The sequence below is a fragment of the Rubrivirga sp. SAORIC476 genome (genome assembly GCF_002283555.1).
In the GTDB taxonomy this organism is placed as follows: Bacteria; Bacteroidota; Rhodothermia; order Rhodothermales; family Rubricoccaceae; genus Rubrivirga.
The window spans coordinates 783,070-840,740 of the sequence record NZ_MVOI01000003.1 but is presented as its reverse complement, the minus strand read 5'-3'; the positions used below and the strand labels follow the sequence as shown (position 1 = coordinate 840,740).

Annotated in this window: 38 protein-coding genes (1 of these 38 running past the window's edge); 16 read left to right on the top strand and 22 right to left on the bottom strand. The window is 72.1% G+C overall.

The genetic code is table 11. The features are described from left to right. The 3 genes from B1759_RS05445 to B1759_RS05435 form a co-directional block, all read left to right on the top strand. On the top strand, positions 1 to 439 hold the 3' portion of the coding sequence (locus B1759_RS05445; protein ID WP_095514014.1) for a Crp/Fnr family transcriptional regulator. It extends 137 nt beyond the left edge of the window; the window shows 439 of its 576 coding nt (coding positions 138-576); its start codon lies off the left edge, out of view; its stop codon occupies positions 437 to 439. A gap of 60 nt (positions 440 to 499) precedes the next feature. Continuing rightward, the gene (locus tag B1759_RS05440) at positions 500 to 1,363 is read left to right on the top strand and encodes an NAD(P)-dependent oxidoreductase (RefSeq protein ID WP_095514013.1); all 864 of its coding nucleotides are present in this window, start codon (positions 500 to 502) and stop codon (positions 1,361 to 1,363) included. 99 nt (positions 1,364 to 1,462) lie between these two features. Further along, positions 1,463 to 4,540 (top strand): PQQ-dependent sugar dehydrogenase, encoded by a 3,078-nt coding sequence (locus tag B1759_RS05435; RefSeq protein WP_095514012.1) that lies wholly within the window; start codon positions 1,463 to 1,465, stop codon positions 4,538 to 4,540. Here the strand turns inward: B1759_RS05435 and B1759_RS05430 are convergent. Continuing rightward, complete coding sequence (locus tag B1759_RS05430; protein ID WP_095514011.1) at positions 4,537 to 6,060, bottom strand: carboxypeptidase M32; 1,524 nt, start codon at positions 6,058 to 6,060, stop codon at positions 4,537 to 4,539. The two genes, B1759_RS05435 and B1759_RS05430, sit on opposite strands and share 4 nt — an antisense overlap. A 108-nt stretch (positions 6,061 to 6,168) precedes the next feature. On the opposite strand from B1759_RS05430, the gene B1759_RS05425 reads away from it, so the two are divergent. Next, the gene (locus B1759_RS05425; RefSeq protein WP_095514010.1) at positions 6,169 to 7,536 is read left to right on the top strand and encodes a HEAT repeat domain-containing protein; all 1,368 of its coding nucleotides are present in this window, start codon (positions 6,169 to 6,171) and stop codon (positions 7,534 to 7,536) included. 3 nt (positions 7,537 to 7,539) lie between these two features. On the opposite strand, the gene B1759_RS05420 is transcribed toward B1759_RS05425, so the two are convergent. Together B1759_RS05420 and B1759_RS05415 are read right to left on the bottom strand one after the other, a co-directional pair. Further along, positions 7,540 to 8,976, bottom strand: a complete 1,437-nt coding sequence (locus tag B1759_RS05420) for a glycine betaine ABC transporter substrate-binding protein (RefSeq protein WP_095514009.1) — start codon at positions 8,974 to 8,976, stop codon at positions 7,540 to 7,542. 68 nt (positions 8,977 to 9,044) lie between these two features. Continuing rightward, the gene (locus B1759_RS05415) at positions 9,045 to 9,776 is read right to left on the bottom strand and encodes an ATP-binding cassette domain-containing protein (RefSeq protein WP_095514008.1); all 732 of its coding nucleotides are present in this window, start codon (positions 9,774 to 9,776) and stop codon (positions 9,045 to 9,047) included. 117 nt (positions 9,777 to 9,893) lie between these two features. On the opposite strand from B1759_RS05415, the gene B1759_RS05410 reads away from it, so the two are divergent. The 4 genes from B1759_RS05410 to B1759_RS05395 all read left to right on the top strand — a co-directional run bounded on the left by B1759_RS05410 (position 9,894) and on the right by B1759_RS05395 (position 14,677). Further along, positions 9,894 to 10,922, top strand: a complete 1,029-nt coding sequence (locus B1759_RS05410; protein WP_095515059.1) for an LLM class flavin-dependent oxidoreductase — start codon at positions 9,894 to 9,896, stop codon at positions 10,920 to 10,922. Positions 10,923 to 11,003: 81 nt separating this feature from the next. Then, the gene (locus B1759_RS05405; protein ID WP_095514007.1) at positions 11,004 to 11,930 is read left to right on the top strand and encodes an EamA family transporter; all 927 of its coding nucleotides are present in this window, start codon (positions 11,004 to 11,006) and stop codon (positions 11,928 to 11,930) included. Positions 11,931 to 12,045: 115 nt separating this feature from the next. Next, positions 12,046 to 13,485: a Na+/H+ antiporter NhaC gene (gene nhaC / locus B1759_RS05400; RefSeq protein ID WP_198948758.1), complete on the top strand. Its 1,440-nt coding sequence runs from the start codon at positions 12,046 to 12,048 to the stop codon at positions 13,483 to 13,485. Next, entirely contained in the window at positions 13,469 to 14,677 is a 1,209-nt protein-coding gene (locus B1759_RS05395; RefSeq protein ID WP_198948757.1) for a PLP-dependent aspartate aminotransferase family protein, read from the top strand. The genes nhaC and B1759_RS05395 overlap by 17 nt, the downstream gene beginning before the upstream one ends. Positions 14,678 to 14,708: 31 nt before the next feature. On the opposite strand, the gene B1759_RS05390 is transcribed toward B1759_RS05395, so the two are convergent. Together B1759_RS05390 and B1759_RS05385 are read right to left on the bottom strand one after the other, a co-directional pair. Then, complete coding sequence (locus B1759_RS05390; RefSeq protein ID WP_095514005.1) at positions 14,709 to 15,110, bottom strand: carboxypeptidase regulatory-like domain-containing protein; 402 nt, start codon at positions 15,108 to 15,110, stop codon at positions 14,709 to 14,711. Positions 15,111 to 15,215: 105 nt separating this feature from the next. Further along, positions 15,216 to 17,798, bottom strand: a complete 2,583-nt coding sequence (locus B1759_RS05385; RefSeq protein WP_095514004.1) for a T9SS type A sorting domain-containing protein — start codon at positions 17,796 to 17,798, stop codon at positions 15,216 to 15,218. 153 nt (positions 17,799 to 17,951) lie between these two features. Between B1759_RS05385 and B1759_RS05380 the strand changes: the two genes are divergently transcribed. Beyond that, on the top strand, positions 17,952 to 18,389 hold the full coding sequence (locus B1759_RS05380) for a CBS domain-containing protein (protein WP_095514003.1): 438 nt from the start codon (positions 17,952 to 17,954) through the stop codon (positions 18,387 to 18,389). Between the two features lie 98 nt (positions 18,390 to 18,487). Here the strand turns inward: B1759_RS05380 and recN are convergent, their stop codons facing one another. The 3 genes from recN to B1759_RS05365 form a co-directional block, all read right to left on the bottom strand. Continuing rightward, positions 18,488 to 20,212 (bottom strand): DNA repair protein RecN, encoded by a 1,725-nt coding sequence (recN, locus tag B1759_RS05375; protein WP_095514002.1) that lies wholly within the window; start codon positions 20,210 to 20,212, stop codon positions 18,488 to 18,490. Positions 20,213 to 20,530: 318 nt separating this feature from the next. After that, complete coding sequence (locus B1759_RS05370) at positions 20,531 to 23,953, bottom strand: SEC-C metal-binding domain-containing protein (protein WP_095514001.1); 3,423 nt, start codon at positions 23,951 to 23,953, stop codon at positions 20,531 to 20,533. A gap of 190 nt (positions 23,954 to 24,143) precedes the next feature. Then, the gene (locus B1759_RS05365) at positions 24,144 to 25,907 is read right to left on the bottom strand and encodes an SLC13 family permease (RefSeq protein WP_095514000.1); all 1,764 of its coding nucleotides are present in this window, start codon (positions 25,905 to 25,907) and stop codon (positions 24,144 to 24,146) included. A 260-nt stretch (positions 25,908 to 26,167) separates the two neighbouring features. Here B1759_RS05365 and B1759_RS05360 point away from each other — a divergent pair, with 260 nt between their 5' ends. From B1759_RS05360 to B1759_RS05350, 3 genes are all read left to right on the top strand, one after another. Next, positions 26,168 to 27,154: a PorV/PorQ family protein gene (locus B1759_RS05360; RefSeq protein WP_095513999.1), complete on the top strand. Its 987-nt coding sequence runs from the start codon at positions 26,168 to 26,170 to the stop codon at positions 27,152 to 27,154. A gap of 161 nt (positions 27,155 to 27,315) precedes the next feature. Further along, a complete protein-coding gene (locus B1759_RS05355) occupies positions 27,316 to 27,720 on the top strand; it encodes a hypothetical protein (RefSeq protein ID WP_095513998.1) in 405 nt (134 codons plus the stop codon). Positions 27,721 to 27,771: 51 nt separating this feature from the next. After that, positions 27,772 to 28,230, top strand: coding sequence for a hypothetical protein (locus tag B1759_RS05350; RefSeq protein ID WP_095513997.1), 459 nt, complete (start codon positions 27,772 to 27,774; stop codon positions 28,228 to 28,230). A gap of 3 nt (positions 28,231 to 28,233) precedes the next feature. Here the strand turns inward: B1759_RS05350 and B1759_RS05345 are convergent, their stop codons facing one another. Together B1759_RS05345 and B1759_RS05340 are read right to left on the bottom strand one after the other, a co-directional pair. Beyond that, the gene (locus B1759_RS05345) at positions 28,234 to 28,794 is read right to left on the bottom strand and encodes a hypothetical protein (RefSeq protein ID WP_095513996.1); all 561 of its coding nucleotides are present in this window, start codon (positions 28,792 to 28,794) and stop codon (positions 28,234 to 28,236) included. A 122-nt stretch (positions 28,795 to 28,916) separates the two neighbouring features. Then, positions 28,917 to 29,846 (bottom strand): tyrosine-type recombinase/integrase, encoded by a 930-nt coding sequence (locus B1759_RS05340; protein ID WP_095513995.1) that lies wholly within the window; start codon positions 29,844 to 29,846, stop codon positions 28,917 to 28,919. 118 nt (positions 29,847 to 29,964) lie between these two features. On the opposite strand from B1759_RS05340, the gene B1759_RS05335 reads away from it, so the two are divergent. Next, positions 29,965 to 30,921: a M23 family metallopeptidase gene (locus B1759_RS05335; protein WP_095513994.1), complete on the top strand. Its 957-nt coding sequence runs from the start codon at positions 29,965 to 29,967 to the stop codon at positions 30,919 to 30,921. Here B1759_RS05335 and B1759_RS05330 read toward each other — a convergent pair. From B1759_RS05330 to B1759_RS05320, 3 genes are all read right to left on the bottom strand, one after another. Then, on the bottom strand, positions 30,905 to 33,220 hold the full coding sequence (locus tag B1759_RS05330; protein ID WP_095513993.1) for a TonB-dependent receptor: 2,316 nt from the start codon (positions 33,218 to 33,220) through the stop codon (positions 30,905 to 30,907). The two genes, B1759_RS05335 and B1759_RS05330, sit on opposite strands and share 17 nt — an antisense overlap. A gap of 93 nt (positions 33,221 to 33,313) precedes the next feature. Then, the gene (locus B1759_RS05325; RefSeq protein ID WP_095513992.1) at positions 33,314 to 34,804 is read right to left on the bottom strand and encodes an alkaline phosphatase; all 1,491 of its coding nucleotides are present in this window, start codon (positions 34,802 to 34,804) and stop codon (positions 33,314 to 33,316) included. 175 nt (positions 34,805 to 34,979) lie between these two features. Beyond that, positions 34,980 to 35,387, bottom strand: coding sequence for a hypothetical protein (locus B1759_RS05320; protein WP_095513991.1), 408 nt, complete (start codon positions 35,385 to 35,387; stop codon positions 34,980 to 34,982). Positions 35,388 to 35,567: 180 nt separating this feature from the next. Between B1759_RS05320 and B1759_RS19640 the strand changes: the two genes are divergently transcribed. Further along, on the top strand, positions 35,568 to 35,744 hold the full coding sequence (locus tag B1759_RS19640; protein ID WP_158225133.1) for a hypothetical protein: 177 nt from the start codon (positions 35,568 to 35,570) through the stop codon (positions 35,742 to 35,744). 484 nt (positions 35,745 to 36,228) lie between these two features. Beyond that, on the top strand, positions 36,229 to 39,297 hold the full coding sequence (locus tag B1759_RS05315; protein ID WP_095513990.1) for a vitamin B12-dependent ribonucleotide reductase: 3,069 nt from the start codon (positions 36,229 to 36,231) through the stop codon (positions 39,295 to 39,297). 72 nt (positions 39,298 to 39,369) lie between these two features. Here the strand turns inward: B1759_RS05315 and B1759_RS05310 are convergent, their stop codons facing one another. Further along, a complete protein-coding gene (locus B1759_RS05310; RefSeq protein WP_095513989.1) occupies positions 39,370 to 40,821 on the bottom strand; it encodes a pentapeptide repeat-containing protein in 1,452 nt (483 codons plus the stop codon). A gap of 250 nt (positions 40,822 to 41,071) precedes the next feature. On the opposite strand from B1759_RS05310, the gene B1759_RS05305 reads away from it, so the two are divergent. Next, the gene (locus B1759_RS05305) at positions 41,072 to 41,365 is read left to right on the top strand and encodes a GIY-YIG nuclease family protein (protein WP_095513988.1); all 294 of its coding nucleotides are present in this window, start codon (positions 41,072 to 41,074) and stop codon (positions 41,363 to 41,365) included. 33 nt (positions 41,366 to 41,398) lie between these two features. Here the strand turns inward: B1759_RS05305 and B1759_RS05300 are convergent, their stop codons facing one another. The 8 genes from B1759_RS05300 to B1759_RS05265 form a co-directional block, all read right to left on the bottom strand. Then, the gene (locus B1759_RS05300; protein ID WP_158225131.1) at positions 41,399 to 43,753 is read right to left on the bottom strand and encodes a cation:proton antiporter; all 2,355 of its coding nucleotides are present in this window, start codon (positions 43,751 to 43,753) and stop codon (positions 41,399 to 41,401) included. 54 nt (positions 43,754 to 43,807) lie between these two features. Next, positions 43,808 to 44,491: an alpha/beta hydrolase gene (locus B1759_RS05295; RefSeq protein WP_095513986.1), complete on the bottom strand. Its 684-nt coding sequence runs from the start codon at positions 44,489 to 44,491 to the stop codon at positions 43,808 to 43,810. A gap of 52 nt (positions 44,492 to 44,543) precedes the next feature. After that, entirely contained in the window at positions 44,544 to 49,151 is a 4,608-nt protein-coding gene (locus B1759_RS19635; RefSeq protein ID WP_158225130.1) for a hypothetical protein, read from the bottom strand. Between the two features lie 73 nt (positions 49,152 to 49,224). Further along, positions 49,225 to 50,514 (bottom strand): T9SS type A sorting domain-containing protein, encoded by a 1,290-nt coding sequence (locus B1759_RS05285; RefSeq protein ID WP_095513985.1) that lies wholly within the window; start codon positions 50,512 to 50,514, stop codon positions 49,225 to 49,227. Between the two features lie 371 nt (positions 50,515 to 50,885). Further along, positions 50,886 to 51,818 carry a ring-cleaving dioxygenase gene (locus tag B1759_RS05280; protein WP_095513984.1) on the bottom strand — a complete coding sequence of 311 codons (933 nt, stop codon included), beginning with the start codon at positions 51,816 to 51,818 and terminating at the stop codon, positions 50,886 to 50,888. 64 nt (positions 51,819 to 51,882) lie between these two features. Continuing rightward, complete coding sequence (locus B1759_RS05275) at positions 51,883 to 53,535, bottom strand: FAD-dependent oxidoreductase (RefSeq protein ID WP_095513983.1); 1,653 nt, start codon at positions 53,533 to 53,535, stop codon at positions 51,883 to 51,885. 132 nt (positions 53,536 to 53,667) lie between these two features. Next, entirely contained in the window at positions 53,668 to 54,696 is a 1,029-nt protein-coding gene (zapE, locus tag B1759_RS05270; protein ID WP_095513982.1) for an AFG1/ZapE family ATPase, read from the bottom strand. 461 nt (positions 54,697 to 55,157) lie between these two features. Further along, positions 55,158 to 57,476 carry a PIG-L family deacetylase gene (locus B1759_RS05265; RefSeq protein WP_158225129.1) on the bottom strand — a complete coding sequence of 773 codons (2,319 nt, stop codon included), beginning with the start codon at positions 57,474 to 57,476 and terminating at the stop codon, positions 55,158 to 55,160. Positions 57,477 to 57,671 lie beyond the last annotated feature (195 nt).

The window sequence follows — 57,671 nt, the reverse complement described above, 5'->3', positions numbered from 1 at the left end:
GATCCTGTTCGTCGAGCGCGGCCTGCTCCGGTTCTACTACCCGGGTGACGACGGGCGCGAGTCCAACAAGGCGTTCGTGGTCGAGGGCGAGTTCGCCGGCGCGCTGGCGGCGGCCCACCTCCGTCTGCCGATCCTCTATGGCATCGAGGCGCTCGAACCGACCGTCGTGCTGGCCGCGCCGGTCGACGCCTTCGCCGACCTGATGGACCGCGACCCCGCCTTCGACCGGTTGGGGCGGAAGCTGGCCGAGCGGATCCTGGCGCGCAAGGAACTCCGGACGCGGAGCCTGCTGCTCCAGAGTGCCGCCGAGCGCTACGCCGATCTCGTCCGCGAGCGCCCGGACCTTCTCCAGCGGGTCCCGCTGTACCACCTGGCCAGTTACCTCGGCGTCACCGATGTTCACCTGTCGCGCGTGCGTCGGCAGGCGGCTTCTGAATGAAGGTTCAGGCGCGGCCCGGGCCTGCGCCCGATCCTCCGGCATCCCTTTCTCCCGACTGACATGCACATCGCTTTTCTCGGCCTCGGCGCCATGGGCGCCCGAATGGCCGCCCACCTCCTCGACGCCGGCCACGACCTGACGGTCTGGAACCGCTCGCCCGGCCCCGCCGAGGACCTGGAGCTGCTGGGCGCCGTCGTAGCCCACACGCCCCGCGAGGCGGCCCACCGCGCCGACGTGGTGATCGTGATGGTGACCGACGACGAGGCGTCGCGCGCCGTGTGGACCGGCCCGGTTGGTGCGCTGGCGGGCCTGAGCCCGGCCGCCGTGGCGGTCGAGTCGAGCACGCTGACGCCCGGCTGGGTCCGCGAGCTGGCGGCCCTGGCAGCCGAGCGCGGCACCCCGTTCCTGGACGCGCCTGTCTCCGGCTCCACGCCCCAGGCCGAGGCCGCGTCGCTGGTCTACCTCGTCGGCGGGGACGCCGAGGCGCTGGAGACCGCGCGGCCAGCGTTCGAGGCGATGGGCTCGGCCGTCCACCACGTCGGCCCCACGGGCCACGGCGCGCTCGCCAAGCTGGCCGTCAACGCGTTCATGGGCGTGCAGGTGGCGGCGGCGGCCGAGTTGCTTGCGGCGCTCGGCCGCCAGGGCATCGACCCGGCCACCGCCGCCGAGATCATCGGGGGCACGCCCGCTGCCAGCCCCGTCGGGACGACGGCGATGCGGCTGATGGCGGCCGACCAGCACGCGCCGCTCTTCCCCGTCGATCTCCTGGAGAAGGACCTCCGCTACGCGCTCGGCATGGCCGCCGAGGCGGGCGTGGCGGCGCCCGTCGTGGAGGCGGCGCGTGCGGCGTTCCAGCAGGCCCAGGACGCCGGGCTGGGCGACCGCAACATGACGGCCGTCTCCCATCTCCACGACGCGTCCTGAGGGCCAAGGAGAGCCGGACGCGGCCGAGAGGGCACAGAGAACTCAATATGTCCGCTCTATGTCGGTCGATAGCTTGATCAGACACCTACAGTCTGAGATGTGTACGCTGCCTTCCGCGTCCGGCCGATTGCGTTTTTCCTGCTCCTTCTCGCCGTCAGTCTGCTGAGCGGAGCGGCTCGGGCGCAGGAGACGGGCTTCTACATCGAGCCCATCACGCCGCCGGGGTCCATCTTCGACGCCGTCGACGTCGAGGTCGCGGCCGACGGGCGCATCTTCGTCCTCATGAAGGGCGGCTGGCTCCGCGTGGTTCTCCCGGACGGCACGCTGCTCGACGAGCCCTGGCTGTACTTCGGCGGGGAGGTCCTCAACGTGGCGGAGCGCGGCCTGCTGGGCTTCGCGCTCCACCCGGGCTTCCCGGCGACGCCGGACATCTACTTCGTCTACACCGTCGACGACTCACCGCTGCCTCAGACCCCGAGCTATAGCCGAGCCTACGGGCGCGTGACCCGCTACTCGGCCGACCCCGCGGACCCCAACCGCGCCGACCTGGCGAGCCGCCATGTCGTGCTGGGCGAGAACTTCCACGACGGCATCCCGTCGTGCTACAACCACCACTCGATCGGCACGATCGCGTTCGGGCACGATGGCTCGCTGTTCGTGGGCAGCGGCGACGGCTCCGGCGCGCCGGTCCAGCCCGACATTGGCGGCCAGTACGACGAGTGCTTCTCGGAGAACCCCGACGAGGGGGTCCACCCCGACGAGGACATCGGCCTCTTCCGGTCGCAGTCGCTCGAGAGCCTGGGGGGCAAGATCCTGCGGATCGACCCGGAGACGGGCGACGGCTACCCCGACAACCCGTTCTACACCGGCGACCCGGCGGACACGGCCTCGAAGGTGTGGGCGCTAGGCTTCCGCAACCCGTTCCGGTTCACGGTGGTGCCGGCAGAGCCCGGCGAGGCCGGCCCGGGGACGCTCCTCATCGGCGACGTCGGACAGGCCAACTGGGAGGAGATCAACCGCTCGACGGGGGGCGAGAACTTCGGCTGGCCGTGCTACGAGGGGCCGGAGGAGTACGCCGTCGGCCAGTCGGTGACCGGGCCTCTGGCGTGCTCCGAGCCGCGCGCGGGCGTCCCGACGGAGCCCTACGCCTACTTCAGCCACAGCTACCCGGAGCGGTCGTCCCCGGCGGGCGTGACGGCCTACTCCGTGACCGGCGGCGTGGTGTACACGGGCACCGCCTACCCGGAGGCGTACCAGGGCGCGCTCTTCTTCGCCGACTACGCCAACCAGTGGATCCGGTCGGCTCGCCTCGGGGCGGAGGGCATGGAGGGGGTCGCGTTCATCGGCGAGGACGTCGGGCACATCGTCGACCTGACGCCGGAGCCGGCGACGGGGGAGCTGATTGGGGCCGACGTGATCCACAACCAGATCGTGCGGCTGCGGTATGCGGGGAGCGGGGGGAGCCCGCCGGTCGCGCGGCTGACCGCCTCGGCGCGGACGGGCGCGGTGGGCACGCGCTTCGACTTCGACGCCACCGCCTCGCTCGACCCCGACGGCGGGGACCTCGCCTACCAGTGGACGTTCGGCGACGGCGCGACGGCGGAAGGGCCGGAGGTCTCCCACACGTACGTGGCGCAGGGCGTCTTCCCGGCGACGGTGGTTGTGACCGACTCCGACGGGCAGGAGAGCCGCGCGTCGCTCTCCATCCGCATCGGCGGGGCGCTCCCGGTGGTGACCATCGAGAGCCCGACGGCGTACGTCATCCCGGCCAACGGGCGGGTCCGCCTCCAGGCGTCCGCCACCGACCCGATCGACGCCGCCGAGACCTTCGCGTTCGAGTGGGCCGTGGACCTGCTCCACAACGACCACATCCACCGGCGGTTTTTCTACACCGAGGAGGCCGTGGGCGAGTTCATCCTCGACCCGCACGGGGGGCCGGGGGAGACGACGCACTACCGCGCGACGGTGACTGTGACCGACGGCGAGGGCCTCGTGTCATCGGCCTCGCGGACGTTGCGGACGGTCGTCCCGGCCGAGATCGACGTGGTGCCGGCGGCGTTGCCGATGGAGATCGAGGACGGCGTCGAGGTGACGTTCCCGCGTCCGTTCCGCGTCGGCCGCGTCGGGCTGCCGGGCCTCTCGGAGGCGCCGGACGGGCTGGCCGTGGAGGTGCGACAGGACGGCGCCTGGGCGCCGGTCCGCTTCCCCAGCGTCCTCGCCGAGGGGGACACCCTCCAGGTGCTCTTCGTCGAGGCCGAGGCGGACGGGGTCCGCGTCGTAGGGGCCGACCGGCTGTCGGTCTACGGGCAGGTGGATCCGGACGCCGTGCTGCCGGGTGGCGGCGAGGGGCTCGATGTGGGAGCGCCGGTCGCAACGGGCCGGGCGGGGGTGGGCGTGCAGGGCGCGCTGGTCGTCGTCGGGGGCGGGGCCGTCCGCGATGGCGCGTTCCACATGGTCCGGCAGGTGGTCTCCGGCGACGGCGGCGTGATGGCGCGGGTCTCTGCGGTCACGGGCACGACGCCGACCGCGGGGGCGGGCGTGGCGATGCGGGCGAGCACCGCGTCGGACGCCCTCGGGGCGACGCTCCTGGCCGAGCCGGACGGCACCCTCGCGCTGTGGAACCATGGCGCCGACGGGCGCTCTGTCCGCACGGAGGTTGGCACGTGGGACGGGCCGACCTGGCTCCGCCTGCGCCGCGACGAGGCCCGGCTGGCGGCCGAGGCGTCGTCTGACGGCGAGGCCTGGACGCGTCTCGATACCCGCCTGCTCTCGTTGCCCACGGACCTGCTGGCCGGGCCGGCCGTGGCTGCGGGTGACCGCGACAGCCTCGGCCTCGTCGCCGTCGGCTGGTTCGATGACGTGGCGGTCACAGGTGCCGGGCAGTACCCGGAGGTGACACCGACGGGGCCGTTCGCCATTCGCGGCGTCTACCCCAACCCGAGCCGCGAGGCCGCTGTGCTGGTGCTCGACGCGGGCCGCTCCGGGACCTACGCCGTCGACCTCGTCGACGTGCTGGGCCGCGTCGTGTGGACCGGCGCGCCGGTCTCGATGACCGAGCTTCGCTACCTCCCCCTGCCGCTGGGGGTGAGCGGGCTCGGGGCCGGGACCTACGTCGCCCGCGTCCGCCACGTCGAGAGTGGCGAAACCGTCACCGAGGTCCTCACCGTCGCGCGCTAGCCCCCGTAGAACGCGGCGACCTTGGTCTCGGCGTAGGCGAGCCACGGGGCGGCGTCGAGGCCGGTCCCCGTGGCGTCCCGCAGGATCTCGTCCGCCGTCCTCGCGCGGCCCCAGCGGTGGACGTGCTCGCGGAGCCAGCCGAGCAGCGGCGCAAAGTCGCCCGCGGCGATCTGGGCGTCGAGCCCTCCGAGGTCGGCGTCGGCGGCGGTCCAGAGCTGGACGCTCATCAGCGTGCCCAGGGTGTAGGTCGGGAAATAGCCGACGGCCCCGAGCGACCAGTGGATGTCCTGCAGGCAACCGTCGGCGTCGGACGGCGGCGTGACGCCGAGGAGGCCGCGCATGCCGTCGGCCCAGGCGGTGGGCAGGTCGGCCACGGCGAGGTCGCCCGCGAGCATCGCGCGCTCCAACTCGAACCGGAGCAGGACGTGGAGGTGGTACGTCAGCTCGTCCGCCTCCACGCGGATGAGGGACGGCTCGACGCGGTTGACGGCACGGAGGAAGGCGCCGCGCGGCACGTCGGCGAGGTGCGGAAAACGGGCCTGGAGCATGGGGTAGGCCCACGTCCAGAACGCCTCGCCGCGGCCGACGAGGTTCTCGTAGAGCCGCGACTGGCTCTCGTGGATGCCCAGCGAGGCACCGTCTGCGAGCGGCGTGCCCGCCAGGTCGGGCGCGAAGCCCTGCTCGTAGATGCCGTGCCCCGCCTCGTGGACGGTGCTGAAGAAGGCCGTCGGGAAGAAGTCGGGGTCAACGCGCGTGGTGATGCGCACGTCGGTCTGCCCGAACGAGGTCGTGAACGGGTGGGCAGAGCGGTCCTGGCGGCCGTGGTCGAGGCTGTAGCCGAGCGCCTGCGCGACGTCGAGCCCGAAGGCCCACTGGGCGTCGGCGTCGAAGGGCGCGCGGAGGAAGGCGTCGTCGGGGGCGGGTGCCTCAGCAGCGGCGGCGACGAGCGGGACCAGGCCCTCTTTCAACCGGGCGAACGTGGCGGCGACGGAGGCCGTGGACGCGCCGGGCTCGAATTCGTCCAGCAAGGCGTCGTAGCGGGCGTCGGCCTCAGACGGCGCGTAGTCGGGACCGCGCTCGGCGGCCACGAGGGGGCGGACGAGGTCGGCCTCCTCCCGGGCGAGGCCGAGGATGCGCTCCAGGTGCGGCGCGAAGAGGGCGAACGCGTCCGACTCGCGGGCCGCCTTCCACGCCTCCATCGCCCGCGACGAGGCCTCGGCCTTCTCGGAGACGAGGCGGCCCGGCAGCAGCGTCGCCCGCTGCCAGTCGCGCCGGGTCACGCGGACGAGCGCGGCGTCGAGGTCGCTCTCGGGCGCCGCCGCGTCCAGCAACTCGCCGACCTCGGGGGCGGTGAACCGCTCGTGCGCGATCCGTCGGAGCGTGGCGACCTGCCGCCCGCGTCCTTCTGCCCCGCCGGGCGGCATGTAGGTCTCCTGGTCCCATTCGAGGACGGCGGCGGCGTGGCCGAGGTCGGCCACCTCGGCGAGTCGGGTGCGGAGGGCGGGCAGGGCGTCGGGCATCGGGGCGGGAGGGAGGCGCCGGGCCAACGGCGGACGGGAGGCGGGGATCCAGAGTCGCCTTGCGCCGACGCGCCCGTGACGCGTGCTTGGGACTCGCCTCGTCGGCCCATGCGCCTCCTCCTCGTCCTGCTCCTGCTCGGGTCTGCGTCCACCGCCGAGGCGGCGTCGTGGATCGAGCGCTCCTACGCGGGCCTCCTCGTCGATGCGGAGGCCGTCGTTACGGGGCAGGTGGGCGAGGTCTCGCGGCACCGCGCGGCGTTCCGCGTCGAGGGAGTCCTCTCGGGCGACCCGGGCCTGGTGGGGCGGACGCTCGCGCTGCCGGTCGTCCGCTGCAACGAGCCGGGGCCGGACGGCGTCCCCTCCTACATCTCGACGTGCCTCGACCGAACGTACCGGCCGGGTGAGCGGCTCCTCCTCCTGCTCGCCCACGATGGCGAGGGGCTGCGCGAGAGCGGCTACCCGGTGCACTCGCGGGCGCCCCTCACGGACGACGCGGTCGGGCTGGCGCGGTCTCTCCTCGCTCTCCCGGACGACGTCGCCGAGATCCGTGCGGCCGCGCTCACGGCGCTGCTCGTCGACCAGCGTCCGGCGTGGCGCCGCGAGGCCGCCCGCGCCGCCGATCCCTGGCTGACGCTCTCCGGCCCGCGCACCGAGCCTCGCGTCGCCGTCTACCAGCGGACGGTCGACCTGCTGACGGAGCCGCTCGGCGACCGCCTCCGTGGCGACCCGAGCCTCGCCGTGCGGGTCGCCGCCGCTGCCGCGCTCGGGCCGTCCCGCCGGACATCGCTGTCCGTCACGCAGGCGCTCGTCGCCGCCGCGGCGTCGCCCGACGCGGACCTGGCGTATGCCGCGGCCCGGTCTCTTTCCCTCCGCCGAGATCCCCGCGCCGCCGACGCTATCCTCGCGCTCGCACGGGAGACGCGCGACCCGGACCGCCGGTGGAGCCTGCTGCAGGCCCTCGCTCCCGTGGTCCGCACCGATCACGCGGAGGCGCTGGAGGCGATGTACTACCACTCGCCTGCCGACGAGGCCCCTGCCGTGCTGGACGTTTGGGTCCAGACCGGCGCAGACGCCGCTGCCGACGAAGCCGCTCGGGGCCTCGCCACGGCTGAGACCGGTTGGGAAGAGGACACGGGCCTCCGGCTCCTCGCCCTGAGCCGCGATCGGCGGTACGCCCAGGTGGCCCTCGACCGTCTCCCGCCCGTCGACTGCACAGGCGACGGAGCGTTCGACACGGAACTGCACGCTGTCGTGATGCTCGCGCCAGCCGAGGATGCTGTGCCCGCGCTGGCCGCGTACTTCGCCTGTCCTGAGCCGCACGTCCGGTGGCAGGTGGTCCAGGCGCTCCGGCGGATCGACCTCCCCATCGCGCGGGCGGCGCTCGTCGCGCAGTGGCGCACCGAGGACGACGCGGAGATTCGAGACGACCTCCTCCGGGTCCTCGGCCGGATCCTGCCCGAGGAGCAGCACCCGTAGCGGCTACAGGCGCAGGCCGCGCGGGATGGCCCATCGGCCCGCCAGCGAAAACAGGCCCTGCACCGCGAGCGCCAGCAGCGCCGACGGCACCGCGCCCTCCAGAATCAGCCCGAGGTCGTCCAGGCGAATGCCGGTCAGGATGGGCTGCCCGTAGCCGCCCGCGCCGACGAGCGCGCCCAGCGTCGCCGTGCCCACGTTGATGACGGCGCTGGTCTGGACGCCCGCCAGGATCGACGGCGACGCGAGCGGCAGTTCGATCCGCCACAGGCGCACCGGGGCGGGCAGGCCCAGCGCTGCCGCGCTCTCCCGCAGCACCGGCGCGATGCCCGTCAGCCCCGCGTGCGTGGTGCGGACGATGGGGAGCAGGGAGTACAAGAACAGGGCGGCGAGGGCGGGCGCCGCGCCGATGCCCAGCAGCGGCAGCATGAACACCAGCAGCGCCAGCGACGGGATCGTGTAGGCCACGCTGACGACGCCCAGAACGGGTGCCTCCAGCCACGCCACCTTCGCCGCCAGCACGCCGAGCGGGATCGCGACGAGGATCGCCGCCAGTAGCGACAGGCCCACCAGCGACAGGTGCTCCTTCGTGCGCGTCCACACCCGCTCGGCGCGACTGGCCACGGCCATCTCGCCTGCGGGACGGTCGCCGAGGAACCCGGCCGCCACGACGGCCTCGGGCTGGCCGTCCAGGCGGACGCGGGCGTTGAGTGCGGCCATCGTGTCGGCCGAGAGCGTTCCGGCGAGGGCGTCCCACGCGGCGACGGCGGCGGGCGCGGTGCCGTCCCGGTACAGGATCACGGCGTCGTAGCGGGGGAAGAAGGCGCGGTCGTCGACGAGGACGCGGAGGTCGAAGGCGGCGATCTCGGCGTCGGTGGAATAGAGGTCGGTGGCGTCGAGATCGCCCGCGGCGAGGGCGCGCAGGGCGAGGTCGTGGTCGAGGCCCCGCACGTCGGCCTGGGGAAGGCCGTAGGCGGCACGGAGGCCGGGCCAGCCGTCGGCACGGTCGAGGAACTCGTTGGAGACGCCGACGCGCAGGTCGGGGTGGGCGGCGAGGTCGGAGATCGCCGCGATGCCGAGCGCCTCGGCGCGGGCTTCGACCATGCCGATGGCGTACGTGTTGTTGAAGCCGAGCGGCTCCGTCATGCGGACGCCCTCCCGCGCGAGCGCCGCCGCCAGCGCAGCGTCCGAGTCGATGGCCTCGCCGGCGAAGATCTCCTCGGTGAGCGTGCCCGTGTACTCGGGGTAGGCGTCGACGTCGCCCCGGAGGAGCGCGCTCCAGAGGACCCGCGTTCCGCCGATCTCGCGCCGGTGGATGGCGTCGACCCCGGCGGACCGTGCGGCCTGCGTCGCGACCTCGCCCAGCACGACGCCCTCGGTGAACGTCTTCGACCCGACCGTGACTGCGGTGTCTTGCGCATGGGCGGAGACCGCCAGCAGCATGAGGAGGGCTACCCGTAGGGACGTGTGGCCGTATGCCCCTGTCCAGTGTCGGCGGTGGAGGCAGAGACTCACGGCAACGCGTACCGCTGGGCCTCGACGAAGGCCTCCACGAACGGCGTCGCCGGGGCCTCCGCCACGTCCGCCAGCGCGCCCTGCTGGACGATCCGCCCGGCGTCCATCACCGCGACGCGGTCGGCGAGGACGGCCGCCTCGCGGAGGTCGTGGGTGACCAGGATGACGGTCGCGCCGAGGTCGGCGACGAGGCGCCGGAGGTCGGTCTGGAGCGCGTCCCGCGTGACAGGGTCGAGGGCTCCCAGGGGCTCGTCGAGCAAGAGGAGGTCGGGGCCGAGGACGAGGGCGCGCAAGAGGGCCGCGCGCTGCCGCTGGCCGCCCGACAGTTCGCCAGGGAACCGGTCGAGGAGGGCGGGCGCGAGCGCGGTGAGGTCCGCCAACTCGGTCAGCCGCGCCTCGATGCGGGCATCGTCCCAGCCGAGGTGGCGGGCCACGAGCGCAGCATTGTCGCGGACGGTCAGGTGCGGGAACAGGCCGCCGCCCTGGACCACGTAGCCGGTGCGCCGCCGGACCGCGTCGGCCGTGACTGCGGCCACCTCGGTGCCGTCGACCGTCACCGTCCCGGCGTCGGGGACGACCAGCCGGAGGATCATGCGCAGCAGGGTCGACTTGCCGCCGCCGCTGGTGCCCAGCAGGGCGACCACTTCGCCGCGCGCCACGTCGAGGTTGGTCGGGTGGAGCGCCACGTCCGCTCCATAGCGTTTTTCGACGCCGCGGAGCCGGATCACGAGGGGAGGGGGGAGGCCATGCGCGAAGGTACCCGGCCCGGTCCACCTCGGCGCCGGGGCGGGCGGATCCGGCGGGCCGCGCAGACGTTTGTTTGGTGCAACAACCAAATGACCCCGATGGAACTCGGCCTCTTCTCCTTCGCCGAGGTGCCGCCCGACGGCACCGACACGACCCGCCTCCGCGACCTGCTCGAAGAGATCGCCCTCGCCGACGCGGTCGGACTGGACGTGTTCGGCGTCGGCGAGCACCACCGGGCCGACTACGCGGCGTCGGCGCCTGCGATGGTGCTGGCAGCGGCGGCAGCGCGCACAGAGCGCATCCGCCTGACGAGCGCCGTCACGGTCCTGTCGTCCGACGACCCGGTCCGCGTGTTTCAGGACTTCGCGACGCTCGACCTGCTGTCGAACGGCCGGGCTGAGGTCCTGGTCGGCCGCGGCTCCTTCATCGAATCGTTTCCGCTGTTCGGGTACGACCTCCGCGACTACGACGCGCTGTTCGCCGAGAAGCTGGACCTGCTGCTGGCGCTCCGCGCGTCCGAGCGCGTGACGTGGAGCGGTCGCCATCGGGCGGCGCTGAAGGACCAGCCCGTGTACCCGCGCCCGATCCAGGAGGCCCTGCCGGTGTGGATCGCGGTCGGCGGGACGCCCGCCTCGGTGGTCCGCGCGGGGCGGCTGGGCCTGCCACTGGCGCTGGCCATCATCGGCGGGCAGCCGCACCGGTTCGCGCCGCTCATCGACCTCTACCGCCAGGCGGGCGCCGAGGCGGGCCATGACCCGGCGACGCTCAAGGTGGCGATCTCCGGCCACGGCTTCCTCGCTGACACGCCCGAGGCGGCCCGTGACATCGCCGTGGACCCGTTCATGGCGACGATGGGGCGCATCGGGAAGGAGCGCGGCTGGCCGCCGCCGTCGCGCGCCCAGTTCGACGGCGAGATCGCGCTCGACGGCGCGCTCGTGCTCGGCAGCCCGCAGGAGGCCATCGACAAGATCCTGTACCAGCACGAGCTGTTCGGCCACGACCGGCACCTGCTGCAGCTTACCGTCGGCCCGATCCCGCACGCGGACGTGCTGCGGGCGATCGAGCTGTTCGGGACGGAGGTCGCGCCGGTGGTACGGCGGGAGGTGGGTACGTCGGTGGTTGGCTAGCCGACCTGCCCGTCTCGGCGCCGGACTGAGCGAGCGTCACTTCGTCGAGCCGGGGCTCTGTGGGGAGAGCGAGCTTGTCGCATGACCAACGACAAGACGCCCCCGCTGGCCGCCGTCCTCGCCGCCTTCGCGGCGCTCTACGTCATCTGGGGGTCGACTTACCTCGGCATCCGGTTCGCCATCGAGACGATGCCGCCGTTCACGATGGCGGGCGTCCGCTTCGTGGCCGCGGGCGCGATCCTCTACGCGTGGTCGCGGGCGCGCGGCGCCGTCCCCGCCACCCGGCCCCAGTGGCGGACGGCGGTCGTCGTCGGGGCGTGTCTGCTGCTGGGCGGCAACGGCGGCGTGACGTGGGCCGAGCAGTACGTCCCGTCGGGCGTCGCGGCGCTCATTGTGGCCTCCACGCCGATGTGGATGGTGCTGCTGGACGCCGTCCGCCTGCGCGCGTGGCCGCGCCCGGCCGTGATCGCGGGCCTCCTGCTCGGGCTCGTCGGGATCTGGCTGCTGGTCGGCCCGAGCGACCTGGGCAGCGACCCGGTGGATCCGGTCGGCGCGCTGGCGGTCGGCGCGGCGGCGTTTTTCTGGGCCGTCGGCTCGATCTACCAGCGGGGGGCGCCGAAGGCCGAGGCGACGCTGCTCAACGTGGGCATGCAGATGCTGGCGGGCGGCGCGCTGCTCCTGCTCGCGGGCGTCGTGCTCGGCGAGCGGCTGGTGCTGGCCGACGTGTCGGCGAAGTCGGCCGGGGCGCTGGCGTACCTCGTGTTCTTCGGTGCCATCGTGGGCTACTCGGCGTACGTGTGGCTGCTGAAGGTGTCGACGCCGGCGAAGGCGTCGACCTACGCCTACGTGAACCCCATCGTGGCGGTGCTGCTGGGGTGGGCGCTGGCGGACGAGCCGCTGGGGCCGCGCGTGCTCTCGGCGTCGGTGGCGGTCGTGGCAGCCGTCGCGCTCATCACCACCGCGCGGGCGGCGAAGACGCCGGTCATTGCGGTCTCGCAGAGCGAGTAGCCGTCGGCGACGCGTCTGCCGGGTAGCTTCGGGCTCCTCGCCCCCGCCGATCCTGCCTGACGCCCCGCCCCCCGACCCCGCCCGCCTCGGTGCCGAGGCGGGACCTGCGCGCCGCGTGACGTTTGGGCAGGCGCTCGCGCCGATCCTGTTCTTGCTCGGGCTCGTCGTCTACGGGCTGATCCTGCGGCCGCAGGTGTTCGGGCAGGCCGCGCTGCCGCTGGAGGTCGTGTTCGTGCTCGCGGCCACGTTCGCGATCGGCGAACTGATGGCGCTGGGGCACGGCTGGGCCGAGATCCAGGAGGCCGTCGTCCAGAAGCTGACTCGGGCGCTGCCGGCCTTCTTCATCTTCTTCGCCATTGGCATGATCATCGGCAGCTGGATGGTGGCCGGGACGATCCCGATGCTCGTCTACTATGGGCTGACGCTGCTCCACCCGTCGGTGCTCTATCTGGCTGCGTTCCTGATCCCGGTCGTGTTCTCGACGCTGACCGGCACGTCGTGGGGCTCGGCGGGGACCGTCGGCGTGGTCATCCTCGGGATCGCGGGCGCGATGGGGGCGAACCTGGGCATCGCGGCGGGCGCAGTGATCGGGGGCGCCTACTTCGGCGACAAGCTCTCGCCGCTCTCCGACACGACCAACATCGCGGCGCTGGCCGCCGACGTGACGGTCTACGAGCACATCCAGTCGATGCTCGTCACCACGGTCCCCTCGGCGCTCGTCGCGTGCACGGCCTACGCGGTCCTCGGGGTCGTCGTCCCGCCCACGATGACGACCGCCGGGGCGGACTCGCTCGTGCCGTTTCTCGACGCGCTCGACGCCGTGTTCTCGTTCCACGTCCTGCTGGTGCTGCCGCCGCTGATCGTGCTCGTGGGCTCCATCCGCCGGATGCCGACCGTCCCGGTGTTGGTCGTGTCGACCCTCGTCGCGTGTGCGCTCGCGCTGATCGTCCAGCCGTTCACCCTGGGCGACGTGGCCCAGTCGGTCGCGCGCGGGTTCGACGTCTCGATGGCGCCGTGGGCGGCCGGCCTGCCCGAGAACGTGACGACGCTCCTCAACCGCGGCGGCCTGTTCGCGCTGATCGACGCGGTCGTGATCGCGCTGCTGGTGTTCGTGTTCATCGGGGCGATGGACCACGTCGGCGCGCTGGACACGGTCGTCAGCCGGGCGGTGCGCTTCGCGCGGACGCGCCGGGCGGCCATCCTCGCCACGCTCGCCGCGGCGGGCGTCACGAATGCGCTCACCTCGAACCAGTACGCCACCAGCTTCATCGTCGCGGACGCCTTCAAGGCGCGCTACGACCGGCTCGGCATCCCCCGGAAGGTGCTCTCGCGGTCGCTGGAGGACTACGGGACGATGATCGAGACGGTCGTCCCGTGGACCCCCAGCGCGGTGTTCATGATCGCGACGCTGGGCGTCCCCTACGCCGCCTACGCGCCCTGGCAGCTCCTCACGCTCGTCAACCTCGTCGTCGCGCCGACGCTGGCGGTCCTGGGCGTCGGGTGCTTCTACACCTCCGCCGAGGCACCCTCCGCGTCCGATGCGTCTGCCCCCTGACATGCCCGAGCGCCGCCCCGAGACCGACCTGATGCACCACGGCGAGGACCGCGCGCGGTACCACGGCGCCGTCGTGCCGCCGCTGTTCCAGAACTCGCTGTTCACCTTCGAGGACTGGGACGCCATCGACGCCGCCTTCGACGACCGCACGGGCGCGTACCTGTACTCCCGCCTCGGCAACCCGACGGTGCGCCTCGCGGAGGAGAAGCTGGCGCGTCTGGCGGGCGGCGGGCGGGCGCGGCTGTTCGGCTCCGGCATGGCCGCCATCTCGGCCGCCATCCTGTCGAGCGTCGACGCGGGCGACCACGTCGTCGCCGTGCGGACGATCTACGGGCCGGCCAACAACCTGCTCAACGTCTACCTCGCCCGGAAGATGGGCGTCACCACCACGTTCGTCTCGGGCGAGGACCCCGCCGAGGTGGAGGCGGCCATCACGGACCGGACGCGGCTGATCTACCTCGAAAGCCCCTCGTCGGCCGTGTTCGCGCTGCAGGATCTGGCGGCGGTCGCCGAGATCGCGCGGGCGCGCGGCATCCGGACCGTGATCGACAACACGTGGGCGACGCCGCTCTTCCAGCAGCCGCTGGCGCTGGGCATCGACCTGGAGGTCCATTCGTGCTCGAAGTACCTCGGCGGGCACAGCGACCTGCTGGGTGGCGCGGTGATCGGGACGACCGCGGCGATGGACGCGCTGGCCGTCGCCGAGGGGGAATTGCTGGGGGGCACGATGGCGCCGTTCGAGGCGTGGCTCCTGATCCGCAGCCTGCGCACGTTGCCAGTCCGTATGCGGCAGCACGAGGCGAACGCGATCCAGGTGGCGCGCTTCCTGGAAAGCCACCTGGGCGTCCACCGCGTGTTCTACCCCGGCCTGGAGAGCCACCCGCAGCACGCGCTCGCCCGGAAGCAGATGTCGGGCACGACCGGCCTGATGGGCTTCGAACTCGCCACCGACGACCTCGGCGCTATCAAGTGGTTCGTGGACGGGCTCCGCGTGTTTCAACTGGGCGTCAGCTGGGGCGGGCACGAGAGCCTCGTCTACGCGCCCGCGATCAGTTACCTCAAGGAGCTGCCGCCGGAGCGGTTCGCCGCGCTCGGCATCGCCGCCGGGACGATGCGCATCTCGGTCGGCCTGGAGCACGCCCACGACCTCGTGGCCGACCTCGGGCAGGCGCTGGACGGGATGGAGGCGTAGGGCGTGGCGCGTCGGTCTCTGCCGAGCGTGCTTACTCCGCGTCCTCGACCGGCCGCTCCATGTGGCTGCCGTCCTCGCCGTGCTCGTGGACGACCTCGCAGCCGACGCCCGCGCCGGGCCGGATCGGCAGGTCGAGGGTCGTCTCGCCCGCGACGACGACCTCGGTGGTCGGGTCGAGGTGGTAGCGGTAGGCGCCCACGCGGACCGCGTGCGTTCCCGCGGGCACGTCCGCGATCGTGTAGCTCCCATCGCGCTGCGACACCGCGCCGATGCCCAGCTCTGGGAGCACGACGCCCGCGCCCATGACCGGCATCCCGGTCTCGGCGTCGGTGACGCGGCCCGCCAGTGTGCCGAGGCCGCCCGCCTCGGTCTGGGCGTGGACGGCGGGGGCCGCCAGCAGGGCGAGCAGCGCGGAGCAGAGGAGGAGGCGCATGGGAGTCGGGGGCGTCGCCCGTCAAGGTGACGACGCGAACGCTCGCGCGCAACTCCTGAGTGCCCACCTCGATTCGCCGACGAGGCGACCGAGGCGGGCCATGAGTCAGCGCACGACGACGGCCTGTCGCGTGACGACCGTCCCGGCGGCTTCCAGGCGCACCACGTACACGCCCGCCGCCAGCGCCCCGCTCAGCCGCGCCTCGTGCGGTCCGGCCGCCATCGGGCCGTCCGCCAGCGTCGCCACCGCGCGGCCGCGCACATCGAGCACCGTCAGCCGCACCGGGCCCGCCTCGGGGACAGCGAACGTCACCCGAGCCTCGCCTGCCGACGGGTTCGGCGCGATGCCGGTCAGCGCGACCTCGGAGATCGGCGCCTGGGCGGAGAGGCGCGGCGTGCCGATCCGCAGCACGAAGCGGTCCGTGGCCTCCGTGCCGTCCGCGAAGTCGGTCTCCGGCACCTCGGTGTGGGCTGCGAGGGGCGCGACCTCGATCGTCACCGCCGACTGAGCCCGCACGTCGGTCTCGGCGCCGGTCACGAGGTCGACCAGCACGGCGGGCAGGCCGTCGGGCAGCGCCGAGGCGTCCCACGCCAGCGTGACTGTCGCGGCCGTGCCGCGCGCCTCGATGGCCAGCGGGATCTCGGCGTCGGCGAACGGACGCACGTCGTAGCCGACGAACGCGTCGCCCGTCCGGGCGCCGATCAGGGCGTAGCGCTCGGCGGGCACCTGGAACTTCCGGGCGTCCTCGTCGGCGTCGAAGGCGGCCCGGGCGTCCTCCGAGAAGACGAGCGTCAGCGCGCGGTCGGCGAGCGGCGTGCCGTCGGGGGTGGTGCCGGTGAGGGTGAAGGCGAGGGCGGCCTCCGAGCGAGGCCTCGCGTCGGTGCGCCCCCGGGCCGCGTCCGTCGGGATCTGGAGCGTCCGCGGGGCGCCGTTGGCCCGCGGGATGCGCGCGCGGACCCGGAAGCCGACCCAGGGGGCGATCACGCCGGGGTCGGCGACCCAGCCGCGCGTCGCCGGGTCGTAGGCCCAGGTCACCGGCACGACGTTGCGCGACCCCGGCCACGAGGCGAGCGTCGACAGGTCGAGCGGCCTCCCGAACGGGTTGGCGAGGAAGTTGTACCGGTCGCCTGCCGTGTCGAGGGTGACCTCCACGGGCGTCGTGTGAGCAGGCGGGTCGGCGGAGAGCGTGAACGGATCTGCGATGTCGCCGGTCGCCGGGTCGCCCGCGAAGAACCACCGGAAGGCATGGCCCGGCTGAAGCACCTCGCCGGTGCCGTCCGACGCCACCCAGGTGCTCGTGGCGGCGTCGTAGCGCGTCCACAAGTTGGGCGAGATGGCCGGGCGGTAGCCGGGCACGCCGCGGACCAGGGCCTGAGCGGCGAGGTCGTCGACCGTGAGGCCGTCGGTGGGGGCACCGAGGAAGCGGAACCCGGCAGGGCCGTCAATGGCGATCTCCAGAGACGAGGGGCTCGGCACGATGACGAACGGCTCGTAGCCGGTCTCCTCCGTGTAGCCGGTGACGTAGAGACGGTCTCCGATCCCCGTGATGGAGTTCGGCGCCGAGCTCTCGGGTCCGGGGTTGACCTCCGCCGCGAGCTGGGTCGTGCCCATCGCCGGGTCGTGGACGAAGATCTCCGACCCCGTCGCCGGCGTCGTCCCGCGGAAGTACAGGCGGCCGTCGATCCACACCTTCGTGAAGCCGTCCAGCGAGATGCCGGTCCCGGTGACGACGTCGTCGCTCGCGACCAGCTTGGTGTTCAGGTCGTAGGTCCAGAAATCGTCCCGGGTGCCCGCGGAGATCGTGCTGAAGTAGAGGAGGCCGTCGTACTCCGCGAGGCCGACCGGGAACGAACTCTCGGCTCCGGGCTCGACGTCGGCGATCATCTCCGCCACCCCCAGCGTGGCGTTGTAGACGAAGAGCTCGGCGCCAGACGAGCCCGAGAATGCGCGGAAGTAGAGGCGGTCCCCGATTGTCGTGAGCTCGGTCGGGCTCGAGTTGCCGCTTCCGGGCTCGATGTCGACCGCGAGCGAGGCCGCTCCCGTGGCCGGGTCGTACACGAACAGCTCAGTCCCTCGGGCGGGCAGGGTCGCGCGGAAGTACAGGCGGTCGCCGAGCACCTCGAAGTCCGAGGGCAAGGAGCTATTGCTCCCGGCGCGGATGTCGGCCGCGAGCGTGACCGAGCCTGTCGCCGGGTCATAGACGAAGAGCTCGTAGCCGGTCGCAGGCGTGGTGGCGGAGAAGTAGAGGCGCCCCCCGAGAGCCGTGAACCCCGACGGGGCCCCGTTGGCGGCACCGGGGGTCAGGTCGGCGACGAGCGAGGCCGTTTCCGTGGCCGGGTCGTAGACGAAGAGCTCGAACCCCGTCGCGTCGGTGGACGCGCTGAAGTACAGGCGACCGTCGAACACCGTGAGGTCGGCCGGGCTCGACCCGACGGTACCGGGGCGGATGTCGGCGGCGAGCACGGTGGTGCCTGCGGCCGGGTCGTGGACGAAGAGCTCGCGCCCGGTCTCGGGCAGGATCGACGTGAAGTAGAGGTTGCCGTCGATCTCGCTGAAGGAGAGCGGTGACGAGCCCGCTGGGCCGGGGTCGAGGTCGGCGATGAGCGATGCCGTGCCCTGTCCGGTGGCCGGAGACGCGAAAGCGGCCAGCAGCAGCGTGAGAAGGGCGGGCCGGAAGAGAGACGGCATCGTGGGCGGTGAGTCTGGGGGGCGGCAAGATGGAGCGCCGCGCGTGGTTTCTCCACCGCGGGTTTCGCACCCGGCCTGTGTGAGGCCTCAGTGCCCTGTCCTTGAAAGAGTTCGGGCGAGCCCTATGTTGAGGGGTCCCATCCGGTGTGTCCCATGACTGTCGCTTCCCTCGTCACCCGTTCCCGCACGGAGATCGTCGCCATCGGCCCGGGCGCCACCGTCTTCGAGGCCATCGGCCGGATGGTCGACGCCAACGTCGGCTCCATCCTCATCACCGAGGGCGACGCGCTCCAGGGCATCTTCACCGAGCGTGACTACCTCCGCCGGATCGCGCTCCAGGGCCGGACCTCGCGTGAGACGCGCGTCGGCGACGTGATGACGGCCAACCTCGTCACGGTGAGCCCCGAAGAGACCGTCGACCGCTGCCTCGCGACGATGACCGAGCGCAAGATCCGCCACCTGCCCGTGCTCCGCGACGGCGAGTTGCTGGGAGTCGTGTCCATCGGCGACCTCGTGCGAGCGCGGCTGGAGGAGGCCGTCGACGAGGCCGAGGGCCTGAAGCACTTCGTCACCGGCGGCTACACGGGCTGAGGGGGGCCGCAGCCCGGTCCTTCGATGCCGGGTCCCGCCGCCTCGGCGCCGAGGTGGAGACAGCCTATCCATCCCCGGCGAGCGACGCAGGGTCGAGCCTAGCCGTCCAGCCGCCCGCCCTCGATCATCTCGCGGGCGCTCTGGAGGGCCGCCTCCGAGATCTGGTCGCCCGCCAGCAACTCGGCGACGGCCTCGGCGCGCTCGGCCTCGTCGAGACGGCGGATGCGGGTGCGCGTGCGGCCGTCCTCGGTCGTCTTCTCGACCAGGAAGTGGACGTCGCCCAGGCTCGCGATCTGCGGCAGGTGCGTGATGGCGATGATCTGGTGGAACTGGGCCAGCCGGTGCATCGACTCGCCCGCGCGCCGCGCGATGGGCCCCGAGATGCCCGTGTCGATCTCGTCGAACACCAGGATCGGCAGGCGCTCGCTCTTGGCCAGGATGGCTTTCAGCGCCAGCATGATGCGCGAGACCTCGCCGCCGGACGCCACCTTGGCGAGCGGCTTCGGGTCCTCGCCGAGGTTGGCCGACAGGTGGAACTCGACGAGGTCGGCGCCCGCGGGGAAGGCCTGCACGCGGCGCTGACGGGGGCCCTCGGGCAGGTGCACCCAGCCGTCGGGCGCGTCCTGGAAGCCGAAGCGGACCTCGAAGCGGGCGTGCGGCATCCCGAGCGTCGCCAGCTCCACGCCGACGGCCTCCTCGATCCGCTGGGCGACCTCGTGGCGCTTCTGCGAGAGCCGGTAGGCCGCCTGTGAGAGCATCTCCTGGGCGGCCTCGATCTGGCCGTCGAGGCGCGCGATGGCGCCCTCGAAGTCTTTGGCGAGGTCGTACGTCTGGCCGATGTCGGCGCGGTAGGCGAGCACGGCCTCGACCGTGCCGCCATACTTGCGCTCCAGGTAGTCGATCTCGCCCATGCGCTCCCGGATTTCGTCCAGCCGCTCCGGGTTGAACTCGATCTCGGCGTTGTAGCCCTGGAGGAACTGCGTCGCCTCCTTGAGCCCGATCTCGGCCGAGCGGATGTCGGCGAGCGTGTCCTCGAAGGCCGCGTCGATGCGGGCGAGGTCCTGGAGCTGGTTGCGGACCAGCACGAGGCGGTCGTAGAGCGCGTCGTCGGACTCCGAGATCTGGGCGTAGAGCTCGGCCGTCGCCTCGTAGAGGTGCTCGGCGTTCTCCAGCACGCGGCGCTCTGCTTCCAGCGAGTCCGCCTCGCCGGGCAGCAGCGCAGCAGCGTCGATCTCCTCGATCTGGAAGCCGTAGAGCTCCTTCTGCTTCTGCAGGTCCGACTCGCGGCGGACGAGGTCGGCCCGCTCGGTCGTCAGCGCGGCGACCGTCTTGTAGGCCGCCCGATAGGTCGCCACGAGGCCGCCCAGCCCGCCGAAGTTGTCGAGCAACTCGACGTGCGTCTCGGTCCGCAGGAGCGACTGGTGCTCGTGCTGGCCGTGTAAGTCGATGGTGTTGGACGCCACCTCGCGCAGCACCTCCAGCGTGGCGGGCGTGTCGTTGACGAACGCCCGGCTGCCGCGCGCCGAGATCTCGCGGCGGATCACGAGATAGCCGCCCTCCGACGGGTCGATTTCGTGCTCCGCGAGGAGTGCCGGGAGCCGCCCCTCGTCCGCGTTGTCGAAGACCCCCTCCACGACGGCCTTCTTGGCGCCGGTCCGCAGCGCCTCGGTGCTGGCGCGCTCGCCGAGGAGCAGCTTCAGCGCGCCGAGCAGGATCGACTTGCCCGCGCCGGTCTCGCCCGTGATGATGTTGAGCCCCGAGTCGAACTCGACCTCGAGCGCTTCGATGAGCGCGTAATCGCGGATGGTGAGGCTGCGGAGCACGGCAGCGGAGGCGGCGGGTGAGGCTGTAGGCTACGCCCGACTCGGGTGCAAGAGATCCCGGAGGCGGTGAACTGTCGCGGCGGCGGGCGCGAAGATCGGTCGGCCTCGGTGTCGCCGTCGGCGTTCTCGGTGCTTTCCCTCGGTGCTTTCCCTCGGTCTGTGCCTCGTCCGGCCAGCACCGACGGCGTCGCCCGAGGGCCGACTCCGCCCGCTGGGGGACTCCGGCGGGTGACTCCACAGGTCTCCGAGGCAGGCGGAACGAGATCGGGGGACCGAGCGGCTGCCCGGTCCCCCGATCGTCACTCCGGCGATGCGGTGTTAGCCGCGCCCGTGGCAGTGCTTGTACTTCTTGCCTGAGCCACAGGGGCAGGGCTCGTTGCGGCCCGCGGGGCGCTCCACGACGACCGGCGCCGCCTTGGCCGTCGGGTCGCGTTCGGCCGAGGAGGCGCCGTCGCCGCCGATCCCGGCCGAGGCCATGTCGGGGGCCTTCTCCTGGGTCGCCGTCGCGCGGTTGGCGTCGAGGCGCGGCTTCGAGACCTGCTGGACGCGCCGGGCCGCCTGGCGCTGGCTGTCGCCCTGAACCAGCGGCCCAGCCTTGAACACCAGCCCGACGACCTCCTCGTCGACCGCCTGGACGAGCTCCTTGAAGAGGCGGTAGGCCTCCATCTTGTACTCGATCAGCGGGTCCTTCTGGCCGTAGGCCCGCAGCCCGACGCCCTGCTTCACCTCGTCGAGGTCGCGCAGGTGCTCGGTCCACTTCTCGTCGATGATCGAGAGCACCGCGGCGCGCTCCAGCGCGTCGTTGATCTCCTGGCCCTGCGACTCCAGGACCTGCTCCGGGGTGACCGTCGCGCGGAGCACCTTGCGGCCGTCGGTGAAGTCGACGTAGAGCTTCTTGGGCCGCTTCTCCGGGTCGGCGTTGTCCATCATCTCCTTCGCCGACGTGTAGAACGGCGTCGCGAGGGCGGCACGCTTGCGGCGGTAGTGGGCCGTCGCCTCGTCGAGGATCTTGTCGATCAGGCCGCGGTCGCCGAGCGAGTGCGCCGTCGCCGGGTCGATTTCCATGTCGAAGGCGAGGTGGATGCGGAGCGCCTCGCGGATCTCCTCCAGGTCGCCGTTGCCGAAGTGCTCGCCGACGATCCGCTCGACGAGCTCGGTGAGCATGTCGAGGATGTCGCCCCGGAGGCGGTCGCCTTCGAGGGCATGCATCCGGCGGTCGTAGATGACCTCGCGCTGGGCGTTGAGCACGTCGTCGTACTCGAGCTGGCGCTTGCGGGAGGCGAAGTGGTTCTGCTCGACCTTGGTCTGGCTCCGCTCGACGCCCTTGGTGAGCCACTTGTGGGTGAGGACCTCGTCCTCCTCCATCCCGAGGCGGTCCATGATTTTGGCTGTCCGGTCGTGGCCGAAGAGGCGCATCAGGTCGTCCTCCAGGGACACGTAGAACTGGCTGAAGCCGGGGTCGCCCTGGCGGCCGGCGCGGCCGCGCAGCTGCAGGTCGATGCGGCGGCTGTCGTGGCGCTCGGTGCCCAGGATGGCGAGGCCGCCGAGCTCCTTGACGCCCTCGCCGAGCTTGATGTCGGTGCCGCGGCCCGCCATGTTGGTGGCGATGGTGACCGCGCCGACCTGGCCCGCCTCGGCCACGATCTGGGCCTCGGCCTGGGCGCGGCTCGCCTTGGCGTTGAGCACGTTGTGCGGGATGCCCGCGCGCTGGAGCAGGCGGCTCATCTGCTCCGAGGTCTCCACCGAGGCGGAGCCGATCAGCAGCGGCTGGCCGGTCTCGTGGATCTCCTCGATGCGGTTCAGCAGCGCCTTGTACTTGGCGCGCTTGGTCTTGTAGATCAGGTCGTCGTCGTCCTGGCGCGCGATGGGCCGGTTGGTGGGCACCACCACGACGGGCAGGCTGTAGATCTTGCCGAACTCCTCGGCCTCCGTCTCCGCCGTGCCGGTCATGCCCGCCAGCTTGGCGTACATCCGGAAGTAGTTCTGGATGGTGATGGTGGCGTAGGTCTGCGTCGCCGCCTGGACCTTGACCTTCTCCTTGGCCTCGATGGCCTGGTGGAGGCCGTCCGAGTACCGGCGGCCCGGGAGCACACGGCCGGTGTGCTCGTCGACGATCATCACCTTGTCGTCCTGGACGATGTACTCCTTGTCTTTCTCGTAGAGCGTGTAGCCGCGCAGAAGCTGGTTGACGGCGTGGATGCGCTCGGACTTCTCGGCGTACTGCGTGTAGAGGACGCGCTTGGCCTCCTCGGCCTCATTGCGGAGCACCCGGAGGTCGTTGTCGAGCTTGGCCTGGCGCTTCTCCTCGTCGAGCGAGGCGTCTGTGCGGAGCGACTCCACGAGGTCGGCTTTCTTCGACTCGTACGTCCGCTCGATCCCGGCGACCTCGGAGCCCACGTCCGGGATGACGAAGAAGTCGGCGTCGGTGCCGGCGGCCTTGCCGATGGCCTCGCGGCCCTTGTCGGTCATTTCCAGCTGGTGCTGGGCCTCGTCGAGCGCGAAGTACAGCGGCGCGTCCACCTCGGGCATCCGCTTGGCGGACTCGGCGAGGTAGACCGCCTCGACGGAGCGGATCAGCATCTCGACGCCCGTCTCGCCCTTGAGCTTGATGAGCTTCTTGTTGCGCGGGTAGCCGCGCTGTGCACGGAGCAGCGCCAGCCCGGCCTCGTCGCGGAGGTGGCGGGCCTCCTTCTTGTCGCCCGCGGCCTCGGCCTCATCGGCCGCCTTGAGCGCACGCTCGGCGTCGGAGACGTAGCCCGCCACGAGGCGCTGCTGGTCGCGGACGAGCTTCTCGACGGGCGGGTTGAACTCCTTGAACTCGTCGATGCTCGCCTGCGGGACCGGTCCCGAGATGATCAGCGGCGTCCGCGCCTCGTCGATCAGGACCGAGTCCACCTCGTCGACGATGGCGTAGTGGTGCTGGCGCTGGACGAGCTGCTCGGCGTCGACCACGAACGAGTTGTCGCGGAGGTAGTCGAAGCCGAACTCGTTGTTGGTGCCGTAGGTGATGTCGGCGCGGTAGGCGCCGCGGCGGCCCGCGCTGTGCGACGGGTGCCGGTCGATGCAGTCCACGGTGAGGCCGTGGAACTCGAAGATGGGCGCCATCCACTCGGCGTCGCGCTGGGCGAGGTACGGGTTGACCGTGACCACGTGGACGCCGCGCCCGACGAGCGCGTTGAGGTAGATCGGGGCCACCGACGTGAGGGTCTTGCCCTCGCCGGTCTTCATCTCGGCCACCTGCCCGCGGTGGAGCACCACGCCGCCGAGCAGCTGCACGTCGAAGGGCACCATCTGCCACTCGATCTCAGAGCCGCCCGCGACCCAGCTCTTGCCGAGGAAGCGGCGGCACGTCTCCTTGACGACGCCGAAGGCTTCCGCCAGGATGTCATCGAGGACGGCCTCGACGGCGTCGATCCAGTCGCCCTCGAGGTCGTCGAGGCGGCCGTAGAGGTCCTGCCGGTCGCGGACGGAGAGCGTGGCGCCGGTCGTGGGGTCCGCGTCGGCGTCGGAGCCGCCAGCGGCGAGGAGCCGGGCACGGACGTCGGCCTGCTCGGCCTCGATGGGCGCGGCGGCGTCGCGGAGAGCCTGCCGGAACGACTCCGTGCGGGCCTTGAGTTCGTCGTCGGTGACGTGCTGGAGCCGTTCGGCGTGGTCGTTGATCTCGTCGACGAGGGGCCAGAGCTTCTTCAGCTCGCGGTCGTTGGAGTCGCCGCCGAAGATCTTCTGGAGGGCCTTGAGCATGGAGTCGGAGGGTCGAGCAATGGGGGGCGTTCAGCCACGGGCAAGGTACGTGCCGTCGTCCGCGGATCCGGCCAGAGACGGTGCCGGGGCGGGGTCCGTTTCGTTGCTCCGGCGGTTTCCGCGCGTTCTTCCCGCCCTGGGTGCGATGTGCCTGCGTCTGGGCAGAACGCACGCGCGCAGCAGGCCGTGCCTACAGCCAGAGAAGCGCGATCATCGCCAGCGCGACGGCCGCCACGAGGAGGTTCACGACGGTCCCGCTCCGCAGGTAGTCCCCGAACCGGTACCGCCCGGCGGCCATCACCATCATGTTGGTCTGGTACCCGACCGGCGTCAGGAAGCTGGCCGAGGCCGCGATGGCGACGGCCACGGCGAACGCCTCGGGCGGGGTCCCGGTCGCCGCGGCGGCTTCCAGCCCGACCCCCAGCATCAGCACTGCGGCGGCGTTGTTGGTGATGATCTCGGTCAGCAGGCTCGTCGCGATGTAGGCGGCCGCGACGACGGCGACGGGCCCGAACGCTGCCGACATACTGGTCACGTGGGTCGCCAGTGCCGCCGCGAGCCCGCTCCCCTCGATGGCCTTGCCCAGCCCGAGCGCGGCCACGATCACGAGCAGCACCGAGAGGTCCACCGAGCGCCGCGCCTCGGCCCACGTCAGGCACCGCGTCGCCACCATCGCGAGCGCGCCCAGGAACGAGGTGGTCACGATGGACACGCCGAAGAGGGCCGCGACCCCGATCACGCCGACGAGGATCACCAGCGAGGCTGCGGCGCGGGCCGGGTGCGGTACGGCCCGGGGGGGGCGCACCGGCGCGACGACGTAGAACGTGTCCCGGTCGCGGCCCCAGCGGTCGGCGAACGCCGGAGGCGCCTCGACCAGCAGGAGGTCCCCTTCGCGGAGCGGCGTGCGTCCGAGTGCCTGGTGGACCGCGCCGTCGCGGCGGCGGATGCCCAGCACGACGCCCCCGAACTGCTCCCGGAAGTCGACCTCGCGGAGCGTGCGCCCGGCCAGCGGCGACCGGCCCGCGACGACCGCCTCGAACACCGGGAGCCCCTCCGCCTCGGCCGCGTCGTGGGCGCGCTCGACGCCGGGGCGGGCGAGGAGCCGGTCGAGCGCGTCCAGCGTGCCCGTGAACAGCAGCACGTCGCCCGCCCGCAGGACCGTCTCGGGCGAGGCCGGGACCACGTCGGCGCCGCTCTCGACGTGGACGAGGAACGCATCGCCCAGCGCGCGGAGATCGGCCTCCTCGACCGTCTGCCCGGCCAGCGGGGAGCCGGGCGCGAGGCGGACTTCGAACAGGCAGTCCGCCGGGACCGGCGTGGCATCGTCGGCGCCACGGTCGGGCAGCCAGCGGTGGCCGACCAGCGCGAAGTACACGATCACGGCGCCCGCCGCCGGGAGGCCGACTGCGGCGAGGTCGAACAGGCCGAGCGGGGGCAGGCCCGCGTCCTCCATCAGCCCGGCCACCAGCAGGTTGGTGCTCGTGCCGATGAGCGTCGTCATGCCACCGACGATGGCGGCGTACGAGAGCGGGATCATCAGCTTCGACGGCGACACGCCACTGCGCTCGCACCACGCCTGCACGCGCGGCATCAGCATGGCCACGAGCGGCGTGTTGTTGAGGAAGGCCGAGAGGGCGGCCGTCGTCAGCATCATCTGGCCCAGCGTCGCCCCGAGGGGGCCGGACCGGCGGAACAGGAGCCGGTCGGTGAACGCCAGCGCGCCGGTCGCCTGGACGCCCGCCGCGACCACGAACAGCGCGCCGACGGCGAGGGGCGCCGAGTTGGAGAAGCCTGCGAACGCCTCGTCGGCCGTCAGCACGCCGGTCGCCAGCAGGGGGGCGAGGCTGGCGAACAGGAGCAGTTCGGGCCGCGCCACGTCGCGCGCGAGCGCCACGATGAGGCCGAGGACGATGGCGAGTGTGAGCCAGGCCTCCCAGGAGAGGGCAGTGAACATGCGGCGTGTGCCCCGGTAACGGGGAGCGGAGGGGAGCGGCGGCAGATACCCACGAATCGGGGTGTTGCCGTGTCCGCTCGTCGATTTCGTGAGGCCACCGTGCGGAGGCCGAGGCTGCAACTCGCAGCGGAGGGGGCGTGCGGCGTGCCCTGCGATCGGGGGCGGCGCGGCGTAGCTTGGGGGCGCACCCGCCGACACCCGCGACGCCCCTTCGAGACGGTCCCGTTTTCGCCCGCACGACGCCCCCCCGGGCCCAGCCCATGCGCGCCCTCCGTCTCCTCGCCGTCGGCCTGAGCGCCGCGGTGCTCGCCGCCGCCCCGGCGTTCGCCCAGTCGCGGACCCAGACGGCCTTCGACCTCGTCCGCCTCGACGCCTCCGCGCGGACGGCCGCACTCGGAGGCCCGGCCGCCTTCGTCGGCGACGACCCGTCGGCGCTGTTCGCCAACCCGGCCTTCCTGTCCTCCGAGGCCGACCGCCGCGCCGCGCTCAGTTACTCGAACCTGCTGCTGGACGTGAACGCGGGCACGGCGACGTATGCCCGTGACGTGTCGTGGCTGGGCGGGATGAGCCTCGCGGGCGGCGTCCGCTACCTCTCCTACGGCGACTTCGAGCGGCGTACGGGCGCCGAGACCGAGGGCGAGACGCTGGGGACGTTCGGCGCCAGCGAGGCCGCGGTGACGGTGGCGGCCTCACGCGAGGTGCTGCCGGACCTGCGCGTCGGGCTCGCGCTCCACGGCCTGTTCGCTTCTCTCGACGACGCCGGGGCGGAGGCGCTCGCGGGCGACCTCGGCGTCTCGCTGGCCGTCCCGGAGCAGGGCGTCGTGCTCGGCGCGAGCGTCCACCACGTCGGCGCCATGCTGTCGTCGTTCGGCACCGAGGCGGACCGCCTCCCGCTCGACGTGCGCGTGGTGGCCTCGAAGCGCCTCCGCTACGTCCCGCTGACGCTCTCGGTCGCGGGCATCGACCTGAACCGCTTCGAGGGCGCCCGCAGCGACTCGTCGCTGGTGACCCGGACGCTCGACCACCTCGCGCTCGGTGGCGAACTCCAACTCGGTCCGTCGTTCGCCGTCCGCGCGGGCTACAACGGCCGCCGCGGCGACGACCTGCGCTCGGGCGGACGCCTCGACCTGGCGGGCGTCAACATCGGCGCGGGCATCACGCTGCGGCGCGTCGCGGTCGATTACGCGTTCTCCAACTGGGGCGCCTTCGGCGGCCTCCACCAGTTCGGCGTGCGGACGAAGCTCTAACGAGGAGGCGGCTCGGCCACCTCGGCGCCGAGGCGGGCCACACCGCCGGGCGCCAACGCGCGTCACGTCGGCCGCGAAAAACGACCGTCTGCGTCGCGAGGCGTGGATTCCGAGGCGGATCGCCGCATCTTGCACCCCTCCACGTTCCCCGTCGCGACCCCATGCGGATCTCTGCTCTCGCCCTGCTCCTCGCCCTCGGCCTCACGGCCTGCGACTCCGCCGATCCGGTGCCGTACGCCGCGGAGTCGCGCACCGGCGAGGCCACCGTCGCGCTCGGCGGCACGACCTCCCTCGACGGCCTCTCCGTGACGTTCGCGTCCGTCGTCACCGACTCTCGCTGCCCCGCGGATGCCGAGTGCGTCTGGGCAGGCGAGGCGATCGTGTCGGTCGCCCTCGGCGAGGTCGCGCGCGACCTTCGGGTGGTCGATCCCGAGACGCGCTCCGAGGAAGGCGTTCGTATCGGCGACCGGATCGTGTTCGCCGTCGCGCTGACCCCAGAGCCGCGCGTCAGCGCGCCAGCCGGCGTGCCGCCGACGCTCACGCTCGCCGCCTACCCGGCGCCGTAGGGCACGCTCCGAGGGGCTGTGGCGTTCTTGCAGCCCACCTCTCTCGGACCCATGCCCTTCCTCTCAGTCTCCCGCCTCCGCGTCCTTCTCGCTGCCGCCCTGCTGCTGCCTCTCACTGCCGCTGGCTGCGCGACGGCGCAGACGGCTGCGACAGAGGGGGACGAGGCGACCGTCCAGACGCCCGCTATGGATGCCCCCTTCCGCCTCGGAATCGGGGAGGCTGCCCGGATCGAGGGCCACACGGTCACATTCGTCGCGGTCACCGAAGACAGCCGCTGCCCGGAGGGCGTCGACTGCATCCGAGCCGGCGAGGCCCGCATCCAGGTCGAGGTGGATGGCGAAGCGGTCGTACTGACCCTTCCCGCGGCCATGGCGCGCGACGGCGACACGGCGGTCGTCCGCGTCGGCGAGGCGCTGGTGGAGGCGACCGACCTGCTTCCCTACCCGGGCAGCGCGGCGGACGAGGCGGAGGAGCCGATCCAGGCCGTCTTCGTCGTCACGGCCGGATAGCGCTCAGCGTCGCGTGATGGCCGCGATGGCGGCCTCGCGCGCCGCCCAGACCGCGTCCGCGTCGAGGCCGCCCGCCTCGGCCCACGCGTCGGACTGGCGGCGGTGCCAGACGGCCTCGACGGAGCCGACCTGACGGGGCTGGATCTGCTCCTCGACCAGGAAGTCTGGCACGGGCCGCAGGTGGCCGGGCCACGTCAGGTCGATCCGCTCGTCGCCGACCCCCAGCACCACGCGCGCCTCGGGCACGGCTGTCATCTTGTGCCGCTTCAGTACCGTGCCGACGCCCGGTGTGGTCGCGTCCGACATCAGGAAGAGGCCGATCCACAGATCCACCGGCAGTCTGTTCTCCTCGGCGAGCGCCGCCAGCAGGCCGTGCTTCGTGCTCGGCGTGCCGCAGCGGTCGCGCAACACCGCCTCCAGCCCCGCGTGGCGGGTCGGGGCGACGGGCAGATCCCACACCAGCCGCGCGGCGTCGCGGTAGGTCCACGCCCCCTGCGCCGCAAACCGGGCACTGAGGGGGGCGCCGACGTTCAGGTCCGCGTTGGGGAGGGGGATGGGGGTCATGGGGAGAGCAGGCGGGAGTCAGCCCAAGGTGCAGCCTGGATGGCCAGCGGCACCGGAAGAACGCAGGAAGGCAGGAACGCGCTGGGCAGTCCGACGCTCTCGGGCTGCGCGTCCGCCGACGCCTACTCGCCCGCCTTCAGCAGTCCCTGCTTCTTGAACGAGATCATGGTCGTCTCCAGCGTCCCGTGGCGCATCCGCCGGCGGACTTCCTCGACGGGCATCCCCGAGGTCAGCCAGATCAGGGCCGCCGTGTGGGTCAGGCTGTGGGGGCTGATGCCGCGCTTCTTGAGCTTCGCCGCCCGCAGGTGCGTGTTGATCCGCCCGCGGACCGAGCGCGTGTTCAGGCGCGTGCCCGTGCTCCGGTGGCCGTGGGACACGAAGAGCGGCGCGGCCGGGTCGGCGTCGTCGCGCTCCATGAGGTAGATCTCCAACGGATCGACGGCCTCGGGGTCCAGCGGGACCGACTCGTCCTTGGTCTGGCGCCCCTTGCCCTGGACGCGTAGGAACGTGCCCATCAGCGTCCGGTCCACGTCGCCGAGGTCCGCGCGGACGAGTTCGACCTCGCTCAGGCCGGCGTACACCATGAGCGCCACCATCGCGCGGTCGCGGCGGCCGATCGGCGTCATCCGGGGGACGGCGTCGAACAGCGTCGACACGTCGTCGGCGGTGAGGACGCCGCGCGTGTGGGACTGCGGGCGGCGGTTGCCCTTGACGCCGCGGGCCGGGTTCTCGTCGAGGTCGCCCCGAGCGACGAGGTAGTCGCAGAGGCGACGGAGCGCCGTCAGGTAGGTGCTCACCGAGACCTGGCTCAGCTCGCGCTCCTGCATGAGGTACGTCTTGTAGGCCTCGACATCGGCCTCGACGAACCGGAAGCGGCTCGACGGGCGCTGGGCGCGGACGGCGTGGTAGCGCTCGAACTCGTTGAGCGAGCGGCGGTACGTGCCGCGCGTCTCGGGGCTCTTGTCCTTGAGGTAGTCGCTCACGAACGTCGCGAGCCGCTTGTCCAGCTCGGCGACGGTCAGGCGGAGGGGAGAGGCGGGCGCGTCGGGCATGGTGGGAGCTACATAACGGCTATCGCAAGCTAGTCCGTCCCTGGACGCACACCAAGGGGGGAGCCCCGATTGGTCGCACTCGCGGATCTCGCGTGAACCCGGCCGGGTCCGAGCGGCCATGCGCGTGCTCTTCCCTCTCCTGCTCGCCGTCGTCGGCTGCGGCCCCGACCTCACCCCGCTGGGCCCGGCGCCTGCGCCGTCCGTGCGCTACGCCGAGTCGCTTCGCGAGGCCGGGCTCGACTCGACCCGCCTCGGTCGGGCCTGGGCCGAGGCGGAGGCCACTGCGCTCGACGCGCCGGTCGCCCTGGACCTGCCCTCCGGTCCGGCGCTCACCGCCGAGGCCGGGGCCGTCGCGGCCGCTGGCTGGGAACTCGACCTGCGGCAGGGCGAGGTGCTGGCCATCGAGGTCGCGCCCGCGCTCGCCGACTCCGCCCGGGCCTTCGTGGACCTGTTCGCGGCCGACTCCACGCGCGAGCGGCTGGGGGGATGGGAGGTCTCACGCGATACGCTCCGAATCGAGTGGCGGGCAGAGCGCGACGAGGCCGTCGTGCTCTTGGTCCGGGCCGAACTGCTCGCCGAGGGCACCGTCTCCGTCGCCGTGCGGACCGACCCGTCGCTCGCCTTTCCGGTCGCGGGCGTCGACCAGGGGGCCATCCGAAGCCGGTGGGGGGCCGACCGCGACGGGGGCGCGCGTCGCCACGAGGGCATCGACATCTTCGCCGAGCGGGGGACGCCGGTGGTCGCGGGGCTGGCAGGACGTGTCTCGCGTGTGCAGGAGACGCCGATCGGCGGGCGCGTCGTCTGGCTCCAGACCGACCTCGGGTCGCTCTACTACGCCCACCTCGACCGCCAACTCGTCGAGGCCGGGACGCGCGTGGCGGTCGGCGACACGCTGGGGGAGATCGGCAACACGGGCAACGCGGAGACCACGCCGCCGCACCTCCACTTCGGCATCTACGGCCGCGACGGGGCCGTCGACCCCGAGCCGTTCGTCGTCGGGCGGCGTCCGGCGCCGCGAACTGCCCGGCCACTCGATCTCGGCGCCGAGCCGGGCGAGCTCAGAACTCGACGCTGAATCCGATAGTCGGCAGGCGGCCGACGTTGGTCTGCTCGCGCAGGCGGTCGGGCACGGCCGGGTCCTCGGTGTACTGGAGCGCGAACACGTTCTCGCGGTCGAGCACATTCTGGATGTCGAGGTAGACGACGCCGTTGACGCGGCGTCCCAGCGCGAACCGGCGGTCCACGCGCAGGTCGATGCGGGCGTAGGCGGGCGTCCGCTCCGAGTTGAGGCGGTCGAAGTCCGGGACGCCGCGCCGCGACAGGGCGTACTCGGCCTCCGAGGCCGCCAGGTCAAACGGCGTGAACGGGCGCCCCGACTGCGCCGTCACGCGCGTCCCGACCTCCCAGCCGCCGAGCCGCACGCCGCCCGACATCGAGACGCTGTGGCGCACGTCCCACGCGCTCGGCTTGTAGACGCCGTCGGCGCCGGTGAACTCGCTCCAGCCCAGCGTGTAGCTGCCCAGCCCGTAGAACCGCGACGTGAGCCGTTTCTGGGCCGACACCTCCAGGCCGTAGGCGCGGCCGTCGCCCTCCGAGGTCAGCGGTTCCGCGCCGACCACGCCGAAGTCGCCGCCCAGGTTGGCGAGCGAGACGCGCGGGTCGCTCGCCGAGACCGGGTAGTCGCCGTAGGCCTTGTAGTAGCCCTCCGCCGCCAGCCGCAGGCTCGGCACCGGCGTCACCGCCAGCCCGCCGACCACCTGCCCCACGTCGATCCAGCGCAGCGACCGGTTGACGTACGCGCCGTCCTCCTGCACCGCCAGCGACACCAGCTCGGGCGACTGGGTGAACCGGCCGACGGCCGCGCTCACCTCCAGCTTGTCCGTCAGGTCGAACGACGCGCTGACACGGGGCGACACGACCGCCGTCTCGTCCAGGAAGTCCGTCGCGTCGGCGCGGACGCCGGCGGTGAGCGCCAGCCGCCCGTCGAGGGCCTGGGCCGTGATCTGGCCGTAGCCGAACCCCTTCCACAGGCCGAGGTCGGTCGAGAACGTGAGGTCGGTGGGGAAGGGCGTCGCGGGCGTGGCGCGCTGGAAGAACTCCGAGGCGACGGTCTCGCGCGAGGCCCCGCCGCCGACGCCCAGCGTCAGGCCGGGCGCGAGGCGCAGGTCGGCGTCCGAGCGGAGCCGCCAGGCGGCCTCCTCGGCGTCGCTGGAGAGCAGCGGGACACCCGCCTCGTCCAGGTCGTCGAAGAAGAACTCCTGGTAGCTCCGGCTGACGGCCGTCGTGACGAAGCCGTTCTTGAAGAGGCGCCGCCACGAGACGCCCTGCGTGTAGCTCCGCTGGTCGTTGTCGAGCACGCGCGACGCGATCTCCCGCCCCTCGAAGTCGTCCGGGTCGGTCGGCTGGATGATGCCGAAGTCGTCGACGGCCCAGATCCCGAAGTAGACGAGTCGGTCGGCGTCGGTGGGCGTGTACTCGACGCGGCTCTGGAAGTCCCAGTAGGCCGGGCGGATGGGCAGGCCGATCAGCTCGAACAGCAGCTGGAGGTAGCTCCGGCGGGCCGAGAACGTCCAGTTGAAGTCGGGGCCGGACGCGCCGTCGAGCGACAGCGCCGCCTCGGTCGCGCCCACGGTGAAGTCGCCCGCCAGCGTCTCCGGGCTGCCGGGCCGGTTCTCGACCACGAGCACCGACGACGCGGCGTCGCCGTAGCGGACCGGGAAGCCGCCCGTGTAGAACGTCGCCTCGCGGATGAAGTCGACGTTCAAGAGCCCGAGGGCGCCGCCCGCCGCGCCCTGCGTCGCGAAGTGGTTGATCTGCGGGATTTCGATGCCGTCGACGATGTAGGCGTTCTCGCTCGGCCCGCCGCCGCGCACCAGCAGGTCGTTGCGGTTGTCGACGCCGCTCGACACGCCCGGCAGCGCGAGGAGCGAGCGCGAGATGTCGTTCTGCCCGCCGGGCGTCCGGCGGATCTCCTCCGGCCCGAGCACGGCGACCGAGACCGGCGCGTCGGGCTCGTCCTCGAAGAAGCCCGCCGTCACCACCACCTCGTCTTCCAGACCGGCCGCCGCCTCGCGCAGTTCGAACAGGACGAACGTGGGCCGGCTCCCCTGGATCACCACATCGGCCAGGACCCGGGTGTCGTAGCCGACGAACGACGCCCGGACGCGGTACGTCCCGGGCGCGAGCCCCTCGATGGCGAAGGCGCCGTCGAGGTCGGCTGCCGCGCCGCCGATGAGGGCGTCATCGGCACCGAGGACGGCCACGTTCGCGCCGGGCAGCGTCGCCTGCGTCACCGCGTCGACGACGCGGCCGGTGAGCGTCTGGGCGGAGACGAGCGGCGCCGTGAGGGCGACCAGGAGGCAGGCGAAACGCATGGGGGCCAGGGGGATCGGCCGCCTGCTAGCCGGAGCCCGCAGGCGGCGTTCCCCCTTCGCGGCGGATTGGCGAATCGCCTGACCGAGGCGGAGCTACTCGCCGCGCGGGTACTGCAGGTCGCGGGCGCGGACGGTGTGCTCCCAGAGCATCGCGCCGTCGGCGTCGAACGTCCGCATCCGCATCGTGCGGTCGGTGCGCGGGCCGGTCACCGTGAGCGTCCCGAAGTTGTGGACGCCCGCGACCAGCGTGCCGTCCACGCGGAGCGGGTTGGTGTACTCGGGCGAGTCCTCGCGCAAGGCGTAGGTCGAGGCGCCGGCCGTGAGCGGGCTGGAGGTGAACTCGTAGAGCGGGTAGTGGCCAGGGCGCTCCAGCCGCATCAGCTCGGTGTGGTGGCGGTCGCCGGAGAGGAACACGACGCCCTCGATGCGCCGCGCCGCGATCTGGTTCAGCAGCGTCTGCCGCTCGGCCGGGGCGACGGCGGAGAAGGTCTCGAACACGGCGAGCGGGTTGAGGAACTGGCCGCCGACGGCGATCACCTTGAAGGGCGCGCGGCTGGTGGTCAGCGCGTCGAGGAGCCACTGGCGCTGCTCGGCGCCGAGGATGGTGCGCTCGGCCGCGGGCGCGTCGTTGGGCGCGCGGTGGTAGCGGTCGTCGAGGAGGAAGAACTCGACGTCGGCCCATTGGAAGTGGGTGAACACGCCGGGGACGCCGGGCATCCCACGCGTGGCGGACGGCCAGTAGGCGGAGAACGTGTCCAGCGTCTCGCCCTTGAGGACGTACGACCGGTCGGCGTCGTTGGGGCCGAAGTCGTGGTCGTCCCAGGTGGCGTAGTGGGCCGTGGAGGCCAGCAGCGGCTGGAGGTCCGGCGTGGCGCGGCTGTGGCGGAAGCGGTGGTCGATGCCGCCCGCGCTCCACCAGTCCACCTCGCGGAGGTACGTGTTGTCGCCGAGCCACAGCATCAGGTCCGGGCGGAGGGCCGCGATCTCGCCGAAGATGGCCGTCGAGCCGCCGTAGGCGTTGCCGGGGCGGTCGTAGGCGGGCTCGTTGTCGTAGAAGCACGAGCCGAGGGCCGCCGTGAAGCTGGGCGGGTCGGTGCGCCACTGCCAGAGCGCCTGCGTGGTGAACGCGGTCGGGTAGGACGGCTGGAGGGCGACCCCATCGACGAGGACCGTGTAGGCGTAGTCCGTGCCCGGCTCCAGCCCGTCGAGAACCACCGTTGCGATGCCGCGCGCGTCGGTGGCGACCGTCGCCGCCGCGCCGAGCGAGTCGGGGCCGACCGCCTCGACGCGGACCTCGGCGTCGCGGTCGACCTGGACCCAGATGGCGGCGCCGCGGTGGGTCACGTCCGCCAGCATCGGGCCGGAAACGAGCGTCGCCCGCTCGGCGACCGCGTCGGTCAGGGGGAGGCCGTCGAGGCCGGTCGCGGGGGCCTCGGCGAGCCCGGCCCGCACGAGGGCGGTCTGGACGGCGCGTTCCATCGCCGCCTGCCCGGCAGGCGTGGACGAGGCGGCGGTGAGGGCGGGCACGCATCCGCTGCCCAGCAGGGCGAGGGCGGCGACGAGGAGAGAGGCGCGGACGGTCATGGGGCGGTACGGGCGTGGTGGGCGGCGCGGTCGGGAAGAGGGCAGGAGCACAAGCTCGCACGAAGCGGCGGCGCGGATCGCCGCACGCCTCGGCCCACGCTCCCAGGGATCTCATCAAAAAACGCCGCGCCCCGAGTGACGGGGCGCGGCGTCGCAGAGGGGCACCGAGGCGGGACTACTCGTCCTCGTCCTCGAAGACGGGCTCCGGGCGGACGTCCCAGAGCAGCATCTGCTCGATGTCGGCCGAGTCCTCGCCCTCCTCGTCCTCGAACGTGTAGTCGCCCAGCTCGTCGCGCTTGCCCGCGGGGACGCGCGTCCACGTCTTGCCGTCGGCGTCCTCGAACTCGGACGGGAACGGGCTCTCGATGCGGTAGCCGGGGTGGTAGCTGCGGTACTTCTTGGCGGCCTCGTAGAGGGCCGCGCGGCGGGCGCCGGGGCGAGTGGCGCTGTAGCCGAGGACCTTGAAGGGCGCGATCTCGATGATCGCGATCACGTCGTCGCCCTCGTCCTCGGGGTCGGAGTACTCGGGGCGGACCACCTTGAACTCGTCGGGGTGGGGGTACGCGCTGCGGTCGTCGAACATGGGGAGCGGTCGGAAGTCGGAAGGAGCGAAGGTACGAGGCGGAACCCGCGAGGCTCCGGAACCGGGCCTTCAGATCGCGGCTTTCCCGTCCGATTCACCCCACGTGCGTGGCCGGTTCGGCTTGCCCCCGTCCCGGCGCACGCGGTAGACTTCCCGCAGTCCCTCCAAACGCCCCCCGTCATGGACGACTTCTCCGACGACGACCTCGACCTGAACCTCGACGACGATCTGGATCTGGACGACGACGATCTCGATCTCGACGATGATGATCTGGACCTCGACGATCTCGAACTGGACGACGACGACCTCGACCTCGACGAGGAGATCGACTTCGAGCCCGACGACGACGACTTCTAGACCGCGAGCGGCGTGGCGGGGGATGCCCGTCGCCGATGGAGAGAGCCCGTCGCCTCTGTAGGCGGTGGGCCGTTATGGCGGACTTGGATCGGGCCTGGCATGGGTCGCGATGTGTGCACAGAGGGTGCATGTAGAGCCGCTATTGGGGCGTGCTTCTGTATAACGGCTTTCGAAACGGTGCATGTGAGGCCTCCTCGACGGTCGGGGCTCGAAAGGCCCTTCGTCGGGCCTGGAGGGCCGATTCTCGACGGTGTGGATAACCCGTGGACGGAGGACGGTTGCGCCCCCTCTGGCGCACGGGTTACTTGGGATTCGCATCTAGCGCTTCCACGCCTTCGGGCTTGAGCCGCCGCGCGTCCGAGGAGGGCGGCCCGGCTCGCCCCCGTCCCCCAGCGTTGAAGTCCGGCGGCACGAGCCGGTCGGGGTCACGGACCCTGATCGAGGCCCTGGTGTCGCGCTTCGTTCCCCCCACACCCACCCTGCTATGGCCAAGAAAAAGGCCCCCGCCACGTCCGGCGGGCTCACCATCGACCGTGTCTTCTCCACCGAGGGCCAGCACCCGTTCGACAGCGTCTCCTGGACGACGCGCGACGCCGCCATCAAGAACTTCAGCGGGGAGGCCATCTTCGAGCAGAAGGGCGTCGAGTTCCCGGAGGCGTTCAGCCCGCTCGCCGTCAACGTGGTCGCGAGCAAGTACTTCTACGGCGACGTAGAGACCGGCAACGGCACGCCCGCCGAGGGCCAGCGCGAGTACAGCCTCAAGCAGCTCGTCCACCGCGTCACGCGCACGATCACGGACTGGGGCCGCGAGCAGAACTACTTCGCCACCGACACCGACGCCGAGACGTTCTACGACGACCTGACCTGGCTCTGCACGAACCAGTTCGGCGCGTTCAACTCGCCGGTGTGGTTCAACGTCGGGCTCGGGCAGCAGTACGGCATCCGCGATTCGGGCGGCAAGACGATCTCCGGGTGGGACTTCGAGACGCAGCAGATCGTCGACGTGGATCCGTACGAGCGGCCCCAGGCGTCGGCCTGCTTCATCATCTCGGTGGAGGACTCCGTGGACGACATCTGGCAGCTGATGGGCGAGAGCGCCCGGCTGTTCAAGTTCGGGTCGGGCGTCGGCGCCGACTGGTCGAAGCTGCGCTCGTCGCACGAGAAGCTGTCGGGCGGCGGCATCCCGTCCGGCCCGGTGTCCTTCATGAAGGTGCAGGACGCGACCGGCGGCACCATCAAGTCGGGCGGCAAGACGCGCCGCGCGGCCATCATGCAGACGCTCAAGGTCTGGCACCCGGACATTCTGGAGTTCGTCCGCGCCAAGCAGACGGAGGAGCGCAAGGCGTGGGCGCTCATCGAGGAGGGCTACGACGGCTCGTTCAACGGCGACGCCTACGGCTCGGTCGCCTTCCAGAACGTGAACCAGTCGGTTCGCCTGAACGACGCGTTCATGGAAGCCGCCAACAAGGGCGAGCGGTTCGGCCTGACCGCCGTCACCTCGGGCGAGGTGGTGGACGAGGTCGACGCGCAGGACCTGCTGCTGACCATCGCCGAGGGCACGCACATCTGCGGCGACCCGGGCGCGCAGTACGAGGACACGATCCAGCGCTGGCACACCTGCAAGAACCACGGCCCGATCCACTCCAGCAACCCCTGCTCGGAGTACATGTTCTTGGACGACAGCGCCTGCAACCTGGCGTCTCTGAACCTGATGAAGTTCAAGACGGCGGACGGCCGGTTCGACGTCGAGCGCTACCGCGCGGCCTCGCGGCTGTTCATCACGGCGCAGGAGATCCTGGTCGATAACGCGGGCTACCCGTCGGCGACCATCGCCAAGAACAGCCACACGTACCGCCCGCTGGGCCTCGGCTTCGCCAACCTCGGCGCGCTCCTGATGAGCATGGGCCTGCCCTACGACTCGGAGGAGGGCCGCGCGGTCGCGGCGGCGCTGATGGCCATCGAGCACTGCGAGGCGTACGCCCGCTCCGCCGAGATCGCCGCCAACCCGGCCATCGGCCCGTTCGACGGCTACGCCGACAACGCCGAGCCGATGCTGGACGTGATGCGGATGCACCGCGACGCGGTCAAGGAGATCGACGCGTCCTGCCCCGCCTACCTCACCGAGGCGGCCCAGGCCAGCGCCGACCGCATGGTCACGCTCGGCGAGCAGTACGGCTACCGCAACGCCCAGGCGACGGTGCTCGCGCCGACCGGCACCATCGGCTTCATGATGGACTGCGACACGACGGGCATCGAGCCCGACCTCGCGCTCGTCAAGTACAAGCTGCTCGCGGGCAAGGGCGACGGCCTGATGAAGATCGTCAACCAGACGGTCCCGGAGGCGCTTTCGCGGCTCGGCTACTCGGACGCCGAGGTGGCCGAGATCATCCGCTACATCGACGAGAACGACACCATCGAGGGGGCGCCGGGTCTCAAGGACGCCCACCTGCCGGTGTTCGACTGCGCCTTCAAGCCCCACAACGGCGAGCGCTACATCTCGCACATGGGCCACATCCGGATGATGGCGGCCTGCCAGCCGTTCATCTCGGGCGCGATCTCGAAGACGGTCAACCTGCCGGAGAGCGCGACCATCGAGGACATCGCGGACGCCTACACGAAGAGCTGGGAGCTCGGCCTGAAGGCGGTCGCGATCTACCGTGAGAACTCCAAGCGCAGCCAGCCGCTCTCGACCCAGTCGGGCGGTAACACGGCGGGCAAGACGGAGACGGCGGAGGCCGAGTTGGCTTCGCCGTCCCTGTCAGGGGCCGCCGGCGACGGCGCCTCGGGCGACGGCGCGGCCCACGGGACGCCCGAGATCTCGGAGCGCATCGTCGAGACGATCGTCGAGAAGGTGGTCTACCGCCCGCACCGCGAGCGCTTGCCGGACGAGCGGCCGTCGGTGACGCACAAGTTCTCGGTCGCCGGCCACGAGGGCTACCTCCACGTGGGCCTCTACCCGGAGGGCCACCGCAACGCGGGCCGCCCGGGCGAGATCTTTATCACGATGGCCAAGCAGGGCTCGACCATCGCCGGGCTGATGGACAGCTTCGCGACCGCGATCTCGCTGGCCTTCCAGTACGGCGTGCCGCTGGAGGACCTGGTGAGCAAGTTCGGCCACGTCCGCTTCGAGCCGGCCGGGTTCACCAACAACCCCAAGATCCCGATCGCCAAGTCGATCACGGACTACATCTTCCGCTACCTGTCGCTCAAGTTCCTGGGCGGCGGCGACGGCGCCGAGGCCGACCTGGCCGAGGAGGAGGTGTCGGTGGACCCTACGGTGGCCGTGGCGTCTGAGGCGGACCGCCACGGCCCGGCCGAGGACCAGTCGCAGGCGGACCTCTTCGCGACCGCGCAGGCGGCCGTGGACGGCACGCAGGCCAGCCACCTCGGCGGCTCCGTCGAGGCGGTCCTGGAGGCCGACGCGAACGGCCAGCTGGGCGCCTTCCAGAACCAGGACGACTCGCCGGCCTGCCCCAACTGCGGCGGCATCACGGTCCGCGCCGGAAGCTGCTACAGCTGCCCGAACTGCGGCTCGTCCACCGGCTGCGGCTGAGCCCCGCCGTCTTGACTCCCTCGGCCTCGGCACCGAGGCGGGCGCCCCCGGTTCCTTTGGGATCGGGGGCGCTTATTGGCTCGGAGGGTTTCTTCGCCATCCCGGCGGCGGTGGTGGTGGCGCAAAGTCATCAGGGGCCCTGGGTGGCCCAGTGGGCTCGCAACACAATGAGTCCGATCCTGGTGGCCGACCTATTTCTGCCCCTTGGGACTGCGCCCAGCTCAGGATCTCATAGGAATTCTCGACCAGCCGATTGGCGCCGTTGTCGCCGTGCCGAGATAAAACAGCGCCTCGAATAGAGGCTGCTTGCCGGAGTCCGCGGATGGAGTCAAGCTGGACGAAGGTCAGGTCGGCATCGTCAAGGTGTGCGTCGAGAAAGCTTGCTCCCGACAGGTTCGCTCCTGCGAAGTCTGCTCCGCGAAAACTAGAATTATCTAGCCTCGAACCTTGGAAGTTAGCAAAGCTCAACTTTGCGCCGTCAAACGAGTTTTCGAACAGCCACGCCTCAGAAAACAAAGCTTGATTGAGCTCTGCATCATCGAAGCGAGCCTGCCGGAGGTCAGCGTGGGAAAAAGAGATTTGATCTCCACGGACTCCCTTCAGACTCGCCAGCCGAAGATTGGTGAACTCGAGACTTATGCCCTCGAGCGAAGCCCGATCGAGGAAAGCGCCGTTCAGATCTGCGCCAGTCAGGTCCGCCCCCGATAGATTCGCTCCACGCAGGTCAGCCCTGGGCAGAGAGGCAAGGCGAAGGTTGAGGTCGGAGAGGTCGGCGCCCGCAAGATGGCTGCCAGTGGCGATTATTCTCGCGTCCGACAGGCCCAATTGGCGGAGTCGGCCGAGCACGATCAGCGCCCCGATTGCAACAGGCGGGGCATCATCACTCAGGAGCGGAAGGAGCGCATCGAAGGCGATCTCCGGCTCGTTCCGGGCAAAGGCGAGGATCTGGTCGACGCTGGACGTGTTGGGCTGGGGCCAGCGGTACAGCGCGTCGTCGTAGAGAAGCGAGTCCGGGATCGTGAGATAGTCGGCGACCGGTCGTCCAAGAGAGTCGTAGGGCGGCAGGAAGAGGAGACTTCGGAGAGAGGAGGTCTGCTCGAAGGCGATCAGGTTGTTCTGCCGGTCGAACCGGGCATTCTGCTGGTAAAGCAGAACCGTCTGCGCCGCGATGAACGCGGACGGGATCGCCGCAGCCAGCAGGTACCACAGCCGCACGCTCGTCAGCCGCGCGAGGAGCGATACGGCGAACTCACGCGTCTCCACCTCTGGAAAGGGCTCAGTCCGAGGGCTCTTCCCATACAAGCGCCATGCATCCCAGAGACTCCGCGTCCGGCGCTCAACGTCTGTCCCTGCGACAGCGCGGACGGCCACCTCACCCGCGAATGTCGCGGCCTTCTTCTTGCGGGACTGGAAGGCCGCGTCGGCCTCGTCGCGTCGCGCGATCTCCGCTTCCAGCGCTCGCACTCGGTCTCGAAGCGCGTCCACGTCGTCAGGCTGGTCGTCGTTGGGTTCGGTGGTCTCCATGCGTGCACGGATGAGAGTGGTCACCAGATGGTAGCATTGGGCACACGGTCCCGCTTTGATTCTGCCTCACTCCCCGTTGTCATCCTGAGCGGAGCGAGCGCCAGCGACCGTAGTCGAAGGATCTCTGGTGCGACGGTCTCTCCTCTCGGAGACGAGAGCGCTGCCCGGAGCGTCCCACTCGGTACAGATCCTTCGACTCGCTGCGCTCGCTCAGGATGACAGGATGGGCGGGCGGGTGTCATCTTTCGGTATGAGTCAGCGTAAGACCTACTGGGTTTACATCCTCACGAACCGCTCCGGCACGCTGTACGTCGGCGTGACGAACGACTTGGAGCGGCGGATGGCGGAGCACGCGGCCAGCGGCGATGAGCGGTTCACGGGACGCTACACTCTCGATCGACTGATCTACGCCGAGCCGTACCCGGACATCCGCGACGCCATCGCCCGGGAGAAGCAGTTGAAGGGCTGGCGGCGCTCGAAAAAGGTGTCGCTCATCAACGCCGTCAACCCCACGTGGCGCGACCTCCGCGACGCTCCCGGCTGACCCCGCCTCGGCGCCGAGGCGGACGGACTCGCGCTACAGCATCACTTCGTCCTCGTAGCACCAGCCCCAGGACTCGCCGGGCTCGATGCTCCGCACGACCGGGTGGCCCGTCGCGTGGTAGTGCGCCGTCGCGTGCTTGCCCGGCGACGAGTCGCAGCAGCCGACGTGCCCGCACTCCATGCAGACGCGCAGGTGCACCCATCGGTCGCCCTTCTCCAGGCACTCCGCGCAGCCCTGCGTGCCCGGCCTCACGTCGTGGACGTGGTCGCCATGTGAGCAGTCGGCCTTGGGGTCGGGCGTGAGGTGGACGGTCTGGGACGTGTCGATCCAGTCGGCGCGCTGGGTGGGCATGGCAGGAAGAGCAGGGAGGGAGGGCGTCCCGGCGTCGGACGTGCGGAACAGGTCGGCGGCGTCGATGAACGACTGGGGCGTGCCGCCAAACAGGACCTCGTCGCCGGGCTGGAGGACGAAGGCGCCCGAGGGCTCGCTCGTGACCGCCCCGTCGCGGGTGACCTCGATGGCATGGACGAGCCGCTCGTCGAGTTGGAGGGCCGCGAGCGACTGCCCGGCGGCGCGCGTGCCCTCCCGGATGGTGACCGTGCGCGTCGAGAAGCAGTCCCCGTCGAGCTCGCAGCGGACCGCGGGCGTGTCCATGACCTCCTGGTCGAAGGCCTCGTAGGTGCCGTGGCGGAGCGTCTCCTCGTGGCGCAGGATGTCCTCGGCGTCGACGCGGTAGTGGCGCAGGATGTCGTCGAACAGGCCGATGACCGCTTCCAGTTCGACCGCGATCACGCGGTCGGCCCCGGCGTGGACCAGTTCCTCGGCGTCGGCGGGCGTGGGCGCAGTGGCGACGATGCGCGCGGTCGGCGCGAGTGCGCGGGCGACGGACACCACGCGGTGGGCCATCTGCGGGTTGTCGTCCGGCACGACGAGCAGCTTGGCGCGGTCCAGCCCGACCGCGTTCAGAATGTGCTGTTTGGCATAATCGCCCCGGAGCACGCGGAGTCCGTCCGCCTCGGCCTCTCGCGCGCCGAGCGGCGACAGCGTCACGACCACGAACGGCACGCCGGAGCCCTCCAGCACGTGGACCAGCTTCTTCGCCGCGTCGCCGTAGCCCGCCACGATGGTGTGGTTTTCCAGGTCCGCGAAGTGCTCCGGCTCCACCGCGGGCGCGTCCGGCTCCTTCGCGTCCGACAGCCCCCGGAGCTTCTGCGCCAGCCGGCCCGCGTACGGCGCCGCGACCGGCGTCAGCGCCATCGACACGACCGTTGCGGCGATGAAGAGCGGCGCGCCGACGTCGTCCATGCCCAGCGGCGCCAGCCCGGCCTCGCGGCCCGAGCGTTCGAGCACGAACGAGAACTCGCCCACCTGCGCCAGCCACAACCCCGTCGCCGCCGCCGCGGGCGTCGCCCGGCCCACCGCGCGGACGGCCACGAACGTGGTCCCGAACTTCAGCAGCGTCACGGTGACCAGCGCGAGGACCACCAGCCCGAGGTTGTCCCACACGAACCCGAGGTCGAGCAAGAGGCCGACCGACACGAAGAACGTCGCCGAGAACAGGATCTGGAGCGGCAGGATCTCGGACAGCGCGTGCTCCGAGAACCGGCTCTGGCTCACGACCAGCCCGGCCAGGAACGCGCCCAGCGAGATCGACACGCCCGCCAGGCCGACCGCGTAGGCCGTCCCGAAGCAGATCGCGATGATGGTCAGCAGGAACAGCTCGGGCGAGCAGGTCTGCGCCACGTGCTCGAGGACGGGCGGCAGCACGCGCCGCGCGACCACCAGCACGAACACGATGATCAGCGCGGCCTTCGTGAGCGCCCACGCCAGCTCGCCGCCCGACACGTCTCCGCCGCCGAGCGCGGGCACCAGCAGCACCATCAGGATGACGACGAGGTCCTGGAAGATGAGCAGCCCGACCGCGCCCTGGCCCACCTCGGTGTTCGTCTCGCCCCGGTCGCCGAGCAGCTTCGTCACGATGGCCGTCGACGAGAGCGCGACGAGGAAGCCGGTGAACACCGCCGGGCGCCAGCCGACGCCGAACGCGAGGCACGCGCCGGCCACCAGCGCCGTCGTCAGCCCCACCTGGATGCCACCCCCGACGAAGATGAGCCGCTGGATCTTCTGGAGCTTGTCGAGCGAGAACTCGATGCCGATGGTGAACAGCAGCAGCAGCACCCCGATCTCGGCCGCCGCGTCGATCAACTCGGGGTCGGTGACGAGGCCCAGCCCGCTCGGCCCGATCAGCACGCCCGCCAGAAGGAAGCCCACGATGGGCACCAGCCCGACCCGCTGACTGATGTACGCCACGACCGCCGCCGCCAGCACGATGGCGACGACCTCGACGAGGAACGGGGGGACGGCACCGGCGGCGAGGATGAACGGCATGGATGCGAGGTCCGGTTGGGCGTGGCTCCGTCGCATGCTACGGAGCGCCCGAAGTCACGACCGGCCGAGCATCTGGCGCACCGCGTCGATCTCGTCGCGGTTGACGGTGTGGCCCATGCCCGGGTAGACGCGGGCGTCCACGACGCCGCCGAGGCGGGCGAGGACGGCGGCGGTCGTCTCGACGCGCGAGAGCGGGATGTGCGGGTCCACGTCCGAGCAGCCCACGAACACGGGCGTGCCGTCGAGCGACGTGTCGTAGTCGAACGCCTTCTCGGCGTAGCTGCCGCCCATGCCGCGGACGCGGGGCGCGTCGGGTGGGCCCTCGCCGGTGCCGAGCAGGCCGCCGGAGAGGACGACCACGCCGCCCCAGCGTCCGCCGGTGCGGGCGGCGGTCTCGGAGGCGAGGCAGGCGCCCTGGCTGAAGCCTGCCAGCACGATCCGCTCGCGCGGGATGCCCGCGGCCTCCGCCTCGGCGACGGCGCGGAGCACCGCGCGGATGCCGCTCGACAGGCCGGGCTCGTTGGCGTCCAGCGGCGCGAGGAAGCTGTTCGGGTACCACGCCCAGCCTGCCGCCTGGGGCGCGAGGTACGCCAGGTCGGGCCGTCCGAACTCGGGCGCCAGCCCCAGGATGCCGCGCGCGCTGTCGCCCCGGCCGTGGACCAGCACCATCGCGGCGGTGGCCTCGGCCAGCGGGGTGCCGAAGGAAACGGGGGGCAGGGCGTCGTGAGGACCGGTCATCGGGAGCGGAGGCAAGGACTGTATGCACGCTCCACGTCTACCTCCCGATCCGTCAGCGGGCCACCACCAGCGAGCCGACGAGGATCGCGTCGTCGATCTCCGCTCGCACCAGGTAGACGCCGCTCGGCAGGGGGCCGGTGTCGAGGCGGGCGGTGTGGTGCCCGGCGGGCCGAGGGCCGTCCACCAGCCGGGCCGCCTCACGCCCGAGGGCGTCGATCACGGTCAGGCGGACGGGCGCCGGGGCGGGGAGCGCGTACGGCACCGAGACCACGCCGCGAGCCGGGTTGGGGAAGGGCGCGGCCAACGCTGCCGTCGCGGGAAGGGCGACGCCCGGCTCAGCGGGCACCGGGTTGGCGAGGGAGTCCGCACCCAGCCCGAGGTCGCCCCAGGCGGTCAGCCCCGAGGCACACAGGCGGGAGCCGTCGAGCGACGAGTCGTATGCCGTCCAGGCGGTGTCCGGGCGTGGTCGGTGGACCACCACCAGCTGGTCGGGGGCGAGCACGCCCTCGACCCCGTCCACGTCGAGGCAGGCGTCGTACGTGACGCCCTCGAGACCATCGGCGCGGAGGGTCCAGTGGCGGTCACGGGCGACCGTGTTGGGGCGAAGCTGAGGGCCGGCGGGCGTGCGGGCCTGCGAGTCGAGTGGGCTCGGGATGGGCGGAATGGTGGGTCCGTAGCGCGCTGCGTAGAGCGTGCCGCCGGTCGCGCCTGCTCGCAGTCCGTTCTCGGTCACCTCCACGTCGATGCCCACGTCGGTCAGGACCGGGCCGGTCTCCCCCTCGGTCACGTCCACCTCGGCGGCGTCGCGGGCCCGCGTGATGCGGATGCAGTCGCTGAAGGCGCTCGTGGTGCGGTCGGTGGCGGTCGGGGTCAGGGTGAGCGCGAGATACTGATTCAGCGGGGAGGCGCCCGGCGCGAGGCTCGTCACCGGGACCTCGACGCGTCCCGCCGACACCGTGGCGCTGCCGACGAGCAGGCCCTCGGCGTTCCCGCTGTCGCAGCGGGGGGATGCGAACACGTCCATGGCTCCGGCCACGCCGACCGTGGCGCGGAGGTGGGCCCCGTCCTCGGTGCGGACCGCCGAGAGCACGGTCGGCGGCGAGGGCGCGTTCGACGGGTACTCCAACTCGCCGTTGAGCAGCAGGAGCGACTCGCCACGGTTGTTCAGGAAACTGGTCGCGCGGATGCGGTTGCTCGTCTCACCGTCGATCGGGCGGATCGCGACGCCCACCTCGCCGTTGCCCTGCACGATGTTGCCGACCGGGTCGCCGCCTTCCTCCACCGGGCGCGCCTCCATCCGGTTGCCCTCGCTGCCGAAGTAGAACACGCCCCCGTACTGGTTCGGGATCGCCGCGCCCGACCCGATCGCGCCGCCGATGAGGGACCCCGCGATGACGGTCTCTCTCGGGTCGCGGTCCTCGTCCTCCGGCGCGGTCACGAGCACGCCGCCGCCGTTGCCGGAGATGACGTTGCCGAGCATCAGGGTTCCGCGGCCGTCGGTGACCCAGATGGCGGCGCGTGCAGAGGTCGGCGAGCCCCGGCCGTTGCCGAGCTCTCGCGTCCCGGAGAGGGTCGTCCCGATGCGGTTGAACGCGATCACGGTCGAGTCGGGCGTGCCGGCGAGGTGACGGCGGGCGGCCGCTGCGGTGTCGCGGAGGACGGTGCGGCCGGGGGCGAGGAGCGCCGCGAGGCGCCCGTCTCGGGCGGCCTCCGCCTCGGCCCCGGCGCGGAGGGTGGCGGGCCGCGCTGCGACGCGCGCCGCTCCGGCGCCCCCGGGACGAAGTCCGTCCTCCGGGCTGCCGAGGTCGAGGTCGCCACCGATCCGGATGGCGTCGAACTGGTTGCCCGAGATCACGTTGCCCAGTCCCGGCGCCCCGATCACGGTCCGGTCGCCCACGTCCGGCCCACCGTCCAGACGGCCCGGGACGTAGATACCGATCGTGTTGGGGCGCGCCGCCGTTCCCGCCCGGTTCGTGCCGATGCGGTTACCGGTCAGCACCGCTTCATCGCTCGCCAGCGCAACGCCGATGAGTTGCCCGCCGATGGTGTTGTTCACGATCTGGACGCCCGGGGCGCCCAGCAGCGCGATCCCGAACGGATCGCGCTCCGTCCTCGCGAGTTGCCCGCTCGCGAGCAGCCCGATGGAGTTGGACGCCACCACGGCGTTCGCCGTCTTCGGCCCGAACAGGGCCGTCCCCAGGCTGCTGCGAATGCGGTTGCCGTCGGCGAGGGTGAGCCCGCCGACGGTGACATCGGCGACACCTCCGCCGTCCGCGTCGCTCAGGACGGCGACGCCGGTGTTGATCTCGCCCAGGACAGCGCTCCCGGCCGCGTTCAGGCCGATGGTGTTGGCCGCGACGGTGGCGCGGTCCGGGGCGCCCCCCGCCTCGCCGAGGTCGAGCAACCAGACGCCGCCCCGAGAGTTGCCCTCGCCCGACGCACCCGCGACGACCACGTTGCCGGCCCCGGCCTTGCCGATCTGCGCGCCGCGCGCGGCGCCGTAGAGGTACACCGCGGCAGCGCCGCCGACACGTGCCGTCGTGCCGGACCGGTCGGTGCCGATGAGCGAGCCGAGGACCTGCGCGCCGTCGGCGGGCGCGTCCGGGGTGCCCGTGATCGCGACGCCGTGCGCCGCGCTGGCCGCGATCACGTTGCCCGGCGCGCGGCCCGGCGTGGCCGTCTCACCCCCGATGACGACGTTGGGCGCGGAGACGACCGAGATGCCGTGGTGGCCGGTCCGCTCGGTGGCGTCGGTGCCGTTGGCGAGCGCCGTGGTGCCGTCGGCGGCCAGCCCCACCCAGGTGCCCAGGACCTCCACCCCGTCCGCCTCGGCGCCTTCGATGCGGAGGCCGTGGGTGGCGTTGCCCGCGATCAGGTTGCGCTCGGCCTCGCTGTTTCCCCCGATGCGCACGCCCGGCGCGCCCTCCACGAGGATGCCCTCCGCGCCGTTGCCGAGCGCGGCGGTCCCGTCGCCGGTCGTCCCGATGCGGTTGCCTGCGATCACGACGCCCGCCGACGCGGCACCGCGCACCACCACGCCCGCGCCCGTGTTTCCCGACACCACGTTCCCCAGCCCCGCTTCCTCGCCGCCGATGGTGTGGGTCGGGGAGCCGTCCACCACGATGCCCTGGCCGTTCGGGAGCGGCGTGGTCCCGTTCCGCGCCACGCCGACGTAGCTCGCCTCGACGCGTCCGCCGCCGGGGCCCGACATCCGGATGCCCGCCCCGCCGAACCCGCCGACGGCGAGCCCCAGCACGGCGCTGTCGGGCTGGTTGAGCACGAACCCGTCGCCGGACACGCCGGTCGCGCGCACCGTGATCAGCGGCCGGTCCGTGTACCCTGGCTGCGTGGTGCCGTCGAACACGGTCGGCCCGGTCAGGGACGGGAGGGGGCTGGAGACGGTGATCACGTGGGCTCCGCCCTCGCCGATCTCGAACAGGATCTCGTCGGCCCCGGTGCGTGCGTTGGCCGTCTGGATGGCCGCCCGGAGGGTGCACTGGAGGCCTTCCGAGCCGCTCACGTCGCACTCGTCGTCCGTGTCGTCGAGGTCCTCCTGGTCGCCCGTCGACGTGACGCGGATGCGGTCGTCCTTGAGGCCGAGCACGAACGTGAACCGGACCCCCGTCGTCGTGTCTGTCGCGCGGGCGACGACGACCTGCCCGTCCTGGGAGAGCCAGCCGTCGTCGGTGAAGTTGATCGTGCTGACGTCAGTGCCGGTCTCGCGGACGAGGTCCTTGACGAAGCGCCAGCCGTTCTCAGCGTCCCAGAGGCACAGGGGACCTTCGTCAGCGGCGCTGCAGTCCGCGAGCACGATCGTGCCGTCCGCCGAGAGGTCGATCGCGTCCCAGCGGTTGAAGTTGTCGACCACGTAGCCCGGATAGGGGGGGATCTGCGTGACCGTGGTCCCGGACCACAGCCAGAGCTCCTTGGCGAGGGCGCCGCTCGACGGGACGAAGCGCGTGTTCTCGCCCAGAACCACGCTCCCGTCGGCCGACACGGAGACAGCGGCGGCACTCGTCGGTTCGACCCCGCCGACGGTCGCGAGAGGGGCCTTGGAGACCGTCATGCCGTCCCACCGGAGGGCGGTGCCAGGGCTCTGGAACTGGAACCCGACCCGGACGCTGCCGTCGAGACTGAGCCCGAGCACCTCCGACCGCAACTCCCGGTTGGCGCCCTCGGGCAGCGGAAGGATGGTGACCGTCTCGCTCGCGAGGTCGAGGACGGCCGCCTGACGCATCCGGTTGCCGCTGGGCTGGAGCTGCTGGAAGTCCCCGCCGACCGTGCTCCCGTCGTCCGAGATCACGGTGGTCCCGAACTCGTCCTCGGTCCCCGGGAGATCGATCGGCGAGTACTCGTTCCCGATCAGCGTGCCGATCACCCGCGGGTCCGTGTTGCCGTCTCCGCCGACGATGATGTCCCCGCCGCCCGAGATGAGGCTTGCGGAGAAGTCCACGGAGTCGGGGATGCCCACGAGGGGGCCGAGCATGCCCTGCGTCCAGCGGAGCGACTCGAAGGTGCCGTCGCCCTGCTTGGTGCCGATGAACGTGCTGCCCGTGCTGTTGATGTCGCGGACGAAGACGCTGTCGACGCGGATGAACTGGGCGGACGCAGGGATCGCTGTCAGGAGAACCAGGGCAGGAAGGAGAAACCAGAAACGCATGAGGACGCAGGCGGTGCAGTCGGAGGTCGAAGAGTCAAACGAACTCTGCCGCCCGACCGGCTCACGCCGCACCCTAGCGAGCGAGGACGAACGGGCGAACGAGGACGCCGCCCGGGCTCTCGACGCGGATGAGATAGACTCCCTGGGCGAGTCCAGACGTGTGGAGCGAGAGGGCGTGGTCACCCGCTGCCACCGCGCCGTCGAGGACGACCGAGACCGTGCGCCCCAGCAGGTCGACCACCCGGACCTGCACCGGGCCCGCCTGGGGGACGGTCAGGCGAACGGCCCCCGCCGTCGTCATGGGGTTCGGGCCGACCGTAAGGCGTGGCGACGCCCGCGCGGGCGCGGGCTCGGCCGGGGTGGACGGTCGGAGCGAGGCGACCCAGCCCCCGAACACACCGGACGGGTTCCGCCCCTGGCCGCCGAACACCAACCCGTCGTCCGAGATGCCTGTGATGCCGGCGAACGTCCAGCCGCTCACGTCCAGCCCGGCGTCCGTCAGCAGGTCGCGGAGGGGGCGCCACCCCACGCTCTGCTGCCACACGATCGCGCGCTCGACGCCGTCAGCCCCTCCGTAGGACCCCGCGATGACCGAGCCGTCGGCCGAGACATCGACGGCGAGGTACTCGCCGTCGGGGTAGCCCGGCGCCGGGCCGAGGTCGACCATGCTGCCCGCCTCCCAGCGAAAGGCGCGCACCCGTTCAGAGGCATCGGGCGCCGAGCCGACGACGACCCGCCCGTCCGACGAGACGGCGTAGGCGCGAGCGAGCCCCGTCCCGCCGAGCGTTCTGAGGTCGATCATGCTACCGTTCTCCCAGCGGAACGGGCGGAGGGTCCCGGTGATGTCGAACGCGCCGCCGACCACGACGGACCCGTCGGCAGAGAGGCCTGTGGCCGAGCTGAAGTCGCCGCCGAGGGTCCCGAGGCTGGCCGCCGTCTCCCCGACCCAGCGTGTCGCCCGACCGCGGCCGTCGAACAGGGCCTGACCCGCGACCACGGTTCCGTCGGCGGAGACGCTGGAGGCGGTGCCGTTGGGGAGGCCGAGGAGTTGATAGTTCCCCTCGGTCCACCGGAAGGCGTCGCTTCCCCCCGTCGCGGTGAGCTGCGCGGCCCCCACCAGAACGGAGCCGTCGGCCGAGGCATCCAGCGCGCGGCTCGTGAACGCGCCTGGCGGATTCCCGAGCAGCTCCAGCCCCGCCGCCGTCCAGCGGAAGGCTTGAGCGGGAGACGTGAGCCGTCCCATGGCGACCGATCCGTCCGCCGACACCGCCTCGACGAGCGCGCCGTCTCCGACCCATTCGAGGGACTGCGCCTGGACGGTCAGGCCTGTGAGGAGGGAGAGGGCGAGCAGACGGCACAGCATGGCGGACGCGAGCAGTGGCAGAGCGAGGGTGTGCCTCCTGAAACGAACCCTTCCGCGAAAGCGGCTCACACCTGCACGCGCGGGGCAGGCGCGCTGGATCGGGAAACCGGCCGAGCGCGGCCCCACGGCGACCTTCTACCGCTGCTCTGCCCTCGCGCGACGCGCTCCGCCGGTCCTCGGTCCACTGGCGCGGTGGCGTTCGATCCTCAAGAGCGGGATTCCGATCCGGCCCATCGTCCGCAACCGCTCACGACCGTCCCCACACCTCACCGACGGCGCAGGACGCGACAGCGAGCCTGCGACCGTGTCCACCTCGGGCCCGAGGTGGGCGGGATCTCCCTCGCAATGGGACGCGAGGAGCGAGCGCACCGTCAGGCGGGCAGGCGGAGGGGCGTCAGGCGGGCCTCGATGGCGGCCCGCTGGGGCTCATACTGGGGCGGCAACTGGAGCGCGTGGCCGAGTGCGTCCGCCGACTCGTCGACCGCGAACCCCGGTGGGTCGGTGGCGATCTCGAACAGGATGCCGCCCGGCTCGCGGGTGTAGACCGAGTGGAAGTACCGCCGGTCGATCTGGGGCGTCGGGCGGAGGCCCATCGACAGGAGCGTCTCGCGGACTGACAACTCGGCCTCATCGTCGGGCGCGCGGAAGGCGACGTGGTGGACGGTCCCGATGCCCATCCGGCCGGTCGGCATCTGCGGCGAGCAGAACAGGTCCACGAACCGGGCGCGGTCGGCGGCGGGGTTGACGAGGCGGAGGCGGTCGCCCTCCTGGCCGTGCTCGGCGTAGCCGTAAGCCTCGGTGAGGACGTGGGCGGTGGCGTCGGGGTCGCGGGAGCAGAGCGTGACGCTGTGGAACGCACCGAGCGCCATCGCCTCGGGGACCGGCCCGTCAGCCCAGGCGCCGCTGGCGTCGTCGGTCTCGATCAACTCGATCACCAGCCCGTCGGCGTCGCGGAGGGTGAGCACGCTCTGCCCGAAGCGGACCGTCGGCATCGCCACCTCGAAGGGGGCGCCGGGGAGGCGATCGAGCCACCGCGACAACGCGCCGGGGGCGACCGCGTAGGCCGTCGCCGTCGCCTGCCCGGCGCCGATCTGCCCGCGCAGGCCGTCGGCGGGCCAGGGGAAGACCGTCAGCACCGAGCCCGGCCGGGCGTCGCCGTCGGCATAGTAGAGGTGGTAGGTGCCGGGGTCGTCGAAGTTGACGGTCTGCTTGACGAGCCGCAGCCCGAGCGCACCCGCGTACGCGTCGACGTTCGCCTGCGCGGGCCCGCAGATGGCGGTGACGTGGTGGAGGCCGAGGAGCATGGGGCGAGGGAGCGGGAGGCGGGGGAGCTGAGGACGGCGGCCAGGCGGGGGCCGTGCCGGGTACCTAGAGCGACGCGAGGTGCTGGTGAACGAACGCGACGGCCACGGAGCCCTCGCCCACCGCCGAGGCGACCCGCTTCACCGAGTCGGCGCGGACGTCGCCGGCGACGAAGACGCCCGGGACGCTGGCCTCCAGCAGATACGGGTCTCGCTCCAGCGGCCAGTCGGCCAGGTCCGCCTCGGTGAGGTCGGGGCCGGTCCGGACGAAGCCCTTGCGGTCCCGCGCGACGGCCTCCGGCAGCCAGTCGGTGTCCGGCGCGGCGCCGATGAACACGAACAGGTAGCTCGACGTGACGCTCTCCGCCTCGCCGGTGCCGCGCTCGGTCAGCGTGACGCACTCCAGGTGGTCGTCGCCGGTGCACGCCGTCGCCTCGGTGTTCAGGCGCACGTCGATGCTCGGGTGCGCCTCGATGCGGTCGACGAGGTACTGGCTCATGCTCTTCGCGAGGTCGTCGCCGCGGACGATGATGGAGACGCGGTCGGCGTAGTTGGCGAAGTGGAGCGCCCCCTGCCCGGCCGAGTTGCCCGCGCCCACGACCAGCACGTGCTCGCCCTCGCACCCGATCGCCTCGGACATGGTCGCGCCGTAGAACACGCCCTTGCCTTCGAGCGCCTCGGCGCCGTCGGCGGGCAGCTTGCGCCAGTCCACGCCGGTCGCCAGCATCAGCGCGTGGCACGACAGCTCGCGGCCGTCGTCCAGAGTCAGGATCTTGTACGGCCCGTCCACGCGGACGCTCGTGACCTCGATGGGAGAGAGGATCTCGACCCCGAACCGCTCCGCCTGGGCGACGCCGCGGCGCGCGAGGTCGGCCCCGGAGAGCCCGGCGGGGAAGCCGAGGTAGTTCTCGATGCGGCTCGACGTGCCCGCCTGCCCGCCCGGCGCCTCCCGCTCGAGGAGCACCGTCTTGAGCCCCTCGCTCGCCCCGTACACCGCCGACGCCAGCCCGGCCGGGCCGCCGCCGACGATGGCGAGGTCGTAGAACTCGCGCTCGGCCTCCTGGCGGATCCCGATGCGGGCCGCCACGTCGCGGGGCTCGGGGGCTTCCAGGCGCGTGCCGTCCTCCAGGATCACGAGCGGGAGCGCAGCGCCCTCGGCCGTCGCGCGGGCGTCCTCGTCGCGCTCCACGTCCTCGAACCGGTACGGGACGTTGTTGCGCGAGAGGTAGTCGCGGAGCCGGTGCCCCTCGGCGCTCCAGCGGTCGCCGATGAGCCGGAGGCCGCCGTAGCCGGGCCGGTAGGCGTTCTTCCAGTCCGCGAGGAGGTCGTCGAGGGTCGGGTAGAGGGTCTCCTCGGGCGGGTCCCAGGGCTTGAGGAGGTAGTAGTCGACGCGGCTGTCGTTGATGGCCGAGATGGCCGCGTCGGTGTCGGCGTAGGCCGTCAGAAGGACGCGTTTGGTGGCCGGGGAGACCTGCGCGACCTGCGCCAGCAGGCCGACGCCGTCCATCTGGGGCATCCGCTGGTCGGAGAGAACGAGGGCGAGCGGCTCGTTGCGCTGGACCAACTCGCGGACGGCGTCGAGTGCCTCGGCGCCCGAGTCGGCGCGGAGGACGCGGTACTGCTCGCCGTAGTGGCGGCGGAGGTCGCGTGCGACGGCGCGCAGCACGTCCGGGTCGTCGTCGACGCAGAGGAGGACGGGGTTCTTCGGGGCGTCGGCCATGCCAGGGGAGAGCGGGGCGGGATGGACGCCGGGCCGCGGGCGGGGTTCGGGGGGAGGCTGGCGGGCACGCTCCGGAGAAGGGCCGAGGTGGGGCAGGTCACCGATCTGCCCACGTCCTACCGCCTCCCCGACCTACCGATGCGCCGCCTCCCCGACGTGCGTCACCTCCGCGAGTGCCGTCAGGCGGCTCGTCGTCCGGGTGAACTTCTCTGCGATGGCCGCCTCGATGCCGCGCCGCCCGTCCGCCGCGAACCAGTCCGCCGGGGCGGTCGCGGACGTGAAGTAGAGCGTCGGCGGGGACGGAAGGCCGTACAGGTCGTCGGCGACGCGGAGCAGGCGCAGGGCGTCGTCGGTGTCGGTCACGTCGATGCCGTCGAGGAAGAGGGCGCGGGCCTCGGCCAGGTGCTCGGTCAGGCGCGTCCGCTCCACCTCGGTCGTCAGGCGGATCAGTTCGTCGAACCCGAGCCAGCGCTTGGGCTCGGGGGCCGCGTCGTAGGCCGTCCGCATCGCCGCCCGCGTGGCCTCGGCGTCGCCCACCCACGCCTGGCCCTCCTTGTCGAGCCGCTGCCGAAAGTCGTCGCCGCCGACGAACACGACGTGGTACTGCGCCGCGAACTCCTCCGAGATGAACCGCTCCAGCCGCTCCCGGCCCTGCCGCGCCGAGACGAAGTTCTCGGGCTCGGCATTGGAGGTCGCCGCCAGCGTCACGCCGCGCTCGCGGAGCGCCTTCAGCACCGCGATCAGGCGGACCTCCCCGGCGGGGTCGTCCAACTCCACCTCGTCCAGGCACAGCACGCGCGCCTGTTCGGCGATGCGGTCGGCGTAGGCCTCCGGCGGCTCCTGCGCCCGCAGCAGCGCCGACGAGTGGGTGTAGGCGCACGGCACCGGCTTCGACCCGTCCTCGGGGCTGTTCAGCGCGTGGAAGATCGACGCCAGCAGGTGCGTCTTGCCCGTCCCGACCGGCCCGACGAGGTAGAGGCCGCCGCGCAGCCCGTCGTCGCGCTTGAAGAGGCGCATCCACGACGGCCGCCCCTCGCGGATGCGGACGAGGCGGACGAACGACCGGGCCTTGTCGCGCGCCTCGGCCTGCCCGTCGGTCTGGGGCACGTAGCTGTCGAGGCGGGCGGTGTCGTAGCGGGCGGGGGGACGGAGGGCGGTCAACGCAGCAAGGGGACGGGCACCGGAGACTAGTCATGCTCCGGGCCCCTCCCCCTGTCTGGAGGCGTTTGCGAGAGAACTACGTCGTCGGCGTGGTGCGCCGGCCTGACTGTGCCATTCGGGCGGAGCGGGGCGTCCGCGTGCCGTGGCCGAGAGGGGAGGGGCTCGGGCGCGTGGCGTGGGCCAGGCGGCGGCGCTCGCGGCTGCAGTGGCGCATCGGCGAGTCGAGGATCGAGGAGCGGGGGATCGGGGTGCTGAACATGACTCCGGGGAGCGAGGTGCCGCAGGGACGCACGTCTCCAGACTGCGGCACGAGCCGTCGGAAACGGGGGCTCGGGCGCGTCATCGGACGGGCCTCGGGAGCCTGGCGAAATGCCCGGGGGGAGGGCGTGAAGTGCTCCCTACACGGAGGCGACCGCCCGCGGGTTACGAGCGGGCGCTAATATTTTAGCGGCGCCTGGATGTCATCGCGCGCCCACCGCGCCGCGGCCGTCCGTCAGCGGCAGCGAGACGAGGTCGGCGAAGGCCCGCCACGCGCCCGGCGTCAGGGCGGCCAGCTGGCGGTACCACACCAGCGGCGAGTAGACGTACGTCCCCTGGCCGACCTCGGCGAACAGCAGGCCCGTCGTCAGCGGCGCCTCGCCTGCGTCGCCGACGGACAGCAGGCGCTGGTAGCGGGCGTCGGCCTCGGACGGGAAGTAGAGGCCGCGCTCCTGGACCCAGCCGTCCCAGTCCGCCTCGGTGAGCGCATGGGGGGCCTGGAAGAGCGGGTGGTCGGGCAGGAGAACCGTCACCGGGGCGTCCTCCATGGTCACGCGGTCGCGGCCGAGGACGAGCGGGTACGGCGCCAGCCCGTCGTTGTCGTTCCACTCGAACGACTTGTGGTAGCCGACCACGAGGTGCCCGCCGCGCTCGACCCAGGCCAGCAGACGGTCCTTGTGAGCGACGAGGTCGGGCCGCTCCAGCATCGCCCGGATGTCGACCACGATGGTCTGGAGGCCGGAAAAGTCGCCCGCGGCGAGCGCCGTGCTGTCGAGGTCCACCACGTCGGCGCCCATGACGGCCAGCGCCTCGGCCATGGTGCCGTCATAGCTGCGCACGAAGCCGACCCGCAGGCCTGGCGCGACGGCCACGTCCGGCAGGATGGTCGCGGGGCGCTCGACGATGAACCACGGCAGCCCGCAGCCGCTCGTCTGCGCGGCGGCCTGGATGCGGTAGTCGCCCGGCGCAGCGTCGCCCAGGTCGATCTCGAACACGCCCTGCCCGTCGGCCGCGGCGATGCCCTGCACCGCGAAGGCGACCGCGGCGTCGCCCCGGTAGAGCGTCAGGCCGACGTTGACGGTGTCGCGGAGCGCCTCGAAGACGGTCAGCTGCACCGGGATCTCGTTGACGCCCGGCACGAGGCGGATAGGGTCGGGGGAAAGGTCCACCGTCGCCGGAGGCACGATCTCGACCGGCAGGCGGCCGCCTGCCACCAGTGCGCCCGCGGCGTCGCGGACGGCGTAGAGCAGCGGCGCGGTCCCCACCGACGTGCCGTACTGCGACCGGTAGGCCGGGGCCGTCGGCGTGGTGCCGGACGGCACGGGCACGCGGAGGCGGCCCGCGCCCGCGGTCCCGGTCACGGGCTCGGCGGCGAAGAGGCCCTGCGTGGGGGCGCCCGGCGGCGGGTACACGGTCACCGTCTGGCCCGGCGCGAGCGCGCCCAGGTCCACGTAGACCGACTGCGTGGGCACGACCGTCGGCGACGAGACGCCGAGGTCGAGCGTCGGCAGGCGCCCGCTGTCCACCAGCGTCGCCAGCGGAAGGTCGGCGGCGGTCGGGTTGGGGCGGAGGCCCGCGGCGAGGTCGGTCGCGCCCGCGGGCAGCGGCGGCACGCCCTCGGCCGACGCGATCAGGCGGAACGTCGTCGTCTCCCGGCGGAAGCGCGGCGCCCACAGGTCGAAGCCCTGGCTGACGTGCTTCGAGACGCCCGCCACGGCGCGGTCGGCGCACGACTCCGCCGGGCGGACCGCCGTCGCGGCGCAGTCGTCCCCGACCGGCACCGTCACGTCGATCTCGTCGGGATTCGCCGACGAGAAGCCGCCCACGCGCAGGAACAGCCGCGACGGCTGCCACACGTCGACGCCGTCCTCCTCCAACTGCTCCGGCCGGTACGTCGGGTCGGCCGCGAGCGAGAACGCCTCGAACGACGAGAGGCCGACCGCCTGGTGGTGCCCGTGCTGGGCGTTCGGCCACGCCGTCGTGGTGTCGTGGTTGGTAAACAGCACGTCCGGCTTCAGGCGCCGAATCTGGTACACCACGTCGGCCACGAGAGCGTCCCGCCCCGCCTCGGCGTCGAGGCCGGCGGGGTCGATGGCCTGCCAGAAGCCCGTCCGGCCGCCGCTCCACTCGGTGAACGCCTCCGCGGCGTGCTTCGAGAACCCGAAGTCGAACCGGTCGAGGAAGACGACGCGCGTGCCCAGGATGCGCGCCGCAGCCTCGGTCTCGGCCGTGCGGATCGCCCCCAGCCGCTCGTAGAGGTCCGGCCCGGCCTCGTTCTGGCCACCCTCGCCGCGCGTGTAGATCACCGAGTAGACCACCGCGTCCTGGTTGCCGCGGTAGTAGGCCATCGTCAGGCCGTCCTCGTCGTCCGGGTGGGCGGCGAGGTTCATCACCACCAGCGGCCGGTCGGGCGCGTCCAGCCCGCGCGGCGGCGCCGACTGCCCGCTGGCCGGACCGATCAGCACGAAGAGGGCCGCGAGGACGGGGACGAGTCGGAGCCGAGAGGTCGACGAGGTCTGCATGAGGAGGCAAGTCGTTCGCCGAAACGTACCGCCGGGGCATGGGCAGCGATCCATGCGGCAGATGGGGAACGGAGGAATGAGAGTCGTGAGGCCCGCGTTGCCAACGGGCGGAGGAAGCCGGACGCCGCCCTCTCTCGTCAAACGCCGTGCACCCGATCGAAGGCACCGCGCACCCGATCGAAGGCACCGCGCACC

Coding starts and splice junctions, on each gene's coding strand:
- B1759_RS05440 (WP_095514013.1), top strand. CDS start 500: ATGCACATCGCTTTTCTCGGCCTCGGCGCCATGGGCGCCCGAATGGCC.
- B1759_RS05430 (WP_095514011.1), bottom strand. CDS start 6,060: ATGCCCGACGCCCTGCCCGCCCTCCGCACCCGACTCGCCGAGGTGGCC.
- B1759_RS05425 (WP_095514010.1), top strand. CDS start 6,169: ATGCGCCTCCTCCTCGTCCTGCTCCTGCTCGGGTCTGCGTCCACCGCC.
- B1759_RS05420 (WP_095514009.1), bottom strand. CDS start 8,976: ATGCTGCTGGCGGTCTCCGCCCATGCGCAAGACACCGCAGTCACGGTC.
- B1759_RS05410 (WP_095515059.1), top strand. CDS start 9,894: ATGGAACTCGGCCTCTTCTCCTTCGCCGAGGTGCCGCCCGACGGCACC.
- B1759_RS05405 (WP_095514007.1), top strand. CDS start 11,004: ATGACCAACGACAAGACGCCCCCGCTGGCCGCCGTCCTCGCCGCCTTC.
- B1759_RS05395 (WP_198948757.1), top strand. CDS start 13,469: ATGCGTCTGCCCCCTGACATGCCCGAGCGCCGCCCCGAGACCGACCTG.
- B1759_RS05390 (WP_095514005.1), bottom strand. CDS start 15,110: ATGCGCCTCCTCCTCTGCTCCGCGCTGCTCGCCCTGCTGGCGGCCCCC.
- B1759_RS05385 (WP_095514004.1), bottom strand. CDS start 17,798: ATGCCGTCTCTCTTCCGGCCCGCCCTTCTCACGCTGCTGCTGGCCGCT.
- B1759_RS05380 (WP_095514003.1), top strand. CDS start 17,952: ATGACTGTCGCTTCCCTCGTCACCCGTTCCCGCACGGAGATCGTCGCC.
- B1759_RS05370 (WP_095514001.1), bottom strand. CDS start 23,953: ATGCTCAAGGCCCTCCAGAAGATCTTCGGCGGCGACTCCAACGACCGC.
- B1759_RS05365 (WP_095514000.1), bottom strand. CDS start 25,907: ATGTTCACTGCCCTCTCCTGGGAGGCCTGGCTCACACTCGCCATCGTC.
- B1759_RS05360 (WP_095513999.1), top strand. CDS start 26,168: ATGCGCGCCCTCCGTCTCCTCGCCGTCGGCCTGAGCGCCGCGGTGCTC.
- B1759_RS05355 (WP_095513998.1), top strand. CDS start 27,316: ATGCGGATCTCTGCTCTCGCCCTGCTCCTCGCCCTCGGCCTCACGGCC.
- B1759_RS05350 (WP_095513997.1), top strand. CDS start 27,772: ATGCCCTTCCTCTCAGTCTCCCGCCTCCGCGTCCTTCTCGCTGCCGCC.
- B1759_RS05345 (WP_095513996.1), bottom strand. CDS start 28,794: ATGACCCCCATCCCCCTCCCCAACGCGGACCTGAACGTCGGCGCCCCC.
- B1759_RS05340 (WP_095513995.1), bottom strand. CDS start 29,846: ATGCCCGACGCGCCCGCCTCTCCCCTCCGCCTGACCGTCGCCGAGCTG.
- B1759_RS05335 (WP_095513994.1), top strand. CDS start 29,965: ATGCGCGTGCTCTTCCCTCTCCTGCTCGCCGTCGTCGGCTGCGGCCCC.
- B1759_RS05330 (WP_095513993.1), bottom strand. CDS start 33,220: ATGCGTTTCGCCTGCCTCCTGGTCGCCCTCACGGCGCCGCTCGTCTCC.
- B1759_RS05325 (WP_095513992.1), bottom strand. CDS start 34,804: ATGACCGTCCGCGCCTCTCTCCTCGTCGCCGCCCTCGCCCTGCTGGGC.
- B1759_RS05320 (WP_095513991.1), bottom strand. CDS start 35,387: ATGTTCGACGACCGCAGCGCGTACCCCCACCCCGACGAGTTCAAGGTG.
- B1759_RS19640 (WP_158225133.1), top strand. CDS start 35,568: ATGGACGACTTCTCCGACGACGACCTCGACCTGAACCTCGACGACGAT.
- B1759_RS05315 (WP_095513990.1), top strand. CDS start 36,229: ATGGCCAAGAAAAAGGCCCCCGCCACGTCCGGCGGGCTCACCATCGAC.
- B1759_RS05310 (WP_095513989.1), bottom strand. CDS start 40,821: ATGGAGACCACCGAACCCAACGACGACCAGCCTGACGACGTGGACGCG.
- B1759_RS05305 (WP_095513988.1), top strand. CDS start 41,072: ATGAGTCAGCGTAAGACCTACTGGGTTTACATCCTCACGAACCGCTCC.
- B1759_RS05300 (WP_158225131.1), bottom strand. CDS start 43,753: ATGCCGTTCATCCTCGCCGCCGGTGCCGTCCCCCCGTTCCTCGTCGAG.
- B1759_RS05295 (WP_095513986.1), bottom strand. CDS start 44,491: ATGACCGGTCCTCACGACGCCCTGCCCCCCGTTTCCTTCGGCACCCCG.
- B1759_RS19635 (WP_158225130.1), bottom strand. CDS start 49,151: ATGCGTTTCTGGTTTCTCCTTCCTGCCCTGGTTCTCCTGACAGCGATC.
- B1759_RS05285 (WP_095513985.1), bottom strand. CDS start 50,514: ATGCTGTGCCGTCTGCTCGCCCTCTCCCTCCTCACAGGCCTGACCGTC.
- B1759_RS05280 (WP_095513984.1), bottom strand. CDS start 51,818: ATGCTCCTCGGCCTCCACCACGTCACCGCCATCTGCGGGCCCGCGCAG.
- B1759_RS05275 (WP_095513983.1), bottom strand. CDS start 53,535: ATGGCCGACGCCCCGAAGAACCCCGTCCTCCTCTGCGTCGACGACGAC.
- B1759_RS05265 (WP_158225129.1), bottom strand. CDS start 57,476: ATGCAGACCTCGTCGACCTCTCGGCTCCGACTCGTCCCCGTCCTCGCG.